49 protein-coding genes and 1 riboswitch (1 of these 50 running past the window's edge) are annotated in these 57,671 nt (G+C 51.4%); of the genes, 18 read left to right on the forward strand and 31 right to left on the reverse strand.

Translation table 11 applies throughout. The features are described from left to right. Positions 1 to 90: 90 nt before the first annotated feature. Complete coding sequence (locus FFM82_RS13890; protein ID WP_263854484.1) at positions 91 to 219, reverse strand: hypothetical protein; 129 nt, start codon at positions 217 to 219, stop codon at positions 91 to 93. A 168-nt stretch (positions 220 to 387) separates the two neighbouring features. Between FFM82_RS13890 and FFM82_RS07455 the strand changes: the two genes are divergently transcribed. Then, positions 388 to 1,740 carry a hemolysin family protein gene (locus FFM82_RS07455; protein ID WP_137645286.1) on the forward strand — a complete coding sequence of 451 codons (1,353 nt, stop codon included), beginning with the start codon at positions 388 to 390 and terminating at the stop codon, positions 1,738 to 1,740. A gap of 160 nt (positions 1,741 to 1,900) precedes the next feature. Further along, complete coding sequence (gene nrdI, locus FFM82_RS07460; RefSeq protein WP_137645234.1) at positions 1,901 to 2,377, forward strand: class Ib ribonucleoside-diphosphate reductase assembly flavoprotein NrdI; 477 nt, start codon at positions 1,901 to 1,903, stop codon at positions 2,375 to 2,377. 56 nt (positions 2,378 to 2,433) lie between these two features. On the opposite strand, the gene FFM82_RS07465 is transcribed toward nrdI, so the two are convergent. Together FFM82_RS07465 and FFM82_RS07470 are read right to left on the reverse strand one after the other, a co-directional pair. Further along, positions 2,434 to 3,600 carry an MDR family MFS transporter gene (locus FFM82_RS07465; protein ID WP_137645235.1) on the reverse strand — a complete coding sequence of 389 codons (1,167 nt, stop codon included), beginning with the start codon at positions 3,598 to 3,600 and terminating at the stop codon, positions 2,434 to 2,436. 22 nt (positions 3,601 to 3,622) lie between these two features. Beyond that, a complete protein-coding gene (locus tag FFM82_RS07470) occupies positions 3,623 to 5,005 on the reverse strand; it encodes a class II fumarate hydratase (RefSeq protein WP_137645236.1) in 1,383 nt (460 codons plus the stop codon). A gap of 255 nt (positions 5,006 to 5,260) precedes the next feature. Between FFM82_RS07470 and FFM82_RS07475 the strand changes: the two genes are divergently transcribed. After that, entirely contained in the window at positions 5,261 to 5,596 is a 336-nt protein-coding gene (locus FFM82_RS07475; protein ID WP_225425644.1) for an SdpI family protein, read from the forward strand. 132 nt (positions 5,597 to 5,728) lie between these two features. Beyond that, complete coding sequence (gene zwf / locus FFM82_RS07480; protein ID WP_137645237.1) at positions 5,729 to 7,213, forward strand: glucose-6-phosphate dehydrogenase; 1,485 nt, start codon at positions 5,729 to 5,731, stop codon at positions 7,211 to 7,213. Positions 7,214 to 7,261: 48 nt separating this feature from the next. Here the strand turns inward: zwf and pdxR are convergent, their stop codons facing one another. Next, positions 7,262 to 8,629, reverse strand: coding sequence for a MocR-like pyridoxine biosynthesis transcription factor PdxR (gene pdxR / locus FFM82_RS07485; protein ID WP_137645238.1), 1,368 nt, complete (start codon positions 8,627 to 8,629; stop codon positions 7,262 to 7,264). 98 nt (positions 8,630 to 8,727) lie between these two features. Between pdxR and FFM82_RS07490 the strand changes: the two genes are divergently transcribed. From FFM82_RS07490 to FFM82_RS07500, 4 genes are all read left to right on the forward strand, one after another. Next, entirely contained in the window at positions 8,728 to 9,906 is a 1,179-nt protein-coding gene (locus FFM82_RS07490) for an aminotransferase class I/II-fold pyridoxal phosphate-dependent enzyme (protein WP_137645239.1), read from the forward strand. Beyond that, positions 9,893 to 10,762 (forward strand): 4-hydroxy-tetrahydrodipicolinate synthase, encoded by an 870-nt coding sequence (gene dapA, locus FFM82_RS07495; protein WP_137645240.1) that lies wholly within the window; start codon positions 9,893 to 9,895, stop codon positions 10,760 to 10,762. The genes FFM82_RS07490 and dapA overlap by 14 nt, the downstream gene beginning before the upstream one ends. Positions 10,763 to 10,840: 78 nt before the next feature. Then, positions 10,841 to 10,969: a hypothetical protein gene (locus FFM82_RS13895; RefSeq protein ID WP_263854485.1), complete on the forward strand. Its 129-nt coding sequence runs from the start codon at positions 10,841 to 10,843 to the stop codon at positions 10,967 to 10,969. Between the two features lie 153 nt (positions 10,970 to 11,122). Then, a complete protein-coding gene (locus FFM82_RS07500; RefSeq protein WP_137645241.1) occupies positions 11,123 to 11,554 on the forward strand; it encodes a hypothetical protein in 432 nt (143 codons plus the stop codon). 21 nt (positions 11,555 to 11,575) lie between these two features. Here FFM82_RS07500 and FFM82_RS07505 read toward each other — a convergent pair whose 3' ends face one another. Beyond that, positions 11,576 to 12,214, reverse strand: a complete 639-nt coding sequence (locus FFM82_RS07505) for an SDR family oxidoreductase (protein ID WP_137645242.1) — start codon at positions 12,212 to 12,214, stop codon at positions 11,576 to 11,578. Positions 12,215 to 12,343: 129 nt separating this feature from the next. On the opposite strand from FFM82_RS07505, the gene FFM82_RS07510 reads away from it, so the two are divergent. Next, positions 12,344 to 12,865, forward strand: coding sequence for a GNAT family N-acetyltransferase (locus FFM82_RS07510; RefSeq protein WP_137645243.1), 522 nt, complete (start codon positions 12,344 to 12,346; stop codon positions 12,863 to 12,865). A gap of 60 nt (positions 12,866 to 12,925) precedes the next feature. Here FFM82_RS07510 and addA read toward each other — a convergent pair whose 3' ends face one another. From addA to pyrR, 10 genes are all read right to left on the reverse strand, one after another. Then, positions 12,926 to 16,717 carry a helicase-exonuclease AddAB subunit AddA gene (gene addA / locus FFM82_RS07515; RefSeq protein WP_137645244.1) on the reverse strand — a complete coding sequence of 1,264 codons (3,792 nt, stop codon included), beginning with the start codon at positions 16,715 to 16,717 and terminating at the stop codon, positions 12,926 to 12,928. Between the two features lie 2 nt (positions 16,718 to 16,719). Continuing rightward, positions 16,720 to 20,316, reverse strand: a complete 3,597-nt coding sequence (locus FFM82_RS07520; protein ID WP_137645245.1) for a PD-(D/E)XK nuclease family protein — start codon at positions 20,314 to 20,316, stop codon at positions 16,720 to 16,722. Between the two features lie 177 nt (positions 20,317 to 20,493). Further along, entirely contained in the window at positions 20,494 to 21,132 is a 639-nt protein-coding gene (gene pyrE / locus FFM82_RS07525) for an orotate phosphoribosyltransferase (protein ID WP_137645246.1), read from the reverse strand. A 2-nt stretch (positions 21,133 to 21,134) separates the two neighbouring features. After that, positions 21,135 to 21,848, reverse strand: coding sequence for an orotidine-5'-phosphate decarboxylase (pyrF, locus tag FFM82_RS07530; protein ID WP_137645247.1), 714 nt, complete (start codon positions 21,846 to 21,848; stop codon positions 21,135 to 21,137). Further along, on the reverse strand, positions 21,845 to 22,762 hold the full coding sequence (locus tag FFM82_RS07535; protein WP_137645248.1) for a dihydroorotate dehydrogenase: 918 nt from the start codon (positions 22,760 to 22,762) through the stop codon (positions 21,845 to 21,847). Before FFM82_RS07535 ends, pyrF begins: the two co-directional genes overlap by 4 nt. Positions 22,763 to 22,772: 10 nt before the next feature. After that, positions 22,773 to 25,949 carry a carbamoyl-phosphate synthase large subunit gene (gene carB, locus FFM82_RS07540; protein WP_137645249.1) on the reverse strand — a complete coding sequence of 1,059 codons (3,177 nt, stop codon included), beginning with the start codon at positions 25,947 to 25,949 and terminating at the stop codon, positions 22,773 to 22,775. Next, positions 25,942 to 27,036, reverse strand: coding sequence for a carbamoyl phosphate synthase small subunit (locus tag FFM82_RS07545; RefSeq protein WP_137645250.1), 1,095 nt, complete (start codon positions 27,034 to 27,036; stop codon positions 25,942 to 25,944). The genes carB and FFM82_RS07545 overlap by 8 nt, the downstream gene beginning before the upstream one ends. Beyond that, entirely contained in the window at positions 27,033 to 28,325 is a 1,293-nt protein-coding gene (gene pyrC / locus FFM82_RS07550) for a dihydroorotase (protein WP_137645251.1), read from the reverse strand. Before pyrC ends, FFM82_RS07545 begins: the two co-directional genes overlap by 4 nt. Before the next feature lie 2 nt (positions 28,326 to 28,327). Next, positions 28,328 to 29,263: an aspartate carbamoyltransferase catalytic subunit gene (locus FFM82_RS07555; protein WP_137645252.1), complete on the reverse strand. Its 936-nt coding sequence runs from the start codon at positions 29,261 to 29,263 to the stop codon at positions 28,328 to 28,330. A 146-nt stretch (positions 29,264 to 29,409) separates the two neighbouring features. Beyond that, positions 29,410 to 29,952, reverse strand: a complete 543-nt coding sequence (pyrR, locus tag FFM82_RS07560) for a bifunctional pyr operon transcriptional regulator/uracil phosphoribosyltransferase PyrR (protein ID WP_137645253.1) — start codon at positions 29,950 to 29,952, stop codon at positions 29,410 to 29,412. Positions 29,953 to 30,299: 347 nt separating this feature from the next. Here pyrR and FFM82_RS07565 point away from each other — a divergent pair, with 347 nt between their 5' ends. The 3 genes from FFM82_RS07565 to FFM82_RS07575 all read left to right on the forward strand — a co-directional run bounded on the left by FFM82_RS07565 (position 30,300) and on the right by FFM82_RS07575 (position 34,919). Further along, a complete protein-coding gene (locus FFM82_RS07565) occupies positions 30,300 to 31,889 on the forward strand; it encodes a PucR family transcriptional regulator (protein WP_137645254.1) in 1,590 nt (529 codons plus the stop codon). A gap of 101 nt (positions 31,890 to 31,990) precedes the next feature. After that, positions 31,991 to 32,089, forward strand: a riboswitch (purine riboswitch). A 67-nt stretch (positions 32,090 to 32,156) separates the two neighbouring features. Next, complete coding sequence (locus FFM82_RS07570; RefSeq protein WP_137645255.1) at positions 32,157 to 33,464, forward strand: nucleobase:cation symporter-2 family protein; 1,308 nt, start codon at positions 32,157 to 32,159, stop codon at positions 33,462 to 33,464. Between the two features lie 171 nt (positions 33,465 to 33,635). Then, the gene (locus FFM82_RS07575; protein WP_137645256.1) at positions 33,636 to 34,919 is read left to right on the forward strand and encodes an NCS2 family permease; all 1,284 of its coding nucleotides are present in this window, start codon (positions 33,636 to 33,638) and stop codon (positions 34,917 to 34,919) included. Between the two features lie 69 nt (positions 34,920 to 34,988). Here the strand turns inward: FFM82_RS07575 and FFM82_RS07580 are convergent, their stop codons facing one another. The 15 genes from FFM82_RS07580 to FFM82_RS07650 all read right to left on the reverse strand — a co-directional run bounded on the left by FFM82_RS07580 (position 34,989) and on the right by FFM82_RS07650 (position 51,055). Continuing rightward, a complete protein-coding gene (locus FFM82_RS07580) occupies positions 34,989 to 36,140 on the reverse strand; it encodes a 5-methyltetrahydropteroyltriglutamate--homocysteine S-methyltransferase (RefSeq protein ID WP_137645257.1) in 1,152 nt (383 codons plus the stop codon). Between the two features lie 368 nt (positions 36,141 to 36,508). Next, the gene (gene purD, locus FFM82_RS07585; protein ID WP_137645258.1) at positions 36,509 to 37,738 is read right to left on the reverse strand and encodes a phosphoribosylamine--glycine ligase; all 1,230 of its coding nucleotides are present in this window, start codon (positions 37,736 to 37,738) and stop codon (positions 36,509 to 36,511) included. A gap of 18 nt (positions 37,739 to 37,756) precedes the next feature. Further along, entirely contained in the window at positions 37,757 to 39,289 is a 1,533-nt protein-coding gene (purH, locus tag FFM82_RS07590) for a bifunctional phosphoribosylaminoimidazolecarboxamide formyltransferase/IMP cyclohydrolase (RefSeq protein ID WP_137645259.1), read from the reverse strand. Between the two features lies 1 nt (position 39,290). Beyond that, the gene (purN, locus tag FFM82_RS07595; protein WP_137645260.1) at positions 39,291 to 39,869 is read right to left on the reverse strand and encodes a phosphoribosylglycinamide formyltransferase; all 579 of its coding nucleotides are present in this window, start codon (positions 39,867 to 39,869) and stop codon (positions 39,291 to 39,293) included. After that, positions 39,862 to 40,887, reverse strand: coding sequence for a phosphoribosylformylglycinamidine cyclo-ligase (gene purM, locus FFM82_RS07600; RefSeq protein ID WP_137645261.1), 1,026 nt, complete (start codon positions 40,885 to 40,887; stop codon positions 39,862 to 39,864). The genes purN and purM overlap by 8 nt, the downstream gene beginning before the upstream one ends. A 4-nt stretch (positions 40,888 to 40,891) precedes the next feature. Further along, entirely contained in the window at positions 40,892 to 42,337 is a 1,446-nt protein-coding gene (gene purF, locus FFM82_RS07605) for an amidophosphoribosyltransferase (RefSeq protein ID WP_137645262.1), read from the reverse strand. After that, the gene (purL, locus tag FFM82_RS07610; protein ID WP_137645263.1) at positions 42,322 to 44,541 is read right to left on the reverse strand and encodes a phosphoribosylformylglycinamidine synthase subunit PurL; all 2,220 of its coding nucleotides are present in this window, start codon (positions 44,539 to 44,541) and stop codon (positions 42,322 to 42,324) included. Before purL ends, purF begins: the two co-directional genes overlap by 16 nt. Continuing rightward, positions 44,534 to 45,211, reverse strand: coding sequence for a phosphoribosylformylglycinamidine synthase subunit PurQ (gene purQ / locus FFM82_RS07615; RefSeq protein ID WP_137645264.1), 678 nt, complete (start codon positions 45,209 to 45,211; stop codon positions 44,534 to 44,536). The genes purL and purQ overlap by 8 nt, the downstream gene beginning before the upstream one ends. Before the next feature lie 2 nt (positions 45,212 to 45,213). Further along, positions 45,214 to 45,468, reverse strand: a complete 255-nt coding sequence (gene purS / locus FFM82_RS07620; RefSeq protein WP_137645265.1) for a phosphoribosylformylglycinamidine synthase subunit PurS — start codon at positions 45,466 to 45,468, stop codon at positions 45,214 to 45,216. Between the two features lies 1 nt (position 45,469). Beyond that, the gene (purC, locus tag FFM82_RS07625; RefSeq protein WP_137645266.1) at positions 45,470 to 46,204 is read right to left on the reverse strand and encodes a phosphoribosylaminoimidazolesuccinocarboxamide synthase; all 735 of its coding nucleotides are present in this window, start codon (positions 46,202 to 46,204) and stop codon (positions 45,470 to 45,472) included. A 3-nt stretch (positions 46,205 to 46,207) separates the two neighbouring features. Continuing rightward, positions 46,208 to 47,338 carry a 5-(carboxyamino)imidazole ribonucleotide synthase gene (gene purK, locus FFM82_RS07630; protein ID WP_137645267.1) on the reverse strand — a complete coding sequence of 377 codons (1,131 nt, stop codon included), beginning with the start codon at positions 47,336 to 47,338 and terminating at the stop codon, positions 46,208 to 46,210. Continuing rightward, positions 47,322 to 47,804 carry a 5-(carboxyamino)imidazole ribonucleotide mutase gene (gene purE / locus FFM82_RS07635; protein ID WP_137645268.1) on the reverse strand — a complete coding sequence of 161 codons (483 nt, stop codon included), beginning with the start codon at positions 47,802 to 47,804 and terminating at the stop codon, positions 47,322 to 47,324. The genes purK and purE overlap by 17 nt, the downstream gene beginning before the upstream one ends. 356 nt (positions 47,805 to 48,160) lie before the next feature. Then, a complete protein-coding gene (locus FFM82_RS07640) occupies positions 48,161 to 49,441 on the reverse strand; it encodes an NAD(P)H-dependent oxidoreductase (protein ID WP_137645269.1) in 1,281 nt (426 codons plus the stop codon). A 15-nt stretch (positions 49,442 to 49,456) separates the two neighbouring features. Beyond that, positions 49,457 to 50,062: an NADPH-dependent FMN reductase gene (locus tag FFM82_RS07645; protein WP_137645270.1), complete on the reverse strand. Its 606-nt coding sequence runs from the start codon at positions 50,060 to 50,062 to the stop codon at positions 49,457 to 49,459. Positions 50,063 to 50,260: 198 nt separating this feature from the next. Further along, positions 50,261 to 51,055, reverse strand: coding sequence for a tyrosine-protein phosphatase (locus FFM82_RS07650; RefSeq protein WP_137645271.1), 795 nt, complete (start codon positions 51,053 to 51,055; stop codon positions 50,261 to 50,263). A 165-nt stretch (positions 51,056 to 51,220) separates the two neighbouring features. Between FFM82_RS07650 and FFM82_RS07655 the strand changes: the two genes are divergently transcribed. Beyond that, positions 51,221 to 51,856, forward strand: coding sequence for a carbonic anhydrase family protein (locus tag FFM82_RS07655; RefSeq protein WP_137645272.1), 636 nt, complete (start codon positions 51,221 to 51,223; stop codon positions 51,854 to 51,856). A 34-nt stretch (positions 51,857 to 51,890) separates the two neighbouring features. After that, positions 51,891 to 52,700, forward strand: a complete 810-nt coding sequence (locus FFM82_RS07660; RefSeq protein WP_137645273.1) for an alpha/beta hydrolase — start codon at positions 51,891 to 51,893, stop codon at positions 52,698 to 52,700. Between the two features lie 590 nt (positions 52,701 to 53,290). Here the strand turns inward: FFM82_RS07660 and FFM82_RS07665 are convergent. Continuing rightward, on the reverse strand, positions 53,291 to 54,265 hold the full coding sequence (locus FFM82_RS07665; RefSeq protein WP_137645274.1) for an asparaginase: 975 nt from the start codon (positions 54,263 to 54,265) through the stop codon (positions 53,291 to 53,293). Positions 54,266 to 54,534: 269 nt separating this feature from the next. Here FFM82_RS07665 and FFM82_RS07670 point away from each other — a divergent pair, with 269 nt between their 5' ends. The 4 genes in view from FFM82_RS07670 to FFM82_RS07685 are tightly spaced (at most 31 nt apart) and all read left to right on the forward strand, a layout consistent with a single transcriptional unit that may run on beyond the window. Continuing rightward, positions 54,535 to 55,290 carry an ABC transporter ATP-binding protein gene (locus FFM82_RS07670; RefSeq protein ID WP_137645275.1) on the forward strand — a complete coding sequence of 252 codons (756 nt, stop codon included), beginning with the start codon at positions 54,535 to 54,537 and terminating at the stop codon, positions 55,288 to 55,290. A 27-nt stretch (positions 55,291 to 55,317) separates the two neighbouring features. Continuing rightward, positions 55,318 to 57,108 carry an FtsX-like permease family protein gene (locus FFM82_RS07675; RefSeq protein WP_137645276.1) on the forward strand — a complete coding sequence of 597 codons (1,791 nt, stop codon included), beginning with the start codon at positions 55,318 to 55,320 and terminating at the stop codon, positions 57,106 to 57,108. 22 nt (positions 57,109 to 57,130) lie between these two features. Next, a complete protein-coding gene (locus FFM82_RS07680) occupies positions 57,131 to 57,406 on the forward strand; it encodes a hypothetical protein (protein WP_137645277.1) in 276 nt (91 codons plus the stop codon). 31 nt (positions 57,407 to 57,437) lie between these two features. After that, a protein-coding gene (locus FFM82_RS07685; protein WP_137645278.1) for a GntR family transcriptional regulator crosses the window boundary here: on the forward strand, positions 57,438 to 57,671 show its 5' portion. Its footprint extends 138 nt past the window's final position; 234 of the gene's 372 nt are visible here — the first part of the coding sequence; it begins with the start codon at positions 57,438 to 57,440; its stop codon lies beyond the right edge, outside the window.

Here is a 57,671-nt window from a genome sequence, read left to right on the forward strand (position 1 = left end):
ATAACTGTGCTTCGTCATTATTTGATCCTCCAATTTACTTCCTTAATTATACTAAATCAGAGTCTCTATTTAACTTGTACACTTTTTATTCTAGGCCCAGTCTTCGCGGGTGACATAACCGCGGTCACGGATTAAGTCCATCGCTTTTTTAACATCACTATCTTGATAAACCAATTTCTTCGAATCCTCATGAATCTTAGTTTTCGTTTCTACTGGCATCACAAAAGATCTCCCTTTACTTGGTATACGTTCACTATAGCACCATTCCCGCCAAACGTTAACTATCGGTTATCGAATGCAAAATATCGTAACTATCCTTATTTGCGCGTTCGCGTTATACTAAAAGTAACTAAAAATTATGAAATGAGGAATGTTTCTTTGGACTCTATGGACAATGGCCAAATCATTACAAATTTAGTCATTATTGTCATCACCTTTTGCGTGGCCGCCTTTTTCGTGGCTAGCGAATTCGCTTTAGTTCAAACACGCCCCAGTGCCTTAGAAGAGGAGCAAAAGAAACGCGATAAGCCTTCTAAACGGATTGCAACCTCACTCCACATGGTTCACAACTTAAATGAATACTTATCAACCACCCAAGTTGGGGTTTCGGTTGCCGGGATCATTTTAGGTTGGATCGGTGAACAGACCACCGAACACTTTGTTTTGGAATTATTAAGCGTCTTTAACTTGTCGATTTCCACTTCCGTGTTACGGGCGATCAGTATCATCATCGGGGTTTTCTTGTTGACCTACTTAGAAGTCGTACTGACCGAAATCGTGCCGAAAAATATTGCGATCGACATGCCGCTAAAAGTAATGGCGGTCATCACGACCCCGTTACGGTGGTTCCACGTTGTCTTCTACCCCTTCGTCTGGTTACTGAACGTGTCATCGGCCGGCGTAGTTAAGATGCTGGGAATTCCAGTTGCTAACGAAGATAACGACGTCTACTCACAAGCTGAAATTCTCAACTTATCGCGCAACGCCGTCTCCGGCGGTGAGCTAGAACGCAACGACTACCTCTATATGGAACGGGCGTTTGAATTCAACGATAAAATTGCGAAGGATATCATGATCGACCGGACCCAGTTGGTCGTCATTGACATCAACGACACCGTTAAACAGGCTATCCGCGTTTACTTACAGAAGCGGTTTAGTCGCTTACCGGTGGTTGCCAATAATGATAAGGATAAGATTTTAGGTTACGTTTACAACTATGATTTGATTCGTCAAGGGGAAGTTGACGATGATATTCGCATCAACAAACTGTTGCGGAACATCATCACGATTCCCGAAACCACCCCAATTCAGGCCATTTTACAAAAAATGATCGATAAGCAGACTCCCATCGTCGTCGTGGTTGACGAATATGGTGGGACCAGCGGAATCGTCACTGATAAAGACATTTATGAAGAGCTCTTCGGAACGGTCAACGATGAAATCGACAACGTTTCTAACGAGTACATCGAAAAGCAACCCGACGGGACCTTCCATATCAGTGGTAAAATGACGATTTACGACTTTGAACGGTACTTTAAGACCGACCTCCAGGAATTTGAGGACTCCGACGTGGTGACCTTAACGGGTTACATTTTGGACAACTTCCCCAAAATTCAGGCCGGCGATACCATCCAAATCGGTAACTTTGATTTTAAAGCGCTCGACTTTGAGAACGCCTATATCAACTGGTTCGAAGTCAGCGAACGCACGCCGCAAGCGCCGACCGATCCCGAAGATTAAGTTACGTTAACCTTGCTTTATTTAAGAGCTCCGTGCGATTCACTTTAACCAGTGGCGCGCGGAGCTTTTTTCGCCGTAATCACCGAATGAAGTCGTTTGCAAAACAATGTGCCACAGGGTAAACTAAAGCTACATGTCAAAGAGAAATGAGGAACCGCCCTTGAGTGAACCAAATATTAATATTATTTTTATTTCAATTGAAGGTAATACCCGTTCGTTCGTGAACGGCCTGCAAGATTACGCCAAAACGCAGCACGCGGCCGATGAAAGTAACCCGTTGATCACCTTGAAAGAAGTTAGTGAACAAACTGACTTCGCCATTGAAACCAAACCGTACTTCGCCTTCGTTCCGACCTACCTAGATGGCGGCAACGGCGTCGATAACGGCGTTAAGGAACTGATGACCAACGTTTTAGGTGAATACTTAAACTACGACCAGAACCCGCGGCTTTGTCTCGGCGTCGTTGGTAGTGGTAACCGCAACTTCAACGAGCAGTACTGCTTAACCGCCCGGCGCTACGCGGAACAACTTGATACCGACTTAATTGCCGACTACGAATTACGGGGGACCTCGGTGGATACCGAACGGGTCTACAACGTGATGAAGGAACGGCTAGCAGCCTACAACCGTCAGTAATCAAAAATACCGTCCAGAAATTAAATTTTCTGAACGGTATTTTTTAATTAGCTTGATTAACCATTTAACAAGTGGCCGCACTTGGCCCGCCATAAAACCAGGCTCAACGCGGCTAACATCATCACCGTGACCGTGAAAAAGAGGATTGAGTACGTAAAGGTCGCCACCATCATGCCACCAAATAGCGGGCCGACCGCCCGACCTAACGACAGTGCCATGTTATAGCGGCCCTGGTACTTGCCGCGCTGATCACTAGCCGCCATGTCATCGACCCAGGCCGGTGCGATTGGCAAGCCAATGACTTCACCAATCGTCAAAACGACCATGATGACGATAAAGTCAACGTACTGGCGGGCAAAAACCAGTCCCAGAAATGACAAGGCAAATAACGTGATGCCAATCCCGACCTGGGTCCCAATCTTGAAACGTTCGTTGAAAAACGCGACTAGTGGCTGACTAATAATGATCAAAATGCCGTTCAGGGTCCAAACCTCACTGTAGCGCCGAAACGGAATCCCAAGGTTGGTCATATGCACGGACAGGATGCTCTCCCACAACGCGTAACTCAAATAGATGGTAAAAATCATCAACGCAATGAGCCAAATCAATTGGCGTTGTCGCGCTGGGGTTGTATCCTGGGTTCGCGGTCGTTGCGGATGGCTCCCTTGACGCTCTGGCTCAACGTTGAAACGACTCAAGACGATGGCCATCAAGCCGAGGTAGCAGGCCGTCGTCACCATGAAAACCACGCTAATCCCCAGGTCCAGTAAGTAACCGACCAAGAGCGTTCCCACGACCACCCCCACGTTTAGGGCCAAGTAAAGCATGTTAAAGACGTAACGGTTGGAACGGCTGGTCACCGTGGCCGCGTATGCGTTAACCACGGTCATGCTGATCCCGTCACCAAAGCCAACGATGATTAACCCACCGGCGTAGGCCCACAGTCCGTGGTTAACAATCAGACCAGCTAACGTCAACGTGGAAATGGTGCCGCCAAGAATGGCTGCCCAATACGGCCGCCAGTGGTCGAACAACCGCCCGCCAACGTAGTTCCCCGCAATCATCGCGAGCGACATCAAAAACAGCACGACCCCCGAAAACGTCAAACTTTGTTTCAAATAATTATGCATGTAGACCGTCGTCAACGGCCACATGAACGCTGCGCCCGCGTTATTAAGCAGGTTAGCGATGAATAACCACCGCAGCTGAACTTCTTTTTGCATTCATTTCACCAATTTTTCTAGTTTACCGATCAATATTCGTCATGGCGAGTGGGTCGACCCAGCGCTCAAAGTCGGCCGCGCTCACGTAACCACTCTTCAGGGCCGCGGTCCGTAACGTTGACCCGTCCCGCTCTGCCAGCTGGGCAATTTCCGCTGCCTGGTGATAGCCGATGTGTGGCGACAAGGCCGTCACCGTCATCAACGACTGGTCGACCAGTGCCCGCATCCGTTCGGTATTCGCCGTTAAACCGGCTACCAATTTAGTCGTAAAACCGGTGATTGTCCCGGTCAGGATGTCCACAGATTCCAGAAAGGCGCTGATGATGACCGGCTTGTAGACGTTCATCTCAAAGTTCCCCTGACTGGCCGCAAAGCTAATCGTCGTATCGTTCCCCATCACCCGGGCCGCCGCCATCGTTAAGGCTTCGACCTGGGTGGGGTTGACCTTACCGGGCATGATCGACGACCCCGGTTCGTTGGCCGGAATCGTCAGTTCCCCGTACCCCGCCCGCGGGCCGCTGGCTAAGAAACGGATATCGTTACCAATCTTAATCAGGTCGGCCGCCAAGGTCTTCAACGCACCGTGAACGACCGTCAATTCAGAATGGGCCGCCAAGCCGGCAAAGTCGTTGTCGGCCGGCACAAACTCCGTCCCATACGCCCGACTTAAGCTGGCCGTCATCGCACCCGCAAACTCCGGCGCGGCGTTTAAGCCAGTCCCAACGGCGGTCCCGCCAATCGGCAAGGCTAAGAGGTGCGGACGCAGCTGCTCGAGGTAGCTTAAATCGTGCGTTAACGTGCTGACCCAGCCGCTGATTTCCTGGCCAAACGTCAACGGCGTGGCGTCCTGTAAATGGGTGCGGCCAATTTTGACCGTCCGCCAGTAGGTCGCCTGCTTCTCCTTTAAAGCCTTAACGAGCGTTTCACCAGCCGCTTGCAGCGGTAATAATGCCTGACTCGCCGCGATGTTCATTGCTGTTGGAAAGGCGTCGTTGGAGCTTTGCGACTGATTAACATCGTCGTTTGGTGACAGCGCCGTTTGTGGATCAAGCTTGCCCGCCACGTGGGTCAGCACTTCGTTGACGTTCATATTGGTCTGGGTCCCCGACCCCGTCTGGTAAACGTGCAGCGGAAAATCGGCCATTAGCGAGTCGTCGTCCAACTTTAGTAACCGCGCCACCGCTTGGTCGATCAAGTCCGCCTTGACAGCGGGTAGGCCGCCCAACGTCAGGTTAACGCCGGCCGCGGCCTTTTTAATTCGTAATAACGCCCGAATGACTTGAACCGGCATCAACGGTCCGTGCGGAAAATTATGCCGACTGCGTTCAGTCTGCGGACCCCAAAGTGCGGTTGCCGGAATTTGGACCGGTCCCAACGTGTCGGCCTCTTCGCGATAGTTACTCATAATGACATCCCCTTTTAAAAAATCGTTATTGGTTAACTCTTAGTATACCCCGTTAACGTGCGTTCGCCTATCTAGCGTTTCGGACCAATCAGCCGGCAATCATGCGATTAATACGGCCTGATTACGACGCTTATGAAAAACCGATGAAATAATCGTTCAGGTTTTCAAGCCTAGGTATCGACTAGCCGGCTAAATGATTGCTATAATGTTCTTAAACGTTCTAACGTGGCCAACTTGAAAATGAGGTGACAATCGTTGACCGATAATATGGGCTTTATCACCGCCTACGCCGTGATTTTAATTATCTGGATCTACCAGCGCGTCCGGGTGCCAAAAATGCATTCGTTCGCCGGCTACATGTCACGGCGGGCCATCCAAAGTGAGGAGGCTTGGCGCTTTGCGCAGAACTTCTATTCCATGTTTGGAATCGAAGTTTTTACCATCCTACTTCTGGGCGCCATCGCTGGCGGAATTTTTAACATTGCTGGACTGCAAAGCGTTAATCTGCAAGCCGTAGCGCTCGGAATCGGCTTGATTATTCAAAACGTGGCGACCGAACGGGAACTAAAACGGGCGTTCCCAAAAAAGTAAGTCGCCGTAAATTGGTCAGAATGCATTATAATTGACCAAACTGACTTATGGCTTAATATTGATAGTGTGACGAACACTTTCAACTAACTAACACCCTTTTATAAATATATTTTTAGTAAAGAAGGTAAATGAATGAGTAAAGAAAAAATTGCCTTATTCACCATCTTTGGTGGTACTGGTGACTTGGCTCAACGTAAACTCTATCCGTCCCTGTTCAAGCTTTATCAAAAAGGTTACTTACAGGAACACTTCGCGGTCATTGGAACCGCTCGGCGGCCGTGGACCGACGAACATTATCACCAGGTCGTTGCCGATGCCATTGCTGACCTGAAAGCGGATCCCGCAACCGTGACTAAATTTGCCTCCCACTTCTATTATCAATCTCACGACGTCACCGATGCCCAACATTATGTGACCTTAAAGAAACTCTCCGAAAAGCTTGACGCCCAGTACGGCTTACAGGACAACCGGATTTTCTACCTGGCCATGGCGCCGAACTTCTTCGGCACGATTGCTCAACACCTGCGTTCCGAAAGCATCTTGACGACTAACGGCTTTAACCGGGTCATCATCGAAAAGCCGTTTGGTCACGACTTCGAAAGCGCCAAGGAACTTAACGACCAGTTGACGGCCACCTTTAACGAAAACCAAATTTACCGTATTGACCACTACCTAGGTAAGGAAATGATTCAAAACATTTCGGCAATTCGTTTCGGCAACAACATCTGGGAATCGCTTTGGAATAACCGCTACATTTCAAACGTGCAAGTCACTTTAAGTGAAAAACTTGGGGTGGAAGAACGGGCCGTTTATTATGATAATAGTGGCGCCCTCCGCGACATGGTGCAAAACCACATTTTACAAATTTTGAGTTTGCTGACGATGGAACAACCGGTCGAGTTTACCGAGAAGGATATCGACGTTGAGAAAGTTAAGGCCCTGCGTAGCATCCGGGCCCTCAAGCCGGAAGAAGTCGCCACTAACTTTGTCCGCGGTCAATACGCGGCGGCGGATGGCGTCAAGGCCTACCGTCATGAAGATAAGATTTCGCCAGAATCCAACACCGATACCTTCGTGGCCGGTAAGATCATGATCGATAACTACCGCTGGTCAGGGGTGCCGTTCTACGTCCGCACCGGGAAACGCTTAGCAGACAAGTTTACCCGCATCGACATCGTCTTTAAGCGGCCGGTGCTAAACATCTTTAACCACGATGACGTCCGCGAAAACGGCGATGCCAAGACGAGCCTCGAATCCAACGTCTTAACGATCAAGGTGGAACCTACCGAAGGCTTCGAATTACGGATGAACGCTAAGGCAATCGGCCAAGGCTTCGCAACCAATCCGGTCAACTTGAACTTTGCCCACGATTCCGCCGCCACCGCCAACAGTCCGGAAGCCTACGAACGCCTCATTCACGACGCTTTAAACGGCGACGCAACCAACTTTACCCACTGGCAAGAAGTTGCTTATTCGTGGAAGTTTGTCGATACGATTCAAAAGTATTGGGACGAACATACGCCCGACTTCCCGAACTACCGCCCAGGGTCAATGGGACCGGTAGTCGCCGACCAATTATTGGCTAAAGATGGTCATGAATGGGTTTACAAACAATAATTGAATACTTATGCGAAACGCTCCGATTAGTTTTGGTCGGAGCGTTTTTTAGTGAGCTAATAACTGTTCACAAACCTGAATCAAGCGCTGGACCCCCGCCGTTAACGTGGCTAACGGTAACCCGGCAATCCCCAACAAATAATAGTCGTGGCTTGGCATCGCTTGCCAATTAGAATCCAACGGGTAAATGCGCATATCGACCTTGGTCAGGGCTGCCAACAACTCGGCCTGCTCAATGCCCTTAATTCGAACCACGAGGTGCAAGCCGGCGCCGGTCGTAATCGGGGTAATCGCCGGCGTAGTGGCCAGTAATTGACTGACCCGCTGATACTTTTGGCGGTTAACGGCGCGACTACGGCTCAGGTGGCGGTAATAAGCCCCGTTTTCAAAGTAAGTCAGCATCGCTTGTTGGAGTAGCCCCGCTACCTGGGCTTCGCGGTAACGGTAGTGTTGGTGGTAACGGGCCACTAAGTGCAGCGGCAAAACCAGGTAACCCATTCGTAGCGTGGCGTCGATGCCGCGTGAAAAGGTTCCAAGATAAGCCACTTGATCCGCCGTTGCTAACAATTGCAACGCGGGTAACGGATGAACGTTATAGCGGTACTCACTATCGTAGTCATCCTCAACAATCAACTTATGCTGCTCCGCCGCCCACTTTAATAATTCCAAGCGTTGGCCCACCGGTTGGGTGTAACCCAGTGGAAACTGGTGCGCCGGCGTCGTATACACCACGTCCGGCGCTTGCCGCACCACCGCCGCTAAATCAACACCGGTCGTCGTTACTGGAAGTTGAACCGGCCGGTGCCCGAAACTAGTAGCTAACTGGGATAGGCCGCGGTAACCCGGGTTTTCCAAGCCAACCGTCCCCGCCGGTAAAATACTAAGCAGCGTACTTAAGCCGGCCTTTGCATCGGTAGTGATCACAATTTGTTCCGGATCACAGCTGACACCGCGAGTCGTTTTTAAAAAGTCCGCTAACCGGTCGCGTAACGCCCGTAAGCCCTGCGCGTTCGGGTAATAATCCGGCGTACGTTCGGCTCGCCGTAGCGCTTCACGGACCGCTTTCTTCCAAGCGTTCCAACTGGCCGGCAGCCGTTCGGTCGTTCCGTAGCGAAAGTCAAACCGGCACGTTGCGGGGGGCTGAAACGCGGGTAACGCTTGTCGCGGCGCTATCTCGGCGGGCCAATGCTGGAGATCCTGATAATAATACCCGCTCCCCGGAACGGTATAGACGTACCCCTCTGCCCGCAACTGTTCGTAGGCCTGTTCAACGGTCGTTTTCGACACCCCTAGATTTTGCGCCATCTTTCGAATCGACCACAGGCGCTGCGCGGCACGTTGCGGCGCATAATCATCGCGTAGTTGCTGGTAAAGTTGTAAATATAGCGGCGTGGGCGCGTTACGGTCTAATCGCATTTGCAAACTGTCCTTTCATTTTTAATAAAAGTGTCACTTTTCATCCGGTCAATTAGCCCCTATTATAGGCAATAATCATAACGAAGGGAAGTCATCACATGGACACTAACCGGATTATTCAAGCAATTCAAGTTTCAGGAATTCGCCGTTTCGACGAAGCCATTGGGTCAAGCGCCGACACCATTAAGTTAACGGTCGGCAAACCGGACCTGGCCACCCCCGAACACGTTAAGGACGCCGCCGTCCGGGCAATTCGTGATGATTGGACCCACTATTCACCGTTGATGGGCTTTGCCGAGCTACAACACGCCGCCAGCCAATATTTCCACACCCGCTACGGGTTGACCTACGCCGCCAACGACGTCTTAGCAACGGTTGGGGCTACTGAGGCGGTGGCCACTAGCTTATTAACACTACTTAACCCGGGTGACGGGGTGCTCCTCCCGACGCCGGCCTACGCAAGCTACGCGCCACTAGTCGCCATGGCCCAGGGAAAGTTGATTACGGTCGACACGACCGCCAACGGCTTTAAACTGACCGCAGACAGCCTTGAACGGGCACTGAACAGCCAGCCGACCACCCCAATTAAGGCCATCATTCTCAATTACCCGACTAATCCAACCGGCATCACCTACACTAGAACTGAATTATTGGCCTTACGCGCCGTGATTGCCGCCCACGACCTGTACGTCATCAGCGATGAAATTTATAGCGAGCTAACTTACGACCAGCCCCACACCGCCTTTGCAACCCTCTACCCGGAAAAGACGGTGACAATTAACGGGCTGTCCAAGTCGCACGCCATGACCGGCTGGCGTTTAGGATTCATCATGGCGCCCCAGCCGTTAATCGCTGAAATGAAGAAGACTCACCAGTACTTAGTCACCTCGACCAGTTCAATCACCCAAGCTGCCGGTATTGAGGCCCTGACGAACGGCATTGACGATGGTCAACGGATGCGCGCCAAATACCAACAACGCCGCGAACTAGTCGCTAATCGGCTGGGTGCAATTGGTCTGAATTACGTTTACCCGGCCGGTGCGTTTTACGTATTCGTGCAACTACCAAGTTGGTTTAACGGCACCAGTTGGCAATTCGCCACCCAGTTAGCCCACCAAGCGCACGTCGCCGTTATCCCGGGATCAGCGTTTGGAACCGCCGGCGAAGGCTGGGTCCGGCTTAGCTACGCGGCCAGTTCCACCAAGTTGACGACCGCGCTTGACCGCATCGCAACCTGGATCAATCAAATGGAGGAAAATCACCATGTTATTCACTAACCGTCACCTAATTACCGCCATGGTCACCCCGTTCGACGACCACCAACAATTAGACCTCACCCGCTTAAAGGTTCTGATCGAGCACCTGCTGGCTCACCACACCCAGGGCATCTTAGTCGGCGGCACGACTGGCGAGGGACCGACCCTCAGCGACACCGAAAAATTAACCCTCTTCAAGCAAACGGCGACCCTGGTCGCCGGCCGGGTACCGGTGATTGCCAACACTGGTTCCAATAATACCCAGGCTAGCATCGCCTTTACCAAAAAGGTGAGTCAAATTGCCGGAATCGATGCGGCTTTAGTGGTCGTTCCACCGTATAACAAGCCCGACCAAGCGGGCATGCTGGCCCACTTTACCGCCATCGCTGATCAAGGGGGCCTGCCGATTATCATCTATAACATCCCCGGGCGAGTCGGTGTCAACATGAACGTGACGACCGTGTTAGCGTTAGCCCAAAATCCGCGCATTATCGGCATCAAGCAGTGCGGCTCGGACAGCGACCTCGCCGCTATTATCAACGGCAGTCCGGCTGACTTTGCCGTTTTTACCGGTGAAGACGCCCAAACGTTGACTGCCCGGATCCTCGGAGCGACCGGCGTCATTTCAGTGGCCAGCCACGTTTTCGGTGACCAGATGACTCAAGTAGAAACCGCGCTGGCTGCTAACGACTGGCGTAAAGCCGGCCAGATCCAACGGGCCTTAATCCCCAAAATGGCCGCCCTCTTTAGTTACCCGTCGCCAGCGCCGGTCAAGGCCGCCCTCAACGCCTTACAAATACCAGTCGGCGCACCGCGCTTACCCCTATTGCCACTGACCCACCAGCAGACGAACGCGTTACTTCAACAATTACGCTAAGAATGCGTTTCAATTTATTCACAGTGGTTTCTCTAGTATAATTAATTAAATTCTAGTTAATAGAAGGTGGTGACCGCGATGTGTGGCTGGTATACTGGTATGCCCTTCATGTGGATGGGCGGCTCATTTAGCGTCATTGGACTCATTATCTTATTAGCTATCGGTGCCTACTGGTTAGGGACCCGGGCTAATCATAAAAACCAGTAGTGGGTTCGCTAACAAAACGGTTCATAGCAAAACCGGCTGTCAGAAATTCTGGCAGCCGGTTTTACTTTTAGGTAATTAACCCCGTTAGGTTGATATGTTATGATAATTATTAATGTTTTAATTCTGACGCGTTTAATCTCTGGAGGCTTTGCTGTGTTTTGGTTACCGGTTTGTTTATCACTCATCCTAATTTGCGGGCACATTTTATTTCGGCGAACGTTGGCCATCTCGTTTGACGTCTTCATTTTACTGAACACGTTAGAAGACGCCTTGTGGCAAGCTGCTCCAGCAAAAATCCAACGGCTGATTACGCGTAGTCGCCGCGATTTACAACGGTTACGGGGACTGGCACTGGTGAGTTGCATCAGCCTAATGCTCGTCTCTTTTTTAATCATCGCCAGTTACCGGGCCGAACCCGGACGCTCTTCGATCATCATCGTGCTGTGTGCGATTGACACGTACGGCTTTTACTTTCTTTTCCAACGACTCTTCATTAAAGTGTACGCGTGGCACCGCTATCCCCAACTTAAGACGGCGATTGATTACCTAATTCACGTCGTGCACCAAAAAAATCAGGAGGGCTAACACCTTCCTGACTTTTTTAGTTTATGCTTGAACCGCAGCTTTAATCGGGGTCTCGCCGTTAATCAGCGCAATGGTCTTACCAATCGTTGCCGGCGTCTTCAAGGTAGCCACCGCAAAAGTCGCCACGTCGTCACGGGTAATTTCACCGCCGGCGTCCGGATTGACCGTGACTTTGCCAGTCCCAGCATCGTTGACTAAACTACCTGGTTGGAGAATCGTATAAGCCAACTCAGTCCGGGTCTTCAGCCATTCATCAGCGTAATATTTTGCCACGTAGTACGGTTGTAACGCCCGTGGCCAGCGCGCCCGGTCGGGGGTAAATTCCGCACTGATGATGACGTAACGTTTGACGCCTGCCAATTTGGCGGCTTCCATCGACTTAACCGCGCCGTCTAGGTCAATCATCAGCGTCATATCATAACCGGTTTGACCACCCGAGCCAGCGGCGAACACGATGGCGTCCATGCCCTTGAATGCAGCAGCGAGCTCGTGCGGTTGGGCCATTAAATTAAATTGAACCGCTTCAGCGCCGGCATCCTCAAAGGCTTGCGCCTGGTCGGGTTGCCGAATTCCCGCAAAAACCCGATCACCCTGCGCAACCAGCTTAGAAACGATTTTCTTACCGATTTGACCGTGTGCACCAATGACAAAGACTTTCATAACGCTTCACTCCCATAGTTTAATTATTTTTATTATAAAGCTTTAATCCTTGAAACCCCACTATTCTGTTTTACTTGGCGACCGGTCTGGGCTTATAATGGTGCCATCCATTTTACAGGGGCAATTAGTATGACAAAATTTGTACGCGCGGCCACCACTGCTGATCTAAAACAGATGACCGCGATTATTCAGCAAGGTAAAACTATTTTAGCAACCGACCACGTCCCCCAGTGGCAGGGCCCCTACCCAGCGGCTAGCGACTTACAAGCTGACATCGACGCGGGCATTGCCTGGGTCCTAATCGTTGACGGCCAGGTTGCGGGCACCGCCGCACTGAAAACGACCGCCGATCCGAACTACGGCAAAATTTATCAAGGCGCTTGGCAACCCGCGGATCCGCACTACACTTCGATCCACCGCATTTCAATTGCCAGTGGTTATCACGGCCAACACTTGGCCGACTTCTTTTTCAGTAACCTGATGACGCTAAGTTACCAGCTCGGCTTTCACCAGGTCCGCATCGATACCCACCAATTAAACCAGCGAATGCAACACATCATCAAAAAGGCTGGCTTTGAATACCGCGGGATTGTCTACATGGCGGACGACCCGGCGGACCAGCGGCTGGCCTACCAATTAATGCTTAAATAAAAAATAGTGTTGCCCGACTATCGGCCGTTTCCGATAATCAGGCAACACTATTTTTATTAACTATTCATTTTGGGGCACCGCCACAAATTCGTGGTGGGGCAACGAGTACAAGAGTTGTTGCGTGACGGGCTGTTGATACATCACCGTCAACGCTTCCGCGTAAAGTCTAACTTGACCAGCATAACGACCCAACAAGTCACTCGTGTGGCGCACGTGGTCGGTTTTATAATCAAATAAAATTAGGCCGGCTGGCGTCTCTAAATACCCGTCAATGATCCCGTGAATCAGCACCTTCGTATTTTCGTCGGGATTCACATCAGCGAATAGTTGCTGGGCCGGCATTAATAGCGAAAACGGCACTTCGCGGTGAACCTTGGTCGGGTCGGCTAAAATTTGCCGCCCCAGGTCACTTTGATAAAAACCGACGACCGCTTCCGTCCGAATTTTAGCCGCTAAAGTTGCCGTTAAGACGCCGGTTTCAACTAACCCGGCAATCGTGGTTGCAACGACCTGTGCATCAACCGGCTGATCTAACGGCAACTGTTCCAAAACTAAGTGGGTCGCACTCCCCACTTCAGCGCTCGTGGGGGCTTGCACGGTCTGCAAAAACTGTGGCATCGCTAGCTCGTCGGTCACAAACCGGCGGGTCGTGGCCGCCCGGTCAGCACTCACTAACGGGTTGGTACCCATCCGCGCGTTATCCGGATCCTCGAACACCCGCTTAACTTCTGAAACCGATTGGTAAGCCGTTGTCGCCGCCGACGTCTCAAAGCGATAGTGAAAATTCAACAAGTTATGCAGCTGATCACGTGTTAGCTGGTCAACGTTAACGTCAACCGGTGCTTCAACCCGTTCGATTGCGTTCTTCTGCGACTCACGTTTGTGCGGTCGCTGGGCCGGGGCAAGGATGGTCGCATCACCCAACTCAACGGTGAACTTGGCCGGGTTGTCGGCCAAACTTCGGTTGGGCTGGTCATCGTCCCAATAAGCTCGCATCGCTGGGTGGCGAATCAAACTCATCCCGACCCAGTCAAGTTGACTTTTCGCACTGGTCCGCGCGGCCGCTGGCAAGACTAGTTCATCGGTTGTAAATACTTGGCGCCATTGCTTAGTGGCCGCTTCAATGTTTTTTACCGTCCCTACCAAGTAAAGCTGTTGTTCGGCACGGGTCACCGCCACGTACAACTTGCGCATTTCTTCCGCCCGCAGTTTTTTATCCACAATTCGCTGATTAACTAAGCGGGGCAACGTTGAATACTGGATGCGTCGTTCCGGATCAAGGTACTGAATCCCGATCCCAGCCTGCCGGTCCAGTAACGCGTTCGCCCGCGTATCGGAGACGTTAAATTGCTTATCCATATTCATTAAGAATACGACTGGAAATTCAAGTCCCTTACTCCCGTGAATCGTCATCACACTAACGGCTTCGGTCTCAGTTTCAGCCACCGCCGATGCTAAATCCTTATCTTTTTCCTGCATCCGTTTAATAAAGCGGACAAATTGGAAGACACCCTTAAAGCTACCCTGTTCGTAAGTATAAGCTCGTTCGTACAGGGCGTGCAGGTTCGCCTGGCGTTGAGCGCCCGCCGGCATGCCACCAACGTAGTCGAGAAAACCGGTTCGCTCATAAATTTGCCAAATCAACGTCACAATTTGGTTACGCCGCGCTAAGTCGCGAAAATCACGCAGTTCTTCCATAAAAATTTTGATTTTTTCAAACAATCGGTCCGCGTACGGAGTCGGTTGGCTATCCCCCGGATAGTTTTGATAAAAGTCCTTTACGCTTTGGAAATAATCGCTAGTTTTATTTTGAATGCGCAAATAAACCAGCTGATTTTCATCCAAGCCAACAATCGGTGAACGTAAGACGGCAACTAGCGGAATATCCTGATACGGGTTATCGATAATGCTCAGGAGCGCCATCATAATACGAATTTCCGTCGTCTGGAAATAATTTTGGGCATCGTTCACAACGATTGGAATGTGGTACTGCTTAAAGACGTCGATGATTGACAAATTCTTCGCCCTAGTCGGCACTAACAGCGCAGCGTCACTATAACGGAACGGTCGAAATTCACCCGCTGCCCTGTCATAAATTGGGTGCGCCATCCGCTTCAACGCAATGATTTTCTTGGCAACCATCGTGATGCTGCCCACCGCCGGATCATCAATTGAAAAGTCCTGTTCTGACTGGTCAGTTTCAGTCGCTGCCGGCTTTGGTTGGTCGGACTGCTCCCCCTGTGGTTCATCGGTTTGGTACAGTAATAAACTGGTTGTCTGGGGCATTTCGGCAGGATAGTCTTTCGGGCCGTATTTCAGATAAGCAGCTGCATCATAGTCGATTTGCCCAACCGGTTCATCCATTAACTGACTAAAAATCAGATTGGTTAAATTATCTACATTTTCAACCGAACGGAAGTTTTCAGCTAAAACGATCCGGTCACCATGCTCAGGATGGGCACCATAATCGCGGTATTTACCTAAGAACAACGTCGGGTCCGCTAACCGGAATTGGTAAATCGACTGTTTCACGTCACCAACCATGAATAAGTTGCCCGGGTCGTCTCGCGACAGCAATTGCAAAATCCGTTCCTGCATGCTGTTAATGTCCTGATACTCATCCACCATCACTTCTTCAAATTGGTGGCGTAACTGGTTCAACGCACCACGGCCACTCTCCGTATCGGTCGTTAAGATTTGAAGCGTGAAGTGTTCCAAGTCCGAAAAGTCGAGGACCTGGCGTTGCCGCTTTTCTTGCGCAAAGGCCGCCTTAAACGTCAAAGTTGCGTGTACGAGTTCCGTAACGATTGCCCGCGCACCGACCATGATATCGAGGACCGTCTGTTCGTCCGCAGTAAAGTAGGTTTCTTTCAGTTGCTTAATGGTTTTCTTGGCCGCGTCGACCAACGCGCCCATTTTAGCCCCCGCCGGATTCTTCTCCGGTTCCTTGGCGTACTTCCGCGTCGTCGCGCCAACTTTAAAGGTACTGACCAGGTTACGCAAGCTATCCCAGTTAGCTTGGGGTAGGGCTGCCATCAATTCTTGCAATAACCTCCTGGCCGTTTGCAAGGCCGTCAAAGTTTTTGGGTTCAGGGCGTTCGTTTCAGTAATTTCAATCGCTTGGTCCAATTGCTGTTGCGCACTTTGAACTGCAGTTTTTAAAATCGGTAACAACTGGGCCTTAAAAAAGGCCGATTCCGTGACGGACTTTCCCTGTAAATCATAGGTGTCCGGTAAGTGCTGTAACCAGTCTTCCGGATCGGGCGTGGACTGGGCAAAGTCAAATAACCGGAAAACTAACTGACCGAGACCATCATCGTTCCGGTCATTCGAAAAGTTGGCCGTTAATAAATCAAATAACTCGCCATCACTGGCGTACAGTTGCTCACGGACCGCGTCCCAAACTTGGTCGCGAATCAGGAGTCCTTCCGTTTCGTCCGCTAATAACCGAAAAATCGGGTCTAAATCGATGACGTAATAGTAGCGTTGCACGACCCGCTTACAAAACGAGTCAATCGTACTAATATTCGCCACCCCGAGTAAGTTCAATTGTTGCCGTAAACGCCGGACTTCTGGGGACGCCGTTGTCGCGGTCGCATCGTTGGCCAGTAGGGTCGCAATTTGCTGGTTTAACCGCTTTTCCATTTTTTGTTTCATATTTTTGGCTGCCAAGTCGGTAAAAGTGACCACCAGTAACTGGTCAACGTTGACGCCAGCCAACACTTTTTTCATAATTCGCTCAATCAAGACGGTCGTTTTACCGGACCCCGCCGAAGCGGAAACCAGTAAATTATTCCCTTGCTGGTTAATCACCGCCTGCTGACTCGGCGTATAGTTTGTTTTCGTACCCATGCTTACTTTTCCCCCATTTCTTTCCGGAGTAAGGCTAACACTTCCGCTGGTTTTAGTGGCTGTAAATCGTGGTACCCGTTTTCCGGCAACATCGCGTCAAATTGCATAATTGCCAAGTACGGCGAATATTGGAGCGCGGTCGTCTTATCATCCAACCGGATTGGGTCTAACGCCACGTTACCAGCAAAGATTTCACGGGCCGCATCCACGATTAACTGCTCATTATGCGCCAGCAAGCGGCCCAATTCTTCGTTGGTCACTAACGCGTTTTTGCCCCCACTGAGATAAGCCTTATCCGACTTCCGTACGTGGAACGGGTAAACCGATGAGCGGCCTTGGTGTTCCGCAACTTCCGTGTCTAGGTGATCCAACAATTCCGGGTCATTTAGTAAGATACCCTGATACTTATTTTCCTTAAGCAACGCTTCCTCAAATCCCTTGGTCACGTCTTTAGGCGCCAACTTAGGGTTTTGAATATGCATATAGAGTGCCCCGGCCAGTTGAATATCCGCGGTCGTATCGGTCACAATCGTGCGCTCATTCTTTAAAACGGCTGCTAAATAGGTCAACATCTGCATTGCTAAACCGTAGTAGGCCTGCCCAAAATCAAAGGCGTGGGCCGATGACTTATAGTCCACGATACCGAGATAATCTTGATTGGCCACCTTAATTTGGTCCAACCGGTCGATTTTCCCCCGAACGTGCACACTATGGGTCGCATCCACCGAGTAATCCAATGACTTTAAGCTGTGCTCCTGACCGACGTTACCGAATAGTAACTCGGTCTGTACCGGCTGGGCATCCGAGCGCTTACTCTGGTTACGAATGGCAAACGCCACCTGGCGGACCGTCCGAACGAGCTGGCGCTGAATGTACGCCATCCGGTTGGAACTCGTTAAGATCACAAACTGCTGCTGAGCTAAAACTTCCTTGGTAATCGTTTCAAGATAGCTCGACAACTTTTCATCCGTTACCTGCGCCAATGGAATATGGTCGGCCCGAATGGCCTTAATAATGCCGTCTAACACGGCGTGGAAAAATTCACCGGTACTAGCCGGGGACAAGTCAAAGACGTCGCGCTCCCTTAACTTGAGTCCGTACTTCAAGAAGTAGGCGTACGGGTTACGGTAATACTCTTCCAATTTAGAAATTGAGGTATAAATTCGGTTACCGTACAGCGCGTTGACACTGTTTTCCGTTAATTGTTGGGGTTCGTTACGATAATCCAGCCCCGCTAATAACCGCTGCGCGAGCGGACCAAACTGGGTATCAGCCCGTAACTGCTGGGCTAGCCAGACCCAGACACCCGCTGGGTGGATTTCCGCTCCCTGCCGCCCGTAATCAGCATTAGTAGTGAGGACGTCCCGGTAAACTTGAATAACGTGACTTAGCGTCCGGCGTTTCGTGCTAACGAACGGCGTGATATCCGGTTCGACTGGGTCGGGGGCGTTTAAGTAGGTCACCTCTGGCAACTTAAAATGTTGCTGAATTCGTTTCACGTACGGCGACCAGTTCAATGTCGATTCCTGATCATCCTTTAGCGGCGCACTAAAAATCAAGTGTTTCTGGGCGCTGAGAAAGGCTAAGTAGTTCAGGCAACTCTCGTCAGCTAACTGAACTACCGCCGAATCATTTAGAAAATGGCCTTCACCTAATTCGGTCAGCGCCGGTTCCAGCGCGGTCTTATCAGCATCGCTCAACAAGTTATTCGCCACGATTCGGTCGGGCATCACGAGGTCGGTCGCGCCAATCATAAAGACGACTTTTCGGTCCTGACTCTGCACCATCCCACTTTCAGAAACGAGCACTTGGTCCAACGTCGACGGGATTTGTGAATAACTTGCACCTTCAAAACCAGCTTTTAATAAGGCGATGAAGTCTTCGTTGACGAACGACTCGTCCCCTAAAATCACCACGTACTCGTCTAACATGCCACAAAACGTTTGCCAAGTCTGCTCGGGTTCCGCCGCCGTCGCCACGTCGCCGCGATCGAGCGCCTGGTCACGCCAAGCCAATAGTTGGGTCGTGACCCCGGCCTGTTCAAGAAAGTTCACTAAAACGGTCGCCGCTTCACGCCCATTTTTAGCGGTAGCGATGGCTTTGAAAAACGGCGGGAAAGTTGCCGCCACAAAGTGATGGATCAAGTTGATTTGCTTTGAAATGGCGAGGTTTTTATCGGTTTCAACGCCGGTATCGCCCTCGTTTAATTGGAAGTACTGCCAATCTTCGCGCTGCGTCCAGCGGTGGCCCGAATAACCGCTTTTAAGGATGAAGTTTTCCGTTAAATCGACCGCCTGCCGGTAAGCTTCCCGTGCCATGGGCTGGCCATCAACCTGCGGTAAAATCAGTTCCGTTTTTAGGATCCGCATGACGTCGCGGTAACCGTAATGACTCTTTTGTAAATCAAATAACGCGCCAATCAGCTCCACAAGCGGGTGGTCCGCCATCGACCGTTGTAAATCGACAAAGTACGGAATTTCGAGCTGTTGTAGCGTGGGTGCCAGCATCGTCTGGTAGTTGGCTAGGTGCCGGGTCATAATTAAAAAGTCCCGGTAATGATAATCGTCGGCCGGATTTTCGTGCCGCTTGGCAACCATCGCCCGAATTTTGCGGCCAACTTGCGCCAATTCGGTTTGGCGGCTGTCCGTCCGCATAATCTCAATCTGATGGTTAGGCTGCTCCTGACCAGTTGCGGCTTGCGGGTGACCCCGCCAAAAATCATCCAGTACGGCCAAGCCATGACTAACACGCAAGTCTTTGGCCTGAATATCCGTCAAAACCTTGACGTGGCGTTCACGCGCGTAGTTGTAGAGGCGGTAGTACAGCCGACCGGATTGGTAAAATAAACGACCCGTTTCCGGTAACTGGTCAACTACCTTGTGGTCCAACGTCAGGCTGACGGTCACATCGGCGCCGCGTTCCAACATGGTCGTAATAATCCCTTGTTCCTGTGAAGGAAGCTGCGCAAACCCAACCAATTCTAGGTACACGTGAACGCTGCTTAAATCTTGGTGGCGCAAATAGGCGTTCAACTGGGCTAACACGTCGGCCGGTTTGAGGTACTTCCCCGCCGTTGCTTCAATGAAGTCCGCATAAACGATGGCTAAATCGTGCAGCTTGGCGCCTAAATCACCACTAGTGGTTTGTTGCGCCAAGGTTTGCAGGTCTTCCGGTTGTAAATTAGCGACTTGTAATTCGTTCACTTCCCGTGCTAACTGGGTTATAAAACCTGTCTGGGTGACTTCCCCACCGAATAATTGTAATTCTGGCTGGTGCTGTTTCAGAATCCGGTAAAGTAGCATATCAATTCCGGCCGCGGATAGCCGTGGAACTTGGTAGGCCGCTTCGTTCTTCATTAAGTACCAGGCTAAGCGGGTAAATGACAGTACCTGCACCTGGTGTTGCGCGTACATCCCATCTTTTTTGCTCAACCCTGCCAATCGGTTTAAAACGTCAACTTCGGTATCAAATTTAATGTGGTTGGGGACTAAATAAAAAAACTGGTCGCGAGGCTGCTCCGTTAACGCCGCCATGAGTTGCTCGACCATCGTCGCACGATGATCCATCTTCGCCGGACCCAGTACAAATTGTAAACTCACCACAATCCCTCCAATGTGAACAAACGTTCTGTTTAAGTTAGTCTTATTATCGCACAAAATTCTAGCCAAAAAAACCACTGACCAGCAGGTTGTTCAAATCTGCTGGTCATGATAACTTTCCCATAAAAATACCCGGAAAGTACTGGTCAACCAGTAACCTTTCCGGGTTCTAAAGACTTATTTAACGCCGTTCCAATGTTCAGGATCCCGCCGCCAAGTATGCAATGAAGCTAATTCCGCGTCGTTGATCTCGCCCTTTTTACGGGCCACCTTAATCAGCGCTGAATAATTCGACAGGCTAAATAATGGTAGACCGGCCGCCGCAAAATTTTCAGTGGCCGCATCCAAACCGTAACTAAAGATTGCGCCGACCGCTAAGATATCACCACCGGCTGCTTGAACCGCTTTAGCCGCTTGCAAGACACTGCCCCCGGTCGAAATCAGGTCGTCTAACATGACGACCTTTTCGCCCGGCTGCAGCACACCTTCGATTTGTCGACCCGCGCCGTGGTCCTTGGGCTTCGAGCGAACGTAAATCATTGGTAAGTCCAACAATTGGGCGACCCAGGCCGCGTGCGGGATTCCCGCCGTTGCAACACCGGCAATTGCTTGCGCCTCCGGATAACGTTGCTTAATCAAGTCGGCAATTCCGTTCGCAATATGGTTACGGACGATCGGGTAAGAAATGGTCAGCCGGTTATCGGTATAAATCGGGCTGTGAATCCCGCTCGCCCAAGTAAACGGGTCGGTCGGCCGTAGCGTGACCGCGCCAATTTCCAATAAGTCGGTCGCAATCGTTGCTGCAAGTTCTGTCATAATTAGTCGCTCCATTCTGTCAAAATTTGTTGATAGGCGGTCCGCGGGTCGGCCGCTTGGGTAATCGGTCGGCCAACGACTAAGCCGTTACTCCCCGCGGCGGCAGCCTGTGCCGGCGTCATCACCCGTTGCTGATCATCCGCCTGCGCGCTGGCTGGTCGAATACCCGGGGTAATGCCTAGGAAATCGGGACCGCACGCCGCGTGAATCGCCGCGACTTCTTGGGCGGAACAGATTACACCGTCACAGCCACTTTGCTTAGCAACTTTCGCGTAATGCACCACACTTTGCTGAACGCTACCGGCGATTTGTTGGTCCTCATTTAAAATAGTTTGATTCGTCGAAGTGAGCTGGGTGATTGCTAATAATTGCGGTGCCGCCAGTCCTTGCGACTGCGCACCGGCCAGCAGCCCGCGCTTGGCGGCCGCCAACATCACGTGACCACCGGCAGCGTGAACCGTCGTGTACGTCACACCCAGCCGGCCGATGACCCGCATTGCGGCTTCGACCGTGTTTGGAATGTCGTGCAGTTTTAAATCCAAGAACACGGCGTGCCCCCGCTCCTGAACGGCCCGGACAATCGCCGGACCGGTCGCGTAAAACAATTCCATCCCGATTTTAACCGTTACGGCGGTGCTTGCCGGAAAACGGTCCAAAAAGGCCAACGCCGTCTCAGCGGTTGGAAAATCCAACGCAATAATTACCGGTCGCGTCATCCCTGCACCTCCGTGACTAATTGCTGAAGACTTTCAATCCCGTACTTATCCATCTCAGCCGGTAAACCGGCGATGATGTCCGTGCAAGCCGTTGGGTGACCGTACGTCGCGGCCCCGACTTGAACGGCGTTTGCGCCCGCCAAGTAAAATTCCAGGACGTCGGCCGGCGTAAAGACGCCACCAACCCCGATAATCGGTAACTTGGTCTGCTGACGGACTTGGTGAATCATCCGCACCGCCAACGGGTGGATTGCCTTACCGGATAACCCACCGGTACCGTGCGCCAAAATTGGTTGCCGGGTCGCGAGGTCAATCCCCATCCCAGTTAAGGTGTTAATCATCGTTAACCCAGCGGCGCCACCCGCTTCCGCGGCCGCCGCAATCGGCACGATGTCGGTTACGTTGGGCGTTAACTTCATGAAGACCGGCTTATCAACCGCCGTCACGATTTGGCGGGTCAACGCCTCAACCGTTGCCGGATCCGTTCCGAATGCCAAGCCACCGTGGTCGACGTTCGGACACGAAATGTTGATTTCTAGTAACTTAACGTTGGCCGCCGTCGCCATCTTTTTAGCAACCGTCACGTATTCCTCAAAGCTGGCTCCGGCCACACTACCGATAATCGGTAAGTCCGGGTAGTGCGTTGCCAACCACGGTAACTTTTCCGCCAAAACAGCTTCAATACCAGGGTTTTTTAGCCCAATGGCGTTCAACCAGCCGGCGGTCGTCGGGGCGGTCGTTGGCCGTGGATTGCCCACCTTCGCCTCAGCCGTAGTCGACTTAATAACCAGTCCGCCCAGCGCGTTTAAATCCAACTGTTGGGCCATTTGTTGCCCATAGGCCGCCGTCCCACTTGCTGGCATGACCGGATTTTGGAGCGTTACGCCCGCTAAATTTACTGTTAATCGTCCCATCGTATTCCTCCTATAAGGCCTGGGTCACAAACGACTGCGACTCGCGAACTTGTAAAATGGCAGCCACGGTATCCAACGCCGTAAACAGTGGAATCCCGTGGGCAATCGACGTGTTACGAATTAGCGCGCCGTCGTCGGCCGCCTGTTCCTCGTCCGAAACCGTGTTGATGACGACTTGGACCTGGCCCGCTTCCATTTGGTGCAGTAGGTCATTTTCGCCGCCGTCAATTTTTTTCACGACCGCGACGTTGAGCCCGTGGTCCGTCAAGTAGCTGGCCGTCCCGCTGGTTGCTAAGAGCTGGTAGCCCAGTGCGTGGAACCGCCGTGCCAATTTGACCGCTTCCGGCTTGTCGTCGTCACGAACCGTAATCAAGACGTTGCCGGTGCTTGGCACGTGGAGCTTGGCCGCTTCAAACGCCTTGTACAGCGCCTTAGCCATCGTCTTGTCTGAGCCCATGACTTCACCGGTGGATTTCATTTCCGGTCCTAACAAGCTGTCGACCCGGTTAAGCTTAGAAAATGAGAAGACCGGCGCCTTCACGTGCACCATGTCGCTAACTGGGGCTAAGCCCGTTTCAAAGCCCTGCTCCCGCAACGACTGGCCTAAAATTACGCGGGTCGCGACCTGCGCCATTGAAATGTTGGTGACCTTGCTTAAGAACGGAACCGTCCGACTAGCCCGGGGGTTCACTTCAATCACGTAAACCTGTTCGTCGTGAATCACAAATTGAATGTTCATCATCCCAATGCAGTTCAGCGTTAAGGCTAACTGCTTGGTGTACGTCACGATTTGGTCCTGCACCGCCTGCGATAGTGACTGGGGCGGGTAAACCGCCATCGAATCACCGGAGTGGACCCCGGCACGTTCGATGTGTTCCATAATGCCCGGGATCAAGACCGTTTCACCGTCGCAAATCGCGTCAACTTCACACTCTTTCCCGACCAAGTAGCGGTCGATCAATACCGGGTGGTCGTTTGAGACCTTCACGGCGTTATGCATGTAATGGTCGAGGTCGGCGCGCTTCTTCACAATTTCCATCGCCCGTCCACCGAGCACGTAGCTTGGCCGTACTAAAACCGGGTAACCCAAGCGGTCGGCAATCGTTAACGCGGTCGCTTCATCACTCGCCGTATCACCGGCTGGTTGCGGGATCTTCAATGACTTGATGACTTTGTCGAAGGCGTCGCGGTCCTCAGCGCGGTTGACGTCAGCCACGCTGGTCCCTAAAATCTGAACTCCGCGGTCGGCTAACGGTTGCGCCAAGTTAATCGCCGTTTGACCACCGAATTGGACGATGACCCCCTTCGGCTTTTCTAAATCGATGACGTTTAAGACGTCTTCTAGCGTCAGCGGTTCAAAGTATAATTTGTCGGAAACCGAGAAATCGGTTGAGACCGTTTCCGGATTACTGTTCATAATAATTGCTTCGTAACCGGCCTTTTGGATGGCTTTAACCGAATGGACCGTTGCGTAATCGAATTCGACCCCCTGCCCGATTCGAATCGGACCGGACCCTAAAACCAGCACGGACGGCCGTTGATCGACCACGCTTTCGTTTTCAAATTCATAAGTCCCGTAGTAGTACGGGGTCGCGGATTCAAACTCACCCGCGCAAGTATCGACCATCTTATAAACTGGCGTCAACTGGTGGGCTTCGCGGAACTGCCGCACCGTGTCGGCGTCTTCGTGCCAGTAGTCGGCGACCGTTTCGTCGGTAAAACCGTTGCGCTTAGCGGTAGTTAAAACGTCGATGTCATCAACGTGGGCCTTCAACGTGGTTTCGATTTCCGTAATGTGTAGTAGTTTATCGAGGAAGAACACGTTGATCTTGGTTAATTCAGCTAAATCATCAATGGTGTAGCCGCGCCGAATGGCTTCCATTAGGTAAAACAAGCGGTCGTCCTGGGCATGAATCAACTTATCACTCAATTGGTCATCATCGACCGCCCGCAGTGACGGTTCTTCCGCGTGATGCACACCAATTTCCAGTGACCGGACCGCCTTAAGGGTGGCCTCTTCCACGTTGCGGCCAATCGCCATAACTTCCCCGGTCGCCTTCATCTGGGTCCCTAAGCGCCGGTCAGCCTTAGTGAATTTATCGAACGGCCAGCGTGGAATCTTGCAGACCACGTAGTCGAGTGCCGGTTCAAATTCAGCGTAAGTCGTGCCGGTCACGGGGTTTTTAATTTCATCCAAGTGTAACCCAACCGCAATTTTAGCCGCCATCTTGGCAATTGGGTACCCGGTCGCCTTTGAAGCTAACGCTGAGGAACGGCTGACCCGCGGGTTGACTTCAATAATGTAGTAGTTAAAGCTATGCGGATCGAGCGCTAACTGAACGTTACAGCCCCCCTCAATTTTCAACGCGCGAATAATCTTCAACGCGGCGTCGCGTAACATCTGCACTTCGCGGTCCGCCAACGTCTGGACCGGTGCGTAGACGATCGAATCGCCGGTATGAATGCCGACCGGGTCAAAGTTTTCCATGTTGCAGACGACCATTGCGTTGTCGGCAGCGTCGCGCATCACTTCAAATTCAATTTCCTTATACCCGGCAATGCTTTGTTCGATCAAGACCTGGGTCACCGGTGATAACGACAGCCCGTTTTCGGCAATTTCACGCAGTTCGGCGTCGTTTTCGGCAATCCCGCCACCGGTACCGCCCATCGTGAAGGCCGGCCGGACAATGACTGGAAAGCCCGACTTATCTGCAAATTCTAAGGCCTCGTCAACGGTGTGGGCAATGCCGGATGCCGGAACCGGTTCACCTAATTTTTCCATTAAGTCTTTAAACTGTTCGCGGTCTTCCGCCTGGTCGATCGCACTGAGCTTGGTCCCCAGCAGTTCAATGTGTAACTCGTCTAAAATGCCCGACTTGGATAATTCCATCGCCATGTTAAGGCCCTGTTGGCCACCCAGCGTTGGTAAAATGGCGTCCGGCCGTTCCTTGCGCAAAATTTGCGAAACGAATTCCAACGTAATTGGCTCCAAGTAAACCTGGTCGGCAATTTCCTTATCGGTCATGATGGTGGCCGGGTTCGAGTTGACCAACACCACTTCGTAATCCAGTTCCTTTAAAGCTAAGCACGCCTGGGTCCCCGAATAATCAAACTCTGCGGCCTGACCGATAATAATTGGGCCAGAACCAATGACCATAATCTTATGAATATCTGTACGCTTAGGCATTGAATTTGCTCTCTTTCCGGGCCACTTGATGGGCCGCCATCAAATCAATAAACTCGTCAAAAATGTGATCCGCATCGTGCGGACCCGGCGCAGCGTCCGGATGGTATTGCACTGAAAAGGCCGCGTAATCGCGGTGACGGAGCCCTTCGACCGTACCATCGTTGATTTCTTCGTGGGTCATCATCAAGTCCGTTTGACGCAACGATTCCTTTGAAACCGCGTAGCCGTGGTTTTGCGAGGTAAAGTCGATTCTACCAGTTGCAATCTCCCGAACCGGGTGGTTAAAGCCGCGGTGCCCAAATTTCATCTTGAACGTATCGGCGCCGTTAGCTAACGCAAATAGTTGGTGACCCAAGCAGATCCCGAATAACGGAATGTGCTTTTCGACCTCACGAATCATCGGTAACGCACTCGGCACGTCCTTGGGGTCGCCAGGGCCGTTGGTCAGCATCACGCCGTCCGGATTAAGTGCCATGATTTCGGACGCGGTCGTGTTATACGGCAGGACCGTTAAGTTGCAGTGGCGTTTTGCTAACTCCCGTAAAATGGAGTGTTTCAAGCCAAAATCAACGACCACCACGTTAGGGCCGGTTGACGGATTGGGGTAAGCGTTTGTCGTTGAGCTTTCCGCTACGACCGCCTTGCCGAGTTCCGTTACCCGCAGCCGGTCGACGGTATCTGGTAAGACTTCATCGACGATGGTCGCTTTCATGGCTCCCTGTTCACGGATGTGCTTAGTCACGGCCCGGGTATCGATATCGGTAATTCCGGGAATATTATTTTGTTTTAAGTAATCATCAAGCGACATTTCGCTGCGCCAGTTACTGGCACGGCGGGCAACTTCGTGAACCACGACCCCCTTACAAGTGGGTTTAATTGATTCGTGATCGTCACGGTTAATGCCGTAATTTCCAATCAACGGGTAGGTGAACATCAAGATTTCACCGTTATACGATTGGTCCGTGATGGATTCTTGATAACCGCTCATCCCGGTATTAAAAACCAGCTCACCAACCGTTGCCGTTGGCGCCCCAAAGCCGGTCCCCGGGTAGACGGTACCGTCCGCTAATACTAAGTATCTTTTCATTTTGCTTGGTCCTTTCTGTAAGCCACCTGGCCGTCCACTAACGTCATTAAGACGTCCCCATAAACGGACCAGCCAATAAACGGTGAATTATGTCCCTTGGACAACATGTCAGCTGCTTGAATTTGGTATTGATGGTCTAAATCGATGATGGCCAAGTCGGCCGCTTCACCAACTGCTAGGTGCCCCGCAGCCGTCAAACCAAATAGTTCGGCCGGTTTGGTACTCATCAGGTTGATCAATTGCCCCAGGCTAATGAGCCGCGTCTTAACCAGCGCCGTGTACATCGTGGCAAACGCGGTTTCAATGCCGGTGATCCCGAAGGCCGCTGTCCGCATACTCCCAGCCTTTTCAGCGTCGGTGTGCGGCGCGTGGTCGGTCGCAATAAAGTCGATTGTGCCGTCTAACAACCCGGCAATCAAAGCGGCCCGGTCGCGCGGTGACCGCAACGGCGGGTTCATCTTTAACATCGGGTTATCCATCGTGATGTCTTCGTCCGTTAGTAGTAAGTGGTGGGGCGAGACTTCACAAGTGACGTTGATGCCGGCGCGCTTGGCGTCGCGAACGACCCGCACGCTTTCGGCGGTCGAAACGTGACAGACGTGGTAATGAACCCCGCTAGCTTCGGCCAGCATGACGTCCCGCGCAACTTGCGCCGCTTCGGAAACGTTGTTGATGCCCGGCAACCCGAGCTGCTCAGCAACTGGTCCGGCGTTCATCACGCCCCCCTGATAGAGTGAATCGTCCTCAACGTGGGCGGCCAGTGGTAACCCGGCTTTCGCCGCCCCGACCATGGCTTGGTACATGGTATTCGCAGTTTGAACCCCCGACCCATCGTTGCTAACGGCAAAGGCCCCCGCCTGCTTGACCGCCGCAAAGTCGATCAACTGATCACCAGCGCGGCCAGTCGTAATGCTAGCGTATTGCGCTACGTGGACCTTCGCCTTGGTGCGGTTAGCGGCCACCATCGCTGCGACCCGTTCCGGCGTATCCGGTACCGGGTCAACGTTCGGCATCGCACCGACCGTGGTAAACCCACCGTGGGCGGCTGCCGCGGTCCCGGTCGCAATCGTTTCCTTCGCCGTTTGTCCGGGCTCGCGCAGGTGCACGTGAACGTCCACTAAACCGGGACTTACGAAGTGATTTGCCGCGTCGATCACCTGGTCGGCCCGCGTGGTTGCCGCGGTCAGCTGCGGATCAATGGCCTTAATTTTCCCCTGCTCAATCAATAAGTTGGTCTTAACGAGTTGGGTTTGTTGCCAAACTTGTGCGTTCGTTATTAAAGTCGCCATGCTTAAACCTCCAATTGTTCGGGCGTAATCAAGCCCCTCTGTGCCAGTAACCGGGTAATCATTGCCATCCGGACGTAAACGCCGTTGGTCATTTGTTGGAAAATCCGCGATTGGGGCGCTTCGACTAAGTCACTCGCAAGTTCAACCCCGCGATTGACCGGTGCCGGGTGCATAATAATGGCGTGCGGCTGCATCCGGGCGGCACGCGCCTCAGTCAGACCGTACTGCTGATGGTAACTACCGGCATCAAAGGCTTGGTTATTCGCCTGGGTCAGCCGTTCGTGTTGCACCCGCAGTAACATCACGACATCCATCTTGGCGACCAAGTCATCGATGGGTTCGTACTGCCCGTACTTGGCAAAGTCCGCGCCGTACCATTCCTTGGGGCCACTGAAGTACACCGAAGCACCCAATTGGGTCAGCAACGTCATGTTCGAGCGGGCGACCCGTGAATGCGCAAGGTCACCGATAATGGCAACTTTTAAACCGTCAAAGTGCCCGAATTCTTCGTAAATCGTGTCCATGTCTAGTAGCGACTGCGACGGGTGCTGACCGCTGCCGTCACCGGCGTTGATCAGGCTCATTGGTAGCTCGGCATCCACAATTTCTTGGTAGTAACGGTCACGCGGGTGGCGAATCACCGCTAAGTCAACGCCGATTGCCTGAATCGTTTTTAAAGTGTCCAGTAAGCTTTCCCCCTTGGTCACCGAGCTGGTCTTGGGATCAAACGGAATGACCTGTAAACCTAACCGCCGTTCGGCCATTTCAAAGCTGGTGTGCGTCCGGGTACTATTTTCAAAGAAGAGGTTCATCGCAAAGCTTGGCCTCTTCAACTGCAAAGTCTTACCGGCTTTAAAGGCTTGGGCTAATTGAATAAAATCCATGACATCCTGATTATCAAATTGGTCAACGCTGACCAAGTAATTCTTCGTTTGCATGTTTTTGATTACTCCTATCCGGGTATTAAAAAAGTCTAGCTCCTGCAATAATTGTTCGCAAAGAGGCTAGACTCCGATTAAGTGACCACGCATGGCCCAACCGTTTCGTTCCTCTCTGGAAACAATTAAATGGTTAGTTATTCAATTTATCCTTCTAATTTTTCAATGGTAATCCCGTCGTGCCCGTCGTATTCTTCGAGCGCCACGTTAACTTGTTCATCTAAAGCGGTCGGAATGTTCTTGCCGATAAAGTCCGGCCGAATCGGTAACTCGCGGTGACCACGATCAACTAACACCGCCAGCGAAATTTTAGCGGGACGGCCATGGTCCATCAAGGCGTCTAAAGCCGCCCGCACCGTCCGGCCCGTAAACAGCACGTCGTCGACCAAAATCACGTGTTTCCCGGTAATATCGACCGGGATATCCGCACCGTTCAACTTGGCCTGGCCGGCAACGTCAATGGCGTGATGATCATCACGGTAAAGGGTAATGTCTAAAGAACCGACTGGCACGTCAACGTCTTCTAACTGTTTCAACCGCTGTGCGAGTCGCTGCGCTAAATAAATCCCCCGCGTCTTGATCCCCATAAAGACTAAGTTACCGACACCCTTATTTTGTTCGATAATTTCATAAGTGATCCGCGTTAACGCGCGGCGCATCGTCATTGCATCAACGACTTCTCGTGCCATCTCGACTTCAGCTCCATTCTTGATTGAGTCACCCCGGGGTAGCAAAAAAGTCTCCCCGTTTTCCTGCAAAAACCGTTGGAGACTCCTAGAAACCCGTTCCCCTTGTTAGCCTCACAGGACTAAGTTAAAGGTGCTTGTTTAATTGAAATAAGTGTAACCAACTCCCTAGGCGCTGTCAAGCATCACCCCTAATTAATTTGGTCAATTAAGTTAGCGGCACCGGCAACCTCAACTTATCAAATGATAGTTCATTTATTTTTAATCTATTTTTCATTTAATTATAGTCAAATTGTCAAATTATCGGTATACTACTTGTGAAAGATAACTAATTTCTAGGGGGACCTGCCATGCGATTACAAACACTATTAGAAACACCTTCAATGCAAACAATGCGGGTAATCGCGGGTAAGCGGGGGCTCAAACGGCAGATTAACAATATCGGGATGATTGAATCCCCAGACATTGCCAACTTTTTAAAAGCCGATCAATTCCTAATCACGAACGGCTACCCGGTCGCGAATACGTCAACCGATCCGGTGGCGCTGATCAAGGCCATGAACGCGGCTAACTGCGCTGGGCTGGGAATTAAAGACCACCGCTACGTTGACCACCTGCCCCAAGCTGTTCTCGATTTAGCCGACGAACTGGCCTTTCCCATCATTATTACCCCGGGCAACGAATTGGTTTCCGAAACGGTTCGGAAAATGCTTGGCATTATTTTAAAATCCCAAACGGATGAACTTAGTCGTATTGTTCATGCTAATCAAATTCTTGCCGACCTCTTATTAAAAGATCCGTCGCACGCCACGGTGCTGAATAAATGTAGCGAACTACTCGACCACGCCGTTTTCCTAATGGACAGCCATTTTCGGGTCATTAGTGCCTCTCAGAGTCTCCCGGTGACCCGGCACACCCTGACCGACTTTTTACGCAACGAAACTAATATTGACTACTTCAACTTACATAGCCGGACAACCGTGACTTATCAACAATTAACGTTAACGATAACGCCACTCTTTTCGGCGTACAAGGAAAATAAGGCCTTCGTTGGCTTCGTTGACCTAGACGCGGGCAATTCGACCGATGAGATGTTGACCCAGGTGATTTTAAACACCCTGAGTTTTGTTAACAGCCGCGTTGACATGCTAAACGAATCGGCCTTTCGTAACCAGAGTGGTTTTTATTTGAACGTGATGGACGGTGGCATCTCCAACGAGCTAGTCAAAAAAACGTTGAAGGCCCGCTCGATCGAGCCGAGTACCAAGTTCCAGTGTGCGACCGTGTTAGTGACAACTAACCACCAGTCACTACTCAGCAACCATTTATTAGAGCAGGTTCAACAACTAACGCTTTGGTTCATTAAGGAATACGAATCTCCGGTAATCGCCTTCTCACTCAAGCAACAGTTGGTGCTACTAATTGATTCCGAGCAAAACGCCCAACACTTTTTAACAGCCCTCGTCGACTTCATTCAACCTAAGTTGGATAAGGCCGACCGCTTGATCGTCGGTTACAGTTACTCGACGCTACCGCTGACCGAACTCGCAACCACCTATAACGAAGCGGCCGAAGCGCTCGCACTGAGCCGGAACAGCAACCATCCCATCACCATTTACCGGCCGAAATACGTCAAAGAATTGATTTCGTTGATTCCGGCCAACGAGGCCAAGTCCTTCGTTGAACGGGTCTTAGGTGGCTTAGTCGGTGGTATCAGCGCGGCCGAACAGCTCAACCTACTGAACACCCTGTACGGTTATTTCTATTACCACCAAAACATCGCGGAAGTCGCCGGACACTTAGATATTCACCGCAACACCGTGATTTACCGGCTTAAAAAAGTCGAAAAGAAGCTAGCACTGAACTTAGACGACCCCGAACAAGCCCAGACCCTGGAAATGGCCGTCCTCCTGTGGCATAACCAGCAAATCCAAAAGTGAACGTTTTCATTCCAGTTAAATTAACTTTTTGTGTTTTCACGAACATTGAATTATCCGGATTAGTTTGTATTCGGGTTTTATGTATGTTAGAATAATCCACATTCAAATATCAGTTTATTGCCTATATAATGTCATAATATGGTTGACGAGTTTCTACCCAATCCCGTAAAGATTGGACTATAAGCAGACGAGGACACCCCGTTTGCCGGGGTGTCCTTTTTTACTTACATTTAGGCGTAATCAGACTTAATGAGGAGGATTTTAACGTTGAAAGAAGTTGCTACCGCCCCTAAAATCAGCAACGTTAAAGCGGCAATTTTAGGGTTTCAGCATTTACTGGCCATGTATTCAGGTGACGTCTTAGTCCCACTATTAATTGGGGCCGCCCTCCACTTTACGACCGCCCAGCTAACTTACCTAGTTTCAATCGATATTTTCATGTGTGGGATCGCGACGTTCCTGCAATTAAAGCGCACGCCGTTAACCGGGATCGGCCTGCCCGTGGTGCTAGGCTGTGCGGTTCAGGCCGTCAACCCGTTGATTCAAATTGGTAAAACTTACGGACTTGGGACCATGTACGGGTCAATTATCGGGGCTGGGATTTTCATCTTCCTGATTGCCGGACTCTTTTCAAAAATCAAGAACCTGTTCCCGCCAGTCGTAACCGGGTCGTTGATCACCATCATCGGGTTCACCCTGATTCCAGTCGCCTTTGAGGACTTAGGTGGTGGCAACGCCGCTGCTAAGGACTTTGGTAACTTACCCGCCCTCGGAATTGGCTTTTTAACCATCGCCATCATCGTTGGCATTAGCGTCTTCGCTAAGGGCTTCCTGAAGTCGGTATCAATTTTAATCGGTATCTTAGTCGGTACCTTAATTGCGGGGGCGTTAGGGATGGTTTCCTTAAAACCGGTGGCCGAAGCGAGCTGGTTCCACTTTCCGACCCTCTTTTACTTCGGAGCTCCGCACTTTGAGTGGTCATCGATTTTAACCATGATCCTAGTCTCGTTAACGACGATGGTTGAATCGACCGGCGTCTTCTTCGCCCTTGGTGACATCACCGGACGAAAAATTGAAAGTGCTGATTTAAAACGCGGTTACCGCGCTGAGGGGATTGCCGTCATCTTAGGCGGTTTGTTCAACACCTTCCCTTACTCAACTTTCTCGGAAAACGTCGGCGTGGTGCAGCTATCCGGCGTGAAAACCCGCAAACCGATTTACTACTCCGCCGCATTCTTGGTCATCCTCGGGTTATTGCCAAAAATTGGTGCGCTTGCGACCGTGATTCCAAGTCCGGTCCTCGGTGGTGCGATGGTCGTGATGTTCGGGATTGTCGGTATTCAGGGGATCCGGATGCTGGCGAACGTCGATTTTCAAAATAACAATAACTTACTCGTGGCTGCCGTTTCAATTGGATTAGGGCTGGGCGTTACCGTCCAAACCAACATCTTCCAATTCCTACCAGCCGCCCTCCAAATCATGTTGAGTAACGGGGTGGTCGTCGGCAGCCTTTCCGCCGTCATCCTGAACTTACTCTTTAATCACGGTACTAACCAACCTAAAACGAACGCCTAACCTAATCCAGGTCTGACCAGCGAAACGCTGGTAAGGCCTGGATTATTATTTTAATATTCAGTTAACGTTTCCCTTTTTCGAGAAAAACCAGTATGTTATACTAATTAATTGTGTGATTGTTAACTTTTTATTAATTTAGGAGTGAGTGCTATTTTAGAACGCGTCTTTCATTTGCGGGAAAACCGAACATCGGTCCGTCGCGAATTTGTTGGTGGGTTAACTACGTTTCTCGCCATGTCGTACATTTTAGCCGTTAATCCCGAACTACTCGGGAGCACCGGGATGAGTAAAACGGCGGTCTTCACCGCCACGGTACTGGCGGCAATCGTCGCTTGCTTACTGATGGGTGTGGTCGCCAACTTTCCGGTGGCCTTAGCACCGGGCATGGGCCTGAACGCCTTTTTCACCTACACGGTCGTCCAGGAATGGCACATTCCGTGGCAAACGGCGCTGGCCGGCGTTTTTGTTGCCGGACTACTCTTCATTCTACTGACCCTGTCCAACTTACGGGATAAACTGATCAACTTGATTCCGAGTGCGTTGAAATACGCCGTTTCCGCCGGAATTGGCCTGTTCATCGCCTTTTCCGGGCTGCAAACGTCCGGGATCATCGTTGCTGATAAGTCCAACGCAGTCGCGCTGGGCAACTTACACGATCCCGCCGTCCTACTAGCAATTTTCGGGATCATCGTCGGCATCATGTTAGTCACCGCCAACGTTACCGGTGGGATTTTCTGGGGCATGTTCATCACGGCGATTGTCGGCATGATTTTTAAAATCATTCCGTTACCAACCGGCATCGTTAGTGGTGTACCTAGTGTGCAACCACTCTTCGGGCAAGCCCTGACGCATATTACCGATATCAATTCGTTTCAAATGATCATCGTAATCTTAACCTTCTTTATCATCGGCTTATTCGATACGTCGGGGACGTTGGTCGGCGTTGCGACCGAAGCCGGGATGGTCGACCAAAAGAGCGGTGAAGTTAAGGGCGTGGGTAAGGCCCTCTTCAGTGGCGCACTGGCAACGACGATCGGCGCAATTTTGGGGACTTCCCCAACGACCGCCTACGTTGAATCGACTTCCGGCGTTGCGGTCGGCGCCCGAACCGGATTATCCTCGGTTTTCGTCGCCATCCTGTTTGCAATTGCCGCCTTCTTCTCACCGCTACTCGGCGTGATCACCTCGGCGGTTACCGCTTCGGCGTTGATCATCGTGGGTATCTTGATGCTGTCCAACGTGCAGTACATCGACTGGACGAAGTTTGAAATTGCCGTGCCGGCCTTCTTCACCATGGTCATGATGCTCTTGACCTACAGTATTTCCGAAGGGCTAGCGGTCGGCTTCATCTTCTACCCGATTACCATGACGGTTAAGGGGCGTTGGCGGGAAGTCAACGCGTTGATGTGGATTATGATGGTGGTCTTCATCCTCTACTTTGCGGTCGTCGCGTAATCGATATAAAAATCTGGTCCTCAGAAATCATTCTGGGAACCAGATTTTTTTCATTCTTCTTTATCGTTGTTAACGACCCCAAACTTCTTCCGCAATCGACTTAACCAGCGCGATTTTGGCCCACTGCTGTTCGGCGGTCAGGACGTTTCCTTCTTCCGTCGACGCAAAACCGCACTGAGTACTTAAGCAGAGCCGGTCGAGCGGTACGTACTTAGCCGCTTCGTAAATGCGGTCAATCACCGTCTGACGGTCTTCCAATTCACCATTTTTAGAAGTCACTAAGCCGAGCACCACCAACTTATCATCACTGACCAGTCGTAACGGTTCAAAACCGCCGGCACGGTCACTATCGTATTCGAGGTAGTAGGCGCGTACGTTTTCCTGATTGAATAATGGATCAGCCACCGATTCGTACCCGCCGGCAGACGCCCAAGTGGAGTGGTAATTACCACGGCAAACGTGGGTGTTGACGACTAAGTCCGCTGGTAAATCGGCGAGTGCCGCATTATTAACTTGCAAGTATAACTGCTTGTTTCGGTCTAAAACGGCGTCATTACGCGCTGAGACCGTTCCGGTTTCCGCACCCTTGGTCTGGTTGCCCGCCAACATTCCCCACGTACAATCATCTAACTGAATCGTGCGCGCACCGGCCGCGTAGAGGTCCAGAAACACTTGGTGATAAGCCGCCGCTAAGTCGGCAACGACGGCCGCGTCAGTCGGGTAAACTTGGCGGAGCGCCGCTTCATTTTCCGGCCGTTGTAGTTCAGCAAGACACTGGGCCGGCGCCGGCACGGTTTGTTTAACCTGAATCCCCGCCTGAACGTGGTCACGAACAAACTTAAAGGCGGCGACAAACGGGTGGTTAGCACCGCTAATTTTACCGCTGACATAGGCCGATTCGGCCCGGGTCTCTTCACCGTGGAACAGGTAGCCCTTCGTTAACGTCTTCTTCTCAATCCCTTGCAGTCCCCAGAAAAAGTCGAGGTGCCACCAGCTACGGCGAAATTCGCCATCGGTCACGGCCTTTAAGCCGGCTTGTTCCTGTTGTGCAATTAACTTAATTATTTCGGCGTCCTCAACGGCCTTTAAACCGGCCGCGTCTAACGTACCCGCCGCAAACTGTGCGCGAGCGCGTTTTAACGCCCGTGGTCGTAAAAAACTCCCCACAACGTCGTAGCGAAATGGTGACGTCCGTCGGTTACTAAAAGTTGTTGTTGTCATAATAAATCCCCCTAATCAATAATGTTCATTTAACCAAAAAAACGCCCCTTCTAATCATCAAAATGATCAGAAGGGACGTTTTAAATTGCGCGTTACCACCCTTATTTACCGACCGCGTAAACGGTCGACCTCAACGGTACCAATTGATACCCGGCAAGCTAACGGTTGCAACCGGCTCAGGAGCGTTAACCCCTGAACGTGCTCGGAGCTCATCTTCACGGTCGTGGACCCGCCCCGTTTCCACTATCCGGGTTCACTGTACGGGTCATTGACGGCTACTCTTCTCGTCAACGCAATAATTAAAATACGATTAAACGTTGATTAAATCATAGTGGTTTAAATTTACTTTGTCAAGCTTATCCCAATAATTAACCTAACCCTTTCGCACCAATGTCGTGCCGGTAGATCAGTGGTCCTAAATCTAACGCTGCTACTTGGCGATAGGCGGCTTGTTGTGCGGCCGCCAAGCTCTTAGCCCGGGCGGTGACCATCATCAGACGGCCACCGGCACTAGTCAGCTTACCCGGTTCACCAGCAACGCTCGCATAATCCGCACCCGGTAAAGTCGGTACTGCCACGCCCTTTTCCGTGGTTCCCGGATAGCCAGGCGCCGCAATAACCACGCCCAAATAAGTGGCGTCCCGTTGCCACTCAGCGACCGGTTGCTGCCCGTTCATCAACGCTTGAATCAGTTGATAAAAATCACCTTGTAACTGTGGTAACAAGATCTGGGTTTCCGGATCGCCTAAGCGTAGGTTATATTCGATGACTTGCGGACCGTTTGCCGTTAAAATCCCGCCAACGTAAATCACCCCGGCAAAACTCAACCCGTCCGCCTTTAAGCCGGCAATCGTCGGCTCAACGATGGTTTTAACCGTTTGTGCCACGATAGCCGGTATAATTTGTGGTACCGGCGAGTAGGCCCCCATGCCCCCCGTATTCGGTCCCTGGTCACCGTCTAACAAGCGCTTGTGGTCCTGGGCAGTCGGTAACAACACGTAGTTATCACCACCAACCAAAACCATCTGGGAAAATTCAAAACCGTCAACAAAGTCTTCAATTAGGACGGTATCGGTATGCGCAAACGCGTGCCGCAATGCATCCGCCGCCTGTTCCAAACTCGTCGCAACGGTGACCCCTTTACCGGCCGCTAGCCCGTCAACCTTAATGACTTGCGGTAACGGCTGTTTTGCGCTGTAGGCCAACGCTGCCGGTAAGTCGTGAAAAAGTTGGTAGCCAGCGGTCGGAATGGCGTGACGTGCCATAAATTCCTTGGCAAAAACTTTGGAACTTTCCAACCGGGCTGCCGCCTGATGCGGTCCAAAAATGGCTAAGTCGGCCGCCTGAAAATAATCAACGATACCAGCTGCTAACGGAACTTCGGGACCAACAAAGGTTAAGTCAACGGCATTATCCCGCGCAAAGGCCGCTAAACTGGCAAAGTCCATCTCATCAATCGCCACCGTCTGAATATCATCCAACAACATCCCCGGATTACCAGGGGCACAGAAAATGGTCGTCACTTGTGAACTCGCCTGCATCGCCTTAGCGATTGCGTGCTCACGGCCGCCGCTCCCCACGATCAATACTTGAGCCATACTATGCCTACCTTTCGCTTAGTGCCGGAAGTGGCGGACGCCGGTCGTCACCATCGCGATGCCGTAACGGTCGGCCATGGCGATCGAATCCTTGTCACGAATGCTCCCGCCCGGTTGAACGATTGCTCGAATCCCGTGCTGGGCAGCGTATTGGACGCAGTCGTCCATTGGGAAGAAGGCGTCCGAAGCCAAAATTGCGTGTTCGTAACCTGATTTTGGCATTGCCTTTTGAATGGCAATCTTAGTCGAATCGATCCGGTTCATCTGACCAGAACCAACCCCTAGGGTCCGGTCGGCAGTCGTGACCACGATGGCGTTACTCTTAACGTGCTTGACCACTTGTTGGCCGAACGCTAAGGCTTTTAACTGTTCTTCAGTCGGTTGCGTTTTCGTAACCACGGTAAAGTCCGCCGGCGTTTCAAAGGCACTGTCCACTTCCTGACGTAGCAACCCGCCGCCAACCGAAACGGTTTCAAACTTATCAGCCGTGTGGGCTTGGTCAAAGTCGACCGTCAAGAGCCGCAAGTTCTTCTTCTTCGCCAACACGGCAAAGGCGTCGTCGTCAAAACTAGGTGCAATGATGATTTCAAGGAACAAGGCGTGCATTTTTTCGGCGGTCGCTAAATCAACGGGCCGGTTCGCCGCAATGATGCCACCAAAAATGGAAATTGAATCCGCTGCGTAGGCCTTATCCCAAGCTGATTCAATCGTATCACCAAGGCCGACACCGCACGGATTCATGTGCTTCATCGCCACGATGGCTGGCCGGTCATATTCGCTGACCATCCGCAACGCGGCGTCAGCGTCCTTGATGTTGTTATAGGATAATTCCTTCCCGTGCAACTGTTGCGCCGCTGTAATCGAGAAGGTCGTTGGCAAAGCGTTTTCGTAAAAGGCCGCCTGCTGATGACTATTTTCACCGTAACGTAACGCTTGGTGCTTATCATAGGTCAAGGTTAGCTTATCTGGAAATTCGTCGGTGGTTAAGTACTGGGCAATCAACGCGTCGTAAGCCGCCGTGTGCTGGAAGACCTTCGCTGCTAATCGTTGCCGCAATTTCGGGGTAATGGCGTCTTCGCGTAAGTCGGTTAAAATGCGGTCGTAATCGGCCGGATCAACGATTGGTAAGACCGCCGCAAAGTTTTTCGCCGCTGAACGTAGCATCGATGGGCCACCGATATCAATTTGTTCGATAGCATCGGCTTGCGATACGCCGGGTTTTTGAATTGTTTGCTTAAAGGGATACAAGTTAACGACAACCATGTCGATCGGCGTGATGCCCGCGTCTTTTAGCTGTTGCATATGTGCTGGTAAGTCGCGGCGTGCAAGTAAGCCCGCGTGAACCTTCGGGTGCAGGGTTTTAACGCGGCCGTCGAGCATTTCTGGAAAGCCGGTCACCGCTTCGATGCCGATAACCGGAATGTTTGCAGCTTCCAACGCCTTTTTAGTCCCCCCGGTCGAAACCAGTTCGTAGCCGAGGTCCACTAAACCGGCGGCGAAGTCGGTCAGTCCTTGTTTATCAGAAACACTTAATAATGCACGTTTTGTCATCTTAAATAGCTCCTTTATTAATGAGTGATTGTAATACGTCGGGATAAAATTGGTGTTCGCACGCGTGAATCCGGGTCGCTAACTGGTCAACGGTGTCGCCCGGGAGTACCGGTACTTCCCGTTGGTCAATAATTTGACCCGTATCGATGCCCGCATCTATGAAGTGAATCGTGACGCCGGTCGTTTTGACACCGGCCGCAAACGCATCTTCAATGCCGTGGCGCCCCGGAAAATGGGGTAACAGCGCCGGGTGAATATTAATAATTTTATGCGGATAGGCCGCCAACAACGTGGGCCCAATAATTCGCATGTAGCCGGCCAATAAAACGGCATCCACGTGGTGGGCCTGTAACGCCGTCAAAATAATGGCTTCGGCCGCGGCCTTATTCGCGTAATCCCGGAAATTAACGATCAATACCGGTACCCCTAACGCCTGGGCCTTTTGAATGACCGGTGCCGCGGGTTGATCACAAACTAGCAACCCAACGTTGACCGGTAACTGCCGCTCAACAATCGCCGCGTGTAGCGCTACGAAGTTAGTCCCGTTACCGGAAGCAAAAATCGCAATCGTTTTAGTCATGGTCCGCCTCCACGAAATCAACCGCCGGGCTGCCGGTCGTCACCGTACCAACTTGATAATAAGGGGCGGCGACCGCACTTAAGCTAGCCCGAACCGCAGCCAAGTTCTCAGGGTGGACGATGAGCACCATCCCCAAGCCGAGGTTGAACGTCGAACGGACGTCATCCGCGTTCAGGTGACCGAGTTCAGCTAATAGTGTCATGATTGGCGGTACCGGCCAACTGCCCAGCTTAAACTGCGCACTTAAACCGGCTGGTAACGCCCGCGCGACGTTTTCAATCAGCCCACCGCCGGTAATATGGGCGATGCTCGTCACAAGCTTACCTTGCAGCAGCGGTGCGACTTCCGAAACGTAAATTTTGGTTGGCCGTAATAGTTCCGTTTGTAAGTCGTGGTCGAAACCGTCAAACTGGTGGTTCAACGCAAAGTCGTGCTGCTTGAATAAAATATCACGCACTAAGCTAAATCCATTGGCGTGCAAGCCGTTCGACGGCAAGCCGATTAAGACGTCGCCCGCGCGAACGTTTTGCGGATCCAATAAATCCTTGCGGTTGGCGATTCCGACCGCAAACCCGGCGAGGTCGTAATGCTCCTGGCCATACATGTCCGGCATTTCAGCGGTCTCGCCACCGATCAGTTGGGTGCCGGCTTGCTGACAGCAAGCCACCACCCCTTCTAAAATGGATTTGACCCGTGCTTGGTCGGTATGCCCCAGACCAAGGTAATCCAAGAAAAACTGCGGGCGGGCACCCTGTGCTAAGATATCGTTCACGCACATCGCCACCAGGTCGATGCCGATGGTCGTGTGCCGGTCGGCTTGAATCGCAACGAGTAACTTCGTCCCGACCCCGTCGGTCCCCGCGACCAATACCGGTTCGTCTGCGACCGCGTTCTTCGCTAACGGGAATAAACCGCCAAACGCACCCAGTTGCGCGTTTCCGCTCATCTGCTTGACTGTCTTTAAAACCTCGTAGCCGGCATTAATGTCGACGCCCGCTTTTTTATACGCGTCACTCACCGAATCACCCCTTCTGCTTTGCTTGTAATTGTTGAATTTCTGCGTCGTATTCCGCTTGATAATCGTACAGGGGTGTTGGGTAATCGCCGTTAAAATAGGCCATGCAAAGGCCGCCGTACGGTGCGTCGACGTCTAAGCCGACCGCATCGATGACCCCCTGCTCACTCAAGAAGCCCAGCGAATCCGCCCCAAAGGTCGCACACATTTCTGGAATCGTCTGTTGTGCGGCAATCAGTTCACGGGTCGTTTTGATATCAATCCCGTAAAAGCACGGGTAGCGCAGTGGCGGTGAAGCAATCCGTAAGTGAACCGACTTCGCCCCGGCGTCCTTCAATAACTTAACGATTCGGCGACTCGTGGTGCCGCGAACGATTGAGTCGTCAATCAAGACGACCCGCTTACCATCCACGACCCCCTTAACGGCCGACAACTTCATCCGAACCCCCTGTTCTCGCAACGCCTGGGTCGGTTGAATAAACGTCCGCGACGAATACTGATTCTTGATTAGTCCCATTTCGTACGGCAAACCACTGGCTTCGGCGTAACCAGCCGCCGCCGATAACGACGAGTTCGGTACGCCGACCACGATATCCGCGTCGACCGGCTGTTCAACCGCTAAGCGCGCGCCCATCCGCTTACGGGCGGAATGCACGTTGACCCCGTAAATGTTCGAATCTGGCCGGGCAAAATAAATGTATTCCATCGAGCAAATCGATAACTGCGTATCGGTCGTGTAATGGTCAATTTTCAGCCCGTCCTTGTCGATCGTCAGTAACTGACCGGGATGCACGTCCTGAATAAACTTGGCACCGACCGCGTCTAGCGCACAGGTTTCGCTGCAAACCACGTAGCCGCCGGTCGGTAATTGACCAACGACTAACGGCCGAAAGCCGTTCGGGTCGAGAGCCGCAAACAAGCGGTCGTTAGTCAGCAAGAGGTAGGCAAAGCCCCCGTGAATCTGCCGCAACGCGTCCTTAAGCTGATCCGTCAACGTCGCTGCTGGACTACGGCGAATGAGGTGCATTAAAATTTCACTATCCGAGCTGGCGTGGAAAATCGCCCCGTGCTGTTCTAAGCGGTGGCGTAACGTCACGGCATTAGTCAAATTACCATTATGTGCGAGTGCAAACTGGCAGTCACTAAAGTTAAAGCCCAACGGTTGAATATTTTCTAGCCCGTGATTGCCAGCCGTCGCGTAACGGACGTGGCCAACCGCCGCGTTCCCGGTCAAACGGGCGAGCCGCCGCGGATCACGGAAAACGTCGGCGAGTAAGCCTAAACCGCGTTCTGATTTCAAGGTCCCGTGGTCGTTAGCCGTAATTCCGGCACCTTCCTGACCACGGTGTTGCAAGGCGTGAAGCCCGAAGTAGGTTAATTGCGCGGCGTCGGGGGATCCCCAAACACCGAACAGCCCACACTCTTCATTTAACCCCTTTACTTCAGCAGGCATGGTAACGCCCCTTCCCACAATTGTTTAGCAAAACTAACTGCTAAATCGAACGGCTGGTCGGCGGTTTTAACGAATAAGCGGTCGTCGGCCGTCGTCTGACCTAAATAAGTAACGTACGGTTCCGCCAACTTTTCAAAGACCACCTGATGTTTGGGCGCCACCGAAACCACGAAACGTGACTGCGTCTCAGAGAAAAAGTCACTGGCCGGCAAGTCGCTCTTCAACTGAACGCCCAGACCGTTCTTAAAGCAGGATTCGGCGATGGTTGTGATCAGGCCACCCTCCGAAACGTCGTGGGCACTAGCAATCAAACCCTTTTGAATGGCCCGTAAGAGCAGCCGTTGGTTCCGATTTTCGGTCACCAAGTCAAAGTCGAATAGTTCACCGGCAATTTCACCAGTCAACATTTTCTGTAACTCACTACCGTTAAAGTCACTAAAAGTTTCCCCGAGGACGTAGACCGCGTCGCCCGCGTGTTTGAAGTCCTGGGTAGTAATGTCACGTTGGTGCTTGATCAAACCGACCATCCCAATCATCGGCGTTGGGTAAATCGCTTCCCCGTTGGATTCGTTGTTCAACGATACGTTCCCGGAAATCACCGGTGTATTGAATAACTGGCAAGCACGGGCAATCCCCATTGCCGATTCATCTAAATCGTAAAATTGTTCGGGCTTTTCCGGATTACCGTAATTTAAGCAGTCAGTAATTCCGAGTGGTAACCCGCCGGAAGCAACGATATTACGGGCGGCTTCCGCAACCGCAATCTCACCGCCGACCCGTGGATTCAAGTACAGGTAACGGCCGTTAACGTCGGTCGTCACCGCGAGTGCTTTATCCGTGTGGCGAATCCGGATCACACCGGCGTCCGAACCGGGTTTCACCACCGTATTGGTTTGCACCTGCGAATCGTACGTTTCGTACAGCGACGCCTTTGAGGCAATCGTCGGTTGTTGTAGCATTTTCTTCAGCGTGCCGGTCGCGTCAACAATCCGCGGCATAAATTGGTGGTGGCTCTGATGGTTCAAGCGACTCGGGCGTTTCTTTTCCCGTTGATAAACCGGCGCCTTAGTTGCCAAGGCGTCGACCGGTACGTCGGCCACGAGTTTACCGTGGTGGAAAAGTTGGTACTGGTGACCGCTCGTCACTTTACCGATTGTGACCGCGTCCAAACCGTACTTTTCAAAGACTTGGTAAATTTCATCTTCGGCACCGGCCTGTACGCAGAGTAGCATCCGTTCTTGTGATTCTGACAACATCAATTCAAACGGCGTCATCCCGGTTTCCCGTTGTGGCACTAGGTCCAGGTTCAATTCCAACCCGCTACCGGCTTTCGAAGCCATTTCTGCGGACGAAGAAACTAGTCCGGCCGCGCCCATATCCTGAATACCAACTAAAACGTCGCGGTGGTCATGAATAACTTCCAAGCAGGCTTCCATTAACAGTTTTTCCATGAACGGATCACCAACCTGCACGGCTGAACGTTGCGTATCCTTGGCATCGTTAAATTCTGCCGAGGCAAACGAGGCGCCGTTAATACCGTCACGCCCGGTCTTGGCCCCGACGTAGATCACGCTGTTACCTAATCCGGTCGCCTGACCCTTTTGAATATCCTTCTGGTCCAAAATCCCCACGCACATGGCGTTCACCAGCGGATTCTTTTCGTAGCTGGCATCAAAAACGGTGTCGCCACCAATGGTTGGAATTCCGATGCAGTTACCGTAACCGCCGATTCCGGCAACCACTTGCGAAATCAAGTACTTGGTATGCGGCGTCGTTGGTTCACCAAACCGTAAACTGTCGAGCAAGGCAATTGGCCGCGCGCCCATTGAGAAGATGTCACGAATGATACCGCCGACGCCGGTCGCTGCCCCTTCGTACGGTTCAACGGCGGACGGGTGGTTATGACTTTCGGCCTTAAAGACGACCGCCTGACCATCACCAATATCGATGATGCCGGCACCCTCGCCAGGCCCTTCCAGCACTTGTTCCCCTTGGGTCCAAAACTTCTTTAAAACTGGTTTTGAATTTTTATACGAGCAGTGTTCACTCCACATCCCGGAAAACAACCCGGCTTCGGTGTAATTTGGCAGTCGGCCGAGAACCTTATCCGTCAATAATTGGTATTCCGCGTCAGTTAAGCCCCAGTCGCGGTAAGCCTTCGAGTCCCGTAACTCGGTCGGCGTCAATTCCGTTTTCTTAAGCATGGACACCCTCCTTATGCGCGCCAATCAGTGATTGAAAGATTCCCAAACCATCGGTCGAGCCTAAGATTGCTTCCACGGCCCGTTCCGGGTGGGGCATCATGCCTAAAACGTTACCAGCACGGTTCATCACACCGGCAATGTTGGCAATACTCCCGTTCGGGTTATCCGCGTAGGTAAAGACGATTTGGTGGTTGGCCTTTAACTCGGCCAGCGTTGCCGGATCACAGTAGTAATTGCCCTCACCGTGGGCAATTGGCAAGTGAATCCGTTCGTCCGCCGCGTAGGCGTTCGAAAACTGCGTCTGATTGTTGGCGACGATCAGTTCACTGGTCTTACAAATAAACTTGGACGAGCGGTTCGCCTGCAGGGCACCGGGTAACAGCCCGGCTTCCGTTAACACTTGAAAGCCATTGCAGATGCCCATGACCGGCTTACCGGCTTCGGCGAAGGCTGCGACCGCCTTCATCACTGGTGAAAAACGGGCAATCGCCCCGCTCCGCAAGTAATCACCGTAGGAAAAACCTCCCGGCAAGATGACCGCGTCATAGCCTTCTAAGCTAGTGGCGTCGGCCGTAATGAAATCAGCATCCATTTTTAAAACGTCCCGTAACGCGTTGACCATGTCGTGGTCGCAGTTCGAACCGGGAAATACGGGTACGGCAAATTTCATGGCTATAACGCCTCCATCTCGGTAATTTCGTAACGGTAAGTTTCCATGTTAACGTTGGCTAATAGGCGGTCACACATTTCGTCGACTTCGGCGGCTACCGGCCGGTCGTCTGCGTGTAATTTAATTTCAAAATACTTGCCAAGTTCAACGTTTTCAACGTTGGTATAGCCTAAACGGTGCAACGCGTCGTTAACCGCTTCACCCTTAGGATCCAGAATTGATTGTTTGTAGGTCACATAAATTTTTACTAAGTACATGTTATTGGCCCTCCTCAACGGTCGCTAACCGTTGTAACACTTCCTGATAAACGGTCGTCAAATCACCCAAGTTCTTCCGAAAAACGTCCTTATCTAACGACTGCTGGGTCGCCTCATCAACTAACCGGCAACTATCCGGCGAAATTTCATCCGCCAAGAGCACCTTGCCATCACTGGTCAAACCAAATTCGATTTTAAAATCAACTAACTGGACGTTCATGGCGGCAAAGATTGCTTGTAAGCGCTGGTTAACTAAGAGCGCCTGACGCTTCATTTCGGCGACCGTGGCAGCGTCCGCCACCTTTAAAGCGGCGACCTGAGAATCATTGATGAACGGATCATCGAGCGCGTCACTCTTATAGAAAAATTCGAGGACCGGTTCGGCAAATTTAGTTAGGTGCGGCACCGCAAATTTACGTTCAAAACTGCCCGAAGCAGCGTTGCGCACGACCGTTTCCAACGGAATCATCTTGACCCGCCGAACGATCTGCACGTGGTCGGACAGTTGTTCAATAAAGTGGTTGGCGATGCCGTGGCGAGCAAGGTCCTTAAAAATCAAGCTGGAAATCCGGTTATTCAACAGGCCCTTTTCATCGATTGCGACCTTGCGCTTACCATTCAGCGCCGTGGCTTGGTCCAAGTATTCAACCCATAAAACGTCGGGGTCGTTGGTGGTGTACATTTCCTTAGCTTTACCGGTATACAATAAGTTACCCTTTTCATAAGTTACCGTCATTACTTAGCGTTCTCCCTTCAAATCTGCCAGCGTTGCTAGCGCGGCGTCCAAATCCTCATTTAAAACGGTGATATGGCCCATTTTGCGTTGGGGCTTGATTTCAGCTTTCCCGTAGTCGTGAAAGTGCCATTCGGGATGGTCAACGAGTTGTTCACGTGCAAGCGTGAGGTCCGCCCCTAATAAATTACGCATAACTGCCGGGGTTCGTTGAACGATCGGTGGAATCGGCAAACCACAAATACTACGGATATGGGCTTCAAATTGTGAAATGTTGCAGGCCTCAATCGTATAATGCCCGGAATTGTGAGGTCTTGGGGCGAGTTCGTTCACGAGTAAACTGTCATCCGGGAGAACGAAGAATTCAATCCCTAAGACACCGCGCAACCCCAGCGCGTTGGCAATCGAAACCGCGATTTTAGCCGCCGCGGCGTGCACGACCGGCCGAACGTTCGCCGGCGCGATCGTGGTGTGTAAAATATGGTGCTGATGGCGATTTTCCACTAACGGGAAGGTCGTTACGACCCCGTTAGCGCTACGCGTGACCATCATCGAAACTTCCGTCCGGAACTCCTGCCGTGCTTCCAAAATGCACGGGTGCTGGAGGAGCGCCAGCGCTTCTGCGGTAACCGCTGGTTGATTCAAGTCGGTTTGCCCGTGACCGTCGTAGCCCCCACTGACGGTCTTCAAGATCGCCGGGGTGCCAACGCGGTTAATCGCAAAATTCAGCGTTTGCTGATCCGTCACCGGTGCAAACGGCGTGACCGGGATACCGTGATCATGTAAAAATTGCTTTTCATTCAGCCGGTTCCCGGTTATATGTAATAACGCGGTCCCCTGCGGTAACTGTGCGTACTGCGTTGCGGCGTTCAGCGCCGCTTCATCCACGTTCTCAAACTCATAAGTTAGAACATCACTGCGTTTTACTAAGTCCATCAGGGCACCCTGGTCCTGATAATCCGCCGTGATTTGAAAATCTGCGACCTGCGCCGCTGGGGCTTGGGGTGTCGGATCCAGCACCCCAACCTTATAGCCCATTGATTTAGCGCTCAGAGCCATCATCTGACCAAGCTGGCCACCGCCCACGATGACAATCGTTGCTGGTGGTAAAATGACTTTTTTAGAATTGGCGCTCACTTTGTTCAGCCTCCTGTCGTTGATGTTCGCGAAAATCAACTACCGCTCGTTGGACTGTTGCGTCTTGTAAACCAATAATTTGTGCTGCCATTAACGCCGCGTTCTTCGCACCGGCCTCACCGATGGCCATCGTGGCGACCGGAACGCCCCCGGGCATCTGAACAATTGAAAGTAATGAATCGACGCCGTTCAGCGCCCGCGTCTTAACGGGTACCCCGATTACTGGTAAAACCGTGTTGGCCGCTAGCATCCCTGGTAAATGGGCGGCACCGCCCGCACCCGCAATAATGACTTGCAACCCGTTTTGAACGGCCGCTTCACCATACGTTTGTAACGTTTGCGGCATCCGGTGCGCGGAGATCACGTGGCGCTCATAGGTGATTCCCATCGCCGTTAACTGTTTGGCGGCCACTTGCATGGTCGGCCAATCGGAAATCGACCCCATGATCAACCCAACTTTTGCCATTTGAATCCCTCTTTCCTTGTTTTCAACATTAGTTTAGCAACTACTAGAATCCTTGTCAACGAATTTCTTAACTTTATCGGGATATTAACTTTTTATTGTTCGTGTTTAGCTATCGCAGTATTAATCTTATTAAGTCGTCTTAACCTTCTATCCGAAGTATGAAAGCGGTTTAGTTGCCCTTCGTACGCATTTTAACAACTTTATCATCAAGTTTGAAATATAAATTATTTAATAGTTAAAAACACGAACAATCTTTTTTGCTTTTTATTAGAACCAACGTATCCTAACAATCCCGGTTAAACGCAAAAAACTTCCACCCGTAAAAAATGGGTGGAAGTTTTTGAACTTAATAAACTTTAGTTGTTAGCTGAGGCACCGGAAACACTGTCAACGTCTGGCTTTGGTTCTTCGGCAGGCTTTTCAGCGGGCGCTTCGTCAGTATTGGCGGAGGCACCAGAAACGTCATCCGGCTTTGCATCGTCGCTCTTCTTAGAAGCACCGGTCAAAGCGTCGGTCGCGTTCGGGTCCTTAACCAACTTTTGCCCCGTCAAGCCCAAGTAGTACTTAACGATCGGCAAGATATCGAGAACAAATTCGTTGATCCCGGCGTAGTTTCCGTCCTTGTCGTGCATGGCTTGGTAATAGTGCATATCTGCTTTAGAGCCGTCACTTGGCACCGGCAACTTGAAGAGGTCGGTCTGACCACTCCGCAAAATGTGCACCGCCTGCTTAACGTGTGGAATTGCACGCTTCGGGTGGCAATCTTCAATCGGGTTCCCAACTTGAGCGGGTGCCCGCTTTGCCGACATGTTTTCGGGGTCGGTCTGGTGGTTATAGTACAGGAACTGGTTATTGGCATCCACGTAAGTGAGTTCCATCGGCATCGAGTTCAAGAAGTAATTCAATTGGTCAACAGTTAGAACCCCACAATCCAAGCGAACGTAGGTATCACCGGAAACGGCGTTGGTCTTCTTCGTCGCTTGGTCGACCCAGTCAGCAGCGTGCATATCAAGACCGTCAATGGTGGTATCCACGTGGCCATGGGCGCCAAGGTCTTCACTTTCCCAATCGGCGGCCGCGACTTTAGCGTTCATATCGTTGATGGTCGTCACGAACGTCAAGAACTTCTTCAAAGTACTGCTTAAGAAACTGATCGTCTTGTCGTCCTTCAAGTTGTTCTGATCATCGAAAGCGTCGCGAACGTTGCCCAGCAAGAATTCATTACCAGGGAAAACGTTGGCGTCCACGCCTGGAGATTCCAAGATTTGCCGTAAATTCAACTGTGCTCGCGACGACCCTTGGTCAAAGTAGGAGGCCCCAACGATCATGACTGGTTTGCCTGCCAGTGGGTGAATCTTAAATGAGAGCCATTCGAGGACACTCTTCATAGCCGCCGTCGTCGTGTGGTTATGTTCAGGCGTTGCCAGGATCACCCCGTCGGCCCCTTCGATTTTGCGCTTCAAATATTGAACCGGCGCCCCGTCCGTCTGGTCGTCACTTTGATTGAACAGCGGCACATCTTGAATGTCTAGCACTTCAATATCCACTTGGTCGCTGAAGTGGTTAGCCATAAACTTTAATAACGTCCGGTTATAGGAATGGTCTTCGATCGTTCCCGCAATTCCAACTAATTTCATGAAAGAAACTCCCCTCTATTTATTCCAGTCAAGATTACGAACTTCTTCATAGTTCGCACCGTGTGCATTCTTTAATTGATCCGAAATTTTAACGAAAATTTGGAAGTCGGCGAACAAGCCGTCTAACTTCTTAATATTTTGTTCGTCAACTAAATTACCATCATCGTCAAAAGCTTGTAGTGAGTGCGCCAAGAAGTATTCAGAGCTTGGCATGATCCGGGCGCGTAATTCCGGTGCGTCCAAGATCTGGCGTAAATGTTCCTGGGCACGGGAAGTTCCTAACGCCCCGTATGAAGCCCCAACAATCATCACCGGTTTGTCAATGAACGGTGTAATGTGGAATGATAACCATTCCAGTGCGTTCATCAGCGCAGCCGGTGCGGAATGGTCGTATTCCGGCGTACTAATGATCACCCCGTCAGCGGCATCGATCTTATTCGCCATTTCCGTGACCACTGCGGGTACTTTCCGGTCTTCCGGCTTATTAAATAATGGTAAATCCTTAATTTCCATTAATTCAATCTCAGCCTTATCCGCAAAGTGGCGTTGAATGTACGTCAATAATTTACGGTTCGTCGAGTTAGTTGAGTTAGTTCCAACCATCGCAATAAACTTTTGCATCTGAAGCACTCCTTCACATTAAAATAATCTAAAAATATATATATTAGTAATCAACAACTATATTGTAATGGATTTCACGATAAAAATCAAAACAATTTTAAGCGGTTACAATTTTCATTTTAAAAGGGCAATCAAGATTTGTCCAATTCCGTTCGGAAAGCTTGAAAGCCTTAGCTTGTGGCAGAAGCCACAAAGCGCCTAATCTAAATAGAGTTGACGTAATTTTTCGATTTCTGCCTTGGTCAATTTTAATTCGGTTCGTAAATAATGTTCCAAGTTACCGGATTGGCGTTCAATTTCAGTCATCGCCGCATTTAAGTACGCTTCGTCAACCGACCACAGTGCCCGCAGACTCGCCACGGTTTCGGCCGAAGCCCCCTTTTCCTGAGCTTTTTTGGTTGCGTGCCGAATCCGCTTTGCCGAAGCTTCGTTCGTCAGTAAGTAATCCGTCCGAATCGTGTCAAAATCAACGCCCAGTGCGGTTAATAGGAAAACGGCACCCATCCCGGTCCGGTCCTTTCCGGCCGTACAGTGGAATAACAGGACGTCATCCGGTTGGTCGTTGGCCAGTAACGTGTCGAAAAAGCGCAGGTATTCATCCTTAGCGTGCTGTTCCGTCACAATCATCCGGTAGACTTTCAACATGTGGCTAAAGCCACTATCCGGGTGTTTTTCTAAGTTAGCGGTCATCTTATCTTCGCCGTCCGAGTTCTTAGTTTCATCCACGTTAAACACCGGGGCGTAAACGTACTTGGCGTTGCCCGGGACCCGGTCAGGCGCCTCTAGCACTTCCTTCGGCGAGCGAAAATCAACATCGTAGCGCACGCCGTAAGCATCTAACTTTTGCTGGTCAAGTGCGGTCAAATCACTGAGACTCCCCGTCCGGATCACCTTATGCCACTTGGTCTTACGGCCGTCCTTTGTGGGATAGCCACCTAACTCACGAAAATTAATTCCTTTTTCCATGGTTAAAATTCGGTCTTTGGATATCATCGTTGCCACCTCTTCTTTAAAGTTTCACACCACCATTCTAACATTGCACACTGGTCGACCGAAGAAAGAACTACCAATAATTGACAAAGTTCCCCGCCGTGAGAAAATAAGAACGTAGCACTGGACGTTTGCGTCCAAAATTCGGAATCTTGGAGGGTCCTATCCATGCAATTAGACTATTCAAACCAGTCCGCCTGGCCGTTCACCGGCCAACAACGGCAGTCGCCGATCACCATTGAGTCGGCAGCGGCACAACCATCCCAACTCGCCGCTATTAGTTGGCGAGCACTCTACCAAGCGACCCACATTGCCGGGGAGGCAACCACCCTCAAAGTAAGTGGCAACGGTGCCACTTACTTGAACGACCGCGACTTTGATTTCCAGCAACTTCACTTCCATACCCCCGCGGAACACGTCATCGACGGTCAACGGGCACCAATCGAATGGCACCTAGTTCACCAAAGTGCCAGCGGCCAGATCGCCGTTATCGCCGTCTTAGGCCGGATTGGCAAGCCGAACGCTAGCTTTGAAGCGTTGCTCGATCAAGTCACCCCGAATGCGAGCCACGACCTGACCGAGCCGGTTAACTTAACGGCGTTACTGCCACTGACCGGGACGGTCTACCACTACCTCGGCTCCCTGACGACCCCGCCACTGAGCGAAACGGTCGAATGGTACGTTTGCGCAGACAGCGTCATGATTGGGCGCGACCAACTCGCCCGTTACCAGCAATTATTCGCGCCGAACGCCCGCGAAATTCAGCCCACTAACGACCGGCCGATCATTGCCGAACGGTTCTAATTTTCTACCTATCTTTTAAAAGTGAGGTGGCAGTATGCCGAAAAAATTCATCTGGGGGTTAGTCGCTTGCGGGACCTTTCTGCTACTCGTCATCGGGTTGGGACTCGCAACCCAGCTTAACCGCGACCGCTCCAGTCACGTCATGACCCAGCAGCGGCGTCCACTAATTATGGTAGCTGGGAGTAATAGTACTAAGACCGATTTTGATGCCATCATTAAATCACTGACGGCCCAGCACCCCCACCCGGTCGTCAACGTGACGGTCACCGCTGATCAACAAGTCAAGGTCCAGTCAAAGCGGGTCAAGAACACGGCGTTAAACGATACGTTGATCGTAATTTTCTTCGAAGACAGTACCGACAGTAACGCCAACATCGTCAAGCAAACGGACGGCTTGGCCAAGGCGCTGACAACTATCAAGCGCCAACTGCACTTAAAAACGGCCAACGCGTTAGGCTACTCGAACGGTGGCCTGATCTGGAGTCGCTACGTGGCCAACCTCGCCGCAAGTACCCCGGTTAAAATTCACGACCTAATGTTACTGGGAACGCCGTTTCGGGGTACCGACGCGCAGCACCCCGATAACCAACTCTACCAGCCATTAATGACCCACCGAAACGCTTTTAAAAGCTTACACGCGGTCGTCAACGTGGCTGGCGACACTAGTCACGGCGACGATAACGTCGTTCCACTAACTAGCGTTACCGCCGGCGGAAAACTATTTATGAACGGGCAGACCCGCTATACCCAAATGACGGTCAATTTAAAAAACATCAGTCACGGGACGTTGCTACAAGAACGGTACGTCGCACGGCTCGTTCGTCAAAATTTAGTTAACCAATAGTTTCAAGCTCAAAACAGGGGGCTGTGACATTAGTCACCGCCCCCTTCCTACGATTGTCAAGCCCGGATAGTGGAAACTTGCCGCCTTGCCGGTTGGTCCTAAAGTGGCTGGAACGTGGTGGACACGACTTTAAGCCAAGCAACCCACTTGGCTTAAAGCTCGGTCTTTGGGTAAGTCGGGAAAAGACCCCGACTAACGCAAACGACACCACTGAGCCACTTTAGGACCGCCCTCACGGCTAAATGAGCGTAAACTAAACAGTCTCCCAATGATTGAAATTGGAAATATCACTCATTGGGAGACAGTTAAAATTAAATTATAAGGTATGGACTTTATTGGACCGCAAGTCCGTAGTATGAGTAATCATACAATCGGTTGGCCTTTACCATGGCAAAAAGACATTTGACCGCCTTATTCATGCAGGCCACCACTGCGACCTTATCTCGTTTGAGATAAGGTTCTTTTTTTAACCCGTAAGAGTAATCAACAATGTGATTAAGAACGGCAGCCTGTTGGCGAATCATGTTCTGAATAGCAAAGAATAAAATGCTACGTGCATGGGTATCGCCAGGTTTTTTCTATCCTGATTCTCACGAATTAGCCGTTGCCACGAAACGGGCCAGTTCATCGGCCGCCATGCCGGCGCTAACGCCGACTAGCAATTTGATCCGCGCCTTTTGGCCGTTTAAGCCCTGACAGAAAATCACACCCATCTTTTTCAGCTGCACGCCGCCACCTTCATAGGCGTAGACGTCCTGGGCGATACCGTTAAAGCAGCGGGAAACCAGCACGACCGGAATGTTCATATCCAGTAACTTTTGAACCGCTGGTAAGGTCGCCGGCGGTAAGTTACCGGCCCCAAGCGCCTCAATCACGACGCCGTTGGTCGTCGGTTGCGCAATTGCGTCAAAAAGTTCCGGTCCCATGCCGGCGTACGCCTTGATTAAAAAGACGTTTGCACTCACCTTTTGAACCGGACAAACCGTCGACCGTAACAACGTTTCGAAGAAAACGACCCCCTGCTTGGCAACTAGTCCAATCGGGCCAAAGGTCGGTGTACGAAAAGTTGCAACGTTGGTCGTGTGGGTCTTAGTCACGTAGCGGGCCGAATGGATTTCATCGTTCATCACGACTAAGACCCCCTTATCAGCGGCGTCCGGCGAACTCGCCGTTTGGATCGCTGTTTCCAAGTTGTGTAAGCCGTCCGACCCAATCTCATTTGCCGACCGCATCGCGCCGGTCACCACAACGGCCAATTCGTTCGGGAGGGTCAGGTCTAAAAAGTAGGCCGTTTCTTCCAACGTATCGGTTCCGTGGGTCACCACGACCCCGTCGACCCCTTCACGCGCCGCCCGGTCGATGCGTTGCTTTAATTCTAGCATCCGGGCCGGCGTAATGTGCGGTGACGGGAGGTTAAACACGTCTTCGGTTTCTAATTGAATATCCGCGCCAAACGAACTTTGGTAGTGGTCCAGCGGATTTTCCGCACCGGGGACCACGTTGCCGGCAGCGTCCGCCGACATCGCAATCGTCCCACCGGTATGCAGTACGAGTATTTTTTTCAAAATTAACCTCCATCATTAAAGCAGTTTAGTACCTATATTTTAGGCTAGCTCTTCCCCATTTACATTAAAAGTGAGTGAGTTTATCCGTCATTAGCGGACTGCTCATTAAATTCTAATCGGGAGTTGAACGCCGGTGTACCAAGGATGTTGCCCACTTAGTCAAATAATCAGACGTCGGTGATTGACAAAAAGGTTATTTACTTTTATAGTTAGTTACACAAGTAATTAACCAAGTAACAAACTAACAAACACTTAAAGGAGTAACTACCATGACAACCCCAATTATGACGGTCAGTGACCTACACAAAACTTACGGCAAGCCCGGCACCAAGCAGTACGAGGCGCTTAAAGGCATCGACTTTGACGTCCAACCCGGCGAATTCGTCGGTATCATGGGGGCCTCCGGTTCGGGGAAAACGACCTTGTTAAACATGCTCGCCACCCTCGACAAGCCCACTAGCGGCGAGGTCACCATTCATCAACAACCGATCACCCACTTAAAAGGGAACCAACTCGCCGACTTTCGCGCGAAAGAAATTGGCTTTATCTTCCAAGACTTCAACTTGCTTGAAACCATGACCGCCTTTGAAAACATTGCCTTACCGTTAACCCTGCAAAACGTGGCCAGTAAGAAAATCAAGCCGGCCGTTGAAGCCGTAGCGACCCAGCTTGGCATCGCTGAATTCTTGAACAACTACCCTAACGAGTTATCCGGTGGGCAAAAGCAACGCGTCGCGGCCGCCCAGGCACTGATCAACGAACCCGCAATGCTATTCGGTGACGAACCGACCGGCGCCTTGGATTCGAAGTCGGCTCGCGAACTACTGGACTTATTTACTAAGATCAACCAAGAACGCGCGGTCTCAATCTTACTCGTCACCCACGACCCGTTTTCCGCCAGCTATTGCCAACGCATCCTGTTCATTAAAGACGGGCGCATCGGTCAAGAACTGCACCGCGGTGAACAATCCCGTGCCGACTTTTACCAACAAATTCTGGATAACCTCGGAACCTTCGAACAGTAATTTCGCCAAAAAGGAGTACTTTCTACTATGTTAACTAAACTTGCCATGACCGGTTTCAAAAACCGTTGGCGTGATTACCTGGTCCTCTTTTCCGGGTTGATCATGTCCAGCGCCATCTTCTACATGTTTGAAGCCTTGGCCACTAACCAAGAATTTTTGAAGCAAAATAGCAGCATCTCAATGATCGGCATTATTTTCCAATTCGGTGCAGTCCTACTGACGATTATCACGCTGGTCTACATCAGTTACGCCAACTCATTTCTACTCAGTATGCGCAAGCGCGACTACGGTCTTTTCATGTTAGTCGGTGCACGGAAGGGAAAAATTGGCCAGTTGATTTGGTTAGAAACCTTATTAGTTGGGATTTCGGCCACCATCGTCGGGATTATTCTGGGAACCGCGCTAACTGCCGGCATCGGTAAATTGTTGATCAACACTTTGGACCTAACGCTGCACCACTTTGCGTTTTGGCACACACCGGCCGCCATCGCAACGCTTCTCTTATACGTGGGCCTGTTCCTACTAGCCGGGCTCTTTAACCTGATTACCCTGACCAAGACGCCGGCGCTTAAGTTATTACACAGCAACGAGCAACCAAACCGACCACGTTTGAAGCCGGTTCGCCAGCTAATTGAGATCATCCTCGGGCTGATCCTAGTTGCGATTGGTTACTGGGCGATGGCCAACCTAGCGTTATTAAACATTACCGGAATCGGTCTCGCCCTGGTCACCATCGTCCTCGGGACCTACTTCCTGTTTAACGCCATCTTTGTCTGGTTGATGTTGTTCTTAAAACGGCTTTCAGCCGGCCAACGCGGGCTAAACGGTTTTACCTTATCACAGCTCAGTTTCCGCATCCGCAACTATACTAAGATGCTGTCGATTGTGGCAATGCTCTTCGCGCTCGCCCTGGGTGCCATTACCGTTGGGATGGGCTTTCACGCCCAAACCCCGCTAATGGCCAACGGGAATAGCGCCTACGACATGGGGGTCGTTGACGCCAACGCCACCGAAAAACGTCAAATTGCGAAGTTAAAACCGGTCAAAAAGGCTACCTACCACTTCAAAGCCGATAAGAAGGCCGTTTACTACCTCGCCAGTGAATTTGACCAACAGCCGTTTACCATCACGGAAATGACCAGTCAGGCTCAGTTGGATTACCACCAAAAAGCCTTAAAATCAGCGGCCTTAAGCAAGTCACACGACTTATACCAACTGATGCAGTTGCAAACTAGTGACCGCCAACGAACGGCCCCAGTCTTTCTGAGCGCGACCGCCTACGCTAAGCTGCCACAAAAAGAACAGCAGCTGACCATTTTTGCCACCAAGGACCTGATGGCGAACCTGGACGGCTTAAAAGACCTCGCCACCCTCCGCCAACAGCGCGACAAGGGAATTGCTAAGGGCCTGCTCGGTGGCCGTTACGGGAGTTACAAACTCGTCAACGGGATGTACTCCGGCCTTGAATTTATGGGCCTCTTCCTCGGAATCGCCTTTCTGGCCATGCTCGCCAGCTGCCTAATGTTTAAGATTCTGTCCGGCGCGGACGCCGATCAGCACCGTTACGTCATGCTTGATAAGATTGGCGCCACGCAAAAGCAACGCCGCCAAGCCATCAACAAGGAAATTGCCGTGCTGTTCGTCTTACCGGGAATCGTTGGTGTCATTCACGTGCTCTTCGGGTTACAAATGTTCAAGCTAATGATGATTGCGTCACCGTACAGCGGCATCTGGTTACCATTCCTAATTTTTGCCGGTCTGTACCTACTTTACTACCTAATTACCATTAATATTTATCACCGCATCGTTTTACGATAAGCTGTTAGAGGAGGAATGAATCATGGTATACTTTGGATTAGTCGCTTTATTAATCGTTGTTACACCATTACATCGTTACGGATTGGCGAACCGGCAAGCATTTTGGCCGGGCGCGTTGATGCCGACCGTGTGGCTTGCCACCTGCGGAACCTTGGCAATGCTGATTCCGCTTTCCCATCAGGACATCTTACTCGCCGTGCTCGGCACGCTCCTGTTACTGTCTAGCTGGGTCGCTGCCAGGATCGACCGGACCGAACGCCAATTGCACCGTAACCAGCACAAGGTCGCGACCAAATAACGGCTAAGCACACTGCAATGAGGTGAAAGAAATGCAGTTTAATTTTAATAGTACGGAGCCGATCTACTTGCAAGTTGCCGATCAAATTGAAGAGGCAATTTTCACGCAGACCTTCGCTGAGGGTGAACAAATCCCCTCAACGACCGAAATTTCAAAGGAGTTCCACATTAACCCGGCAACCGTATTAAAGGGCATGAACATCCTCGTCGACGCTAACCTAATCGAAAAGCGCCGCGGGGTCGGCATGTTCGTTATTGCGGGTGCC

The sequence above is a fragment of the Lactiplantibacillus plajomi genome, assembly GCF_005405405.1.
Classification (GTDB): Bacteria; Bacillota; Bacilli; order Lactobacillales; family Lactobacillaceae; genus Lactiplantibacillus; species Lactiplantibacillus plajomi.

What these genes read in the sequence shown, in the direction of transcription:
- FFM82_RS13890 (WP_263854484.1), bottom strand. Translation starts at nt 219, where the DNA reads ATGCCAGTAGAAACGAAAACTAAGATTCATGAGGATTCGAAGAAATTG.
- FFM82_RS07455 (WP_137645286.1), top strand. Translation starts at nt 388, where the DNA reads ATGGACAATGGCCAAATCATTACAAATTTAGTCATTATTGTCATCACC.
- FFM82_RS07465 (WP_137645235.1), bottom strand. Translation starts at nt 3,600, where the DNA reads ATGCAAAAAGAAGTTCAGCTGCGGTGGTTATTCATCGCTAACCTGCTT.
- FFM82_RS07470 (WP_137645236.1), bottom strand. Translation starts at nt 5,005, where the DNA reads ATGAGTAACTATCGCGAAGAGGCCGACACGTTGGGACCGGTCCAAATT.
- zwf (WP_137645237.1), top strand. Translation starts at nt 5,729, where the DNA reads ATGAGTAAAGAAAAAATTGCCTTATTCACCATCTTTGGTGGTACTGGT.
- pdxR (WP_137645238.1), bottom strand. Translation starts at nt 8,629, where the DNA reads ATGCGATTAGACCGTAACGCGCCCACGCCGCTATATTTACAACTTTAC.
- FFM82_RS07490 (WP_137645239.1), top strand. Translation starts at nt 8,728, where the DNA reads ATGGACACTAACCGGATTATTCAAGCAATTCAAGTTTCAGGAATTCGC.
- dapA (WP_137645240.1), top strand. Translation starts at nt 9,893, where the DNA reads ATGTTATTCACTAACCGTCACCTAATTACCGCCATGGTCACCCCGTTC.
- FFM82_RS13895 (WP_263854485.1), top strand. Translation starts at nt 10,841, where the DNA reads ATGTGTGGCTGGTATACTGGTATGCCCTTCATGTGGATGGGCGGCTCA.
- FFM82_RS07505 (WP_137645242.1), bottom strand. Translation starts at nt 12,214, where the DNA reads ATGAAAGTCTTTGTCATTGGTGCACACGGTCAAATCGGTAAGAAAATC.
- FFM82_RS07510 (WP_137645243.1), top strand. Translation starts at nt 12,344, where the DNA reads ATGACAAAATTTGTACGCGCGGCCACCACTGCTGATCTAAAACAGATG.
- addA (WP_137645244.1), bottom strand. Translation starts at nt 16,717, where the DNA reads ATGGGTACGAAAACAAACTATACGCCGAGTCAGCAGGCGGTGATTAAC.
- pyrE (WP_137645246.1), bottom strand. Translation starts at nt 21,132, where the DNA reads ATGACAGAACTTGCAGCAACGATTGCGACCGACTTATTGGAAATTGGC.
- pyrF (WP_137645247.1), bottom strand. Translation starts at nt 21,848, where the DNA reads ATGACGCGACCGGTAATTATTGCGTTGGATTTTCCAACCGCTGAGACG.
- FFM82_RS07535 (WP_137645248.1), bottom strand. Translation starts at nt 22,762, where the DNA reads ATGGGACGATTAACAGTAAATTTAGCGGGCGTAACGCTCCAAAATCCG.
- carB (WP_137645249.1), bottom strand. Translation starts at nt 25,949, where the DNA reads ATGCCTAAGCGTACAGATATTCATAAGATTATGGTCATTGGTTCTGGC.
- FFM82_RS07545 (WP_137645250.1), bottom strand. Translation starts at nt 27,036, where the DNA reads ATGAAAAGATACTTAGTATTAGCGGACGGTACCGTCTACCCGGGGACC.
- pyrC (WP_137645251.1), bottom strand. Translation starts at nt 28,325, where the DNA reads ATGGCGACTTTAATAACGAACGCACAAGTTTGGCAACAAACCCAACTC.
- FFM82_RS07555 (WP_137645252.1), bottom strand. Translation starts at nt 29,263, where the DNA reads ATGCAAACGAAGAATTACTTGGTCAGCGTTGACCAATTTGATAATCAG.
- pyrR (WP_137645253.1), bottom strand. Translation starts at nt 29,952, where the DNA reads ATGGCACGAGAAGTCGTTGATGCAATGACGATGCGCCGCGCGTTAACG.
- FFM82_RS07565 (WP_137645254.1), top strand. Translation starts at nt 30,300, where the DNA reads ATGCGATTACAAACACTATTAGAAACACCTTCAATGCAAACAATGCGG.
- FFM82_RS07580 (WP_137645257.1), bottom strand. Translation starts at nt 36,140, where the DNA reads ATGACAACAACAACTTTTAGTAACCGACGGACGTCACCATTTCGCTAC.
- purD (WP_137645258.1), bottom strand. Translation starts at nt 37,738, where the DNA reads ATGGCTCAAGTATTGATCGTGGGGAGCGGCGGCCGTGAGCACGCAATC.
- purH (WP_137645259.1), bottom strand. Translation starts at nt 39,289, where the DNA reads ATGACAAAACGTGCATTATTAAGTGTTTCTGATAAACAAGGACTGACC.
- purN (WP_137645260.1), bottom strand. Translation starts at nt 39,869, where the DNA reads ATGACTAAAACGATTGCGATTTTTGCTTCCGGTAACGGGACTAACTTC.
- purF (WP_137645262.1), bottom strand. Translation starts at nt 42,337, where the DNA reads ATGCCTGCTGAAGTAAAGGGGTTAAATGAAGAGTGTGGGCTGTTCGGT.
- purL (WP_137645263.1), bottom strand. Translation starts at nt 44,541, where the DNA reads ATGCTTAAGAAAACGGAATTGACGCCGACCGAGTTACGGGACTCGAAG.
- purQ (WP_137645264.1), bottom strand. Translation starts at nt 45,211, where the DNA reads ATGAAATTTGCCGTACCCGTATTTCCCGGTTCGAACTGCGACCACGAC.
- purS (WP_137645265.1), bottom strand. Translation starts at nt 45,468, where the DNA reads ATGTACTTAGTAAAAATTTATGTGACCTACAAACAATCAATTCTGGAT.
- purC (WP_137645266.1), bottom strand. Translation starts at nt 46,204, where the DNA reads ATGACGGTAACTTATGAAAAGGGTAACTTATTGTATACCGGTAAAGCT.
- purE (WP_137645268.1), bottom strand. Translation starts at nt 47,804, where the DNA reads ATGGCAAAAGTTGGGTTGATCATGGGGTCGATTTCCGATTGGCCGACC.
- FFM82_RS07640 (WP_137645269.1), bottom strand. Translation starts at nt 49,441, where the DNA reads ATGAAATTAGTTGGAATTGCGGGAACGATCGAAGACCATTCCTATAAC.
- FFM82_RS07645 (WP_137645270.1), bottom strand. Translation starts at nt 50,062, where the DNA reads ATGCAAAAGTTTATTGCGATGGTTGGAACTAACTCAACTAACTCGACG.
- FFM82_RS07650 (WP_137645271.1), bottom strand. Translation starts at nt 51,055, where the DNA reads ATGATATCCAAAGACCGAATTTTAACCATGGAAAAAGGAATTAATTTT.
- FFM82_RS07655 (WP_137645272.1), top strand. Translation starts at nt 51,221, where the DNA reads ATGCAATTAGACTATTCAAACCAGTCCGCCTGGCCGTTCACCGGCCAA.
- FFM82_RS07660 (WP_137645273.1), top strand. Translation starts at nt 51,891, where the DNA reads ATGCCGAAAAAATTCATCTGGGGGTTAGTCGCTTGCGGGACCTTTCTG.
- FFM82_RS07670 (WP_137645275.1), top strand. Translation starts at nt 54,535, where the DNA reads ATGACAACCCCAATTATGACGGTCAGTGACCTACACAAAACTTACGGC.
- FFM82_RS07675 (WP_137645276.1), top strand. Translation starts at nt 55,318, where the DNA reads ATGTTAACTAAACTTGCCATGACCGGTTTCAAAAACCGTTGGCGTGAT.
- FFM82_RS07680 (WP_137645277.1), top strand. Translation starts at nt 57,131, where the DNA reads ATGGTATACTTTGGATTAGTCGCTTTATTAATCGTTGTTACACCATTA.